This is a genomic window from Pseudomonas sp. BF-RE-21 (genome assembly GCF_019947305.1).
GTDB classification, from domain to species: Bacteria; Pseudomonadota; Gammaproteobacteria; order Pseudomonadales; family Pseudomonadaceae; genus Aquipseudomonas; species Aquipseudomonas migulae.
Map to the genome: position 1 here is coordinate 1 of NZ_JAGYGF010000032.1, position 57,671 is coordinate 57,671.

Below are 57,671 nucleotides of genomic sequence, written 5' to 3' on the forward strand. Positions count from 1 at the left end.
GTGTATCAGTCACCATTGATTTGACTGACCCACCGCCATCGCCAGCAAGCCGGCTCCTACAAGGGATTTTCGGTGTGTTCAGCTTTGGCCGAAGACTTGGGACGGCCGCCGCAACAACGGATCAAACGGATTGATCCGCGGCCCGATCAGCGCTGCTTCGCGCTTGAGCATCTCCACCACTGTCGGCAAGCGATCCGGGCCCAATCGGTCACTCACAGTGGCCACGCTCAACGCCGCCACCGCTCGCCCCTCACGATCGAGAATCGGCACCGCCACGCCGGCCATGCCTTGCAGCACGCCGGTGTTGCGCCCGGCATAACCGAGGGCGCGCACGTTCTCGACTTCCGAACGCAGGAACACCTCGTCGTACAGGTGAAAATCCTTCAGCCGCGGCAGGTTGTAATGGATCACCGTGTCGCGCTCCTCTTCCGGCAGGAACGCCAGGATCGCCAGACTGCCCTGGCCCACGCCCAGTGCCACCCGCCCGCCGATGTCGCCGGTAAAGGTGCGAATCGGAAACGGCCCTTCACTGCGGTCCAGGCAGATCGCATCAAAACCACTGCGCGCCAGTAGAAACAATGAATCCCCCAGCGAAGCCGACAACCGCAACAACGACGGCCGCACCAGTTCGCGCAGGTTTCCGGTATTGCCGGCACGCGCCGCCAGCGCAAAAAAATCCAGGCTCAGGCGATAGCGTTTGCTTCGAACGTCCTGCTCGACCATGCCCTCGTCCATCAGGCTGCGCAGCAAACGGTGCGTGGTCGGTTGCGACAAACCGATGCGTTGGGCCAGTTGCGTCACGCGCTCCCCGCCCTCGACGGTGTCACCCAGACTGCGCAGCACCGCAAACAGCCGGGAGACCGCACCGACGCCGACTTCATTTTTGTTTTCATTCCGCTCAATGGAATCAGTCATGCCATTTCTCGACAATTAATTTACTCACCGAATGAAACTGAAAATAGTCATCGCTTCAGTGAAATAGGCCATTGAGCCCATCCTAGTCTTCGTCCTAATCTGCGTCCACAGGGGCGATTCGAACAACAGCGGCAGCCGACTCAAGTCGAGCGCCAACGCACCCCGCAACACCCTTTCGTATCTGCCCATACAAAAAAGCGCGACCTCAGGCCGCGCATAACAATCTCAGGTGGAGCGCAGTTATGGCTTTTGTGCAACTTGAAGGACTCGGCAAACGTTACGGCGACATCGATGCCGTCGTCGCCACCCACCTCTCGGTCGAGAAAGGCGAGTTCGTGTCCCTGCTCGGCCCTTCCGGCTGTGGCAAAACCACCACCCTGCAAATGATCGCCGGCTTCGTCGAAGTCACCAGCGGGCGCATTCTGCTGGACGGTCGCGACATCACCCACGCCAAACCCGCCAGCCGTGGCTTGGGCGTGGTGTTCCAGAGTTACGCGTTGTTTCCGCACATGACCGTCAAAGACAACGTCGCCTTCGGCCTGCGCATGCGCAAAGTGCCCAACGGCGAGTTGCAGCAGCGCGTGGATCGGGTGTTGAAACTGGTGCGTCTGGACCAGCACGCAGAACGTTACCCACGAGAACTGTCCGGTGGCCAGCGCCAGCGTGTGGCGCTGGCCCGCGCCCTGGTGATCGAGCCGCCGGTGCTGTTGCTTGACGAGCCGCTGTCCAACCTCGACGCCAACCTGCGCGAAGAGATGCAATTCGAAATCCGCCGCATCCAGCGCGAAGTCGGGATCACCACGTTGATGGTCACCCATGACCAGTCCGAAGCGCTGTCCATCAGCGACCGCGTGGTGGTGATGCAGGCCGGGCGCATCACCCAGATCGACGCGCCCTACACCCTTTACGAACACCCGCGCACCGAGTTCATTTCCGGCTTCGTCGGCAAGGCCAATCTGCTGCCCGGCGAGCGTGACAGTGCAGGTGTGGTTCAGGTGCGCAGCGGCGGTGAACTGACCCTGAGCCTGCGTCCGGAAAAAATCGATCTGCGGGACAAAGATCACGGCCGCCTGCCAGGCAGGATCGTCAGCCGCTTCTTTCTCGGCAGCCAATGGTTGTACGGCGTTTCGACCAGCCTCGGCGAACTCAGCGTGGTGCGCCGCAACGACGGCTCGGCACCGCTGAACGAAGGCACACCGGTCGGCCTCGACTGGGACGCGGCGCTGCTGCGGGTGCTGAGTGTCGACGAGGTGTCGGCATGAGTACGCTCGTGGCTGTTCGCCAGGGACGTCAGGGCTATTTGTTGTCGGCACCGGCGCTGGCGTTGTACGTCTGCCTGCTGGTGATCCCGCTGCTGTTGACGCTGGTGTTGTCGTTCAACGTCTTCGACTACAGCTCGGGCATCAACGGCGACGCCTACACCGTCGACCATTACAGCAGCCTGCTGGGTGATCCGTACTTCTACGAAATCTTTTTGCGCACGTTCTGGATCAGCGCCCTGACCACCCTGCTTTGCGTGGTGATCGGCGTGCCCGAGGCTTACATCCTCAGCCGCATGGGCGCGCCATGGCGTTCGATTTTCTTGATTCTGATCCTCACGCCGTTACTGATTTCGGTGGTGGTGCGCGCCTTCGGCTGGAGCCTCTTGCTCGGCGCCGACGGCCTGATCAACCAGACACTGCAAGCCTTCGGCGGCTCACCGATGAAGCTGTTGTACACGCCGTTCGCGGTGGTGATTGCGCTGGTTCACGTGATGTTGCCGTTCATGATCATTCCGGTCTGGACCTCGCTGCAAAAACTCGACCCGGCTGCCGAACAAGCAGCGATGTCGCTGGGTGCCAGTCACTTCACGGTGATGCGCCAGGTGGTGTTGCCGCAAATCATGCCCGGCGTGTTGTCCGGCACGTTGATCGTGTTCGGCCTAGCGGCCAGCTCCTTTGCCATTCCCGGCCTGCTCGGCGGGCGGCGGATCAAGATGGTCGCCACGCTGATCTACGACCAGTACCTGTCGGAGCTCAACTGGCCGATGGGCGCCGCCATCGCCGTCGCGCTGCTGTTGCTCAACCTGCTGATCATGCTGTCGTGGAACCGGATGATCGAAGGCCGCTACAAGAAGTCATTGGGATAACTCGTCATGTCCAAGAACGGTCCTTTCGCCCTGCTGTTCCATACCCTGGTGGTGGTGTTCATGCTGGCGCCGCTGGTGGTGGTCTGCCTCGTGGCGTTCACCCCGGAAAACACCCTGAGCCTGCCGACCACGGAGTTTTCCCTGCGCTGGTTCCGTGCAGTGTTCGAGCGTGCCGACTTTGTCGATGCGTTTTACAACAGCCTGATCCTGGCGTTTAGCGCGGCCAGCCTGGCGACGTTGATTGCGGTGCCGGCGGCGCTGGCAATCACCCGTTTCGAGTTTCCCGGACGGGACTTTTTCAACGGCCTGTTTCTGTCGCCGATCATCATTCCGCATCTGGTGTTGGGCGTGGCGCTGCTGCGTTTGTTTGCGCTGATGGGCGTCAACGGCAGCTTCGCCTGGCTGATTTTCGCTCACGTGCTGGTGATCACGCCGTATGTGCTGCGACTGGTGCTGGCCTCGGCCATTGGCCTGGATCGCAGCGCCGAACACGCGGCGCAATCGCTGGGTGCCGGGCGCTTCACGCTGTTTCGCCAAATCACCTTGCCGATGATTTTGCCGGGGGTCGCCGGGGGCTGGCTGCTGGCGTTCATCAACAGTTTTGACGAAGTCACGCTGTCGATCTTCGTCACCTCGCCGGCCACGCAAACCTTGCCGGTGCGTATGTACGTGTACGCCACCGAATCCATCGATCCGATGATGGCGGCGGTGTCGGCTCTGGTGATCGCGCTGACCGCGCTGACGATGATTCTGCTTGATCGGGTCTACGGCCTGGATCGGGTTCTGGTGGGTAAACAATGAGGGCGCCATGGCTCTGCTGAAACGACTGGCCGAAGGCGACCGCCCGGCCGTGAACTTTACCCTCGACGGCGCACCGGCCAGCGGGCTGCTCGGCGACACCGTGCTGACCGCCGTGCTGACCTGCAGCGAACACTTGCGCGGCAGCGATTTCAGCGCACAGCCCCGCGCCGGGTTTTGCTTGATGGGCGCGTGCCAGGACTGCTGGGTTCGCCTGGGCGATGGCCGGCGAGTGCGCGCGTGTTCAACGCTGCTAGAAGACGGCGAGCAAATCAGCCGCGAACCGGGGCGATCGCTATGAACACACATTACATCTCCCCAACCCTGGTTCTTTGTAGGAGCCAGCTTGCTGGCGATGGCGGTATATCAGCCAACATCGATGTTGGATGTGAGGCCGCCATCGCCGGCAAGCCAGCTCCTACAGGGGATCTGTGCCGAGCACAAAATTCGCGACCAACCCCAATCAACTGTAGGAGCCGGCTTGCTGGCGATCGCGGTGTATCAGCCGACATGGATTTTGAATGTGAGGGCCTCATCGCCGGCAAGCCGGCTCCTACAGGGGAGCGGTGTCGAGCACAAAATTCGCGACCAACCCCAATCAACTGTAGGAGCCAGCTTGCTGGCGATGGCGGTGCATCAGCCGACATGGGTGTTGAATGTGAGGGCCTCATCGCCGGCAAGCCGGCTCCTACAGGGGATCTGTGCTGGGCACAAAATTCGCGACCAACCCCAATCCACTGTAGGAGCCGGCTTGCTGGCGATCGCGGTGCATCTGTCGACATGGATGTTGAATGTGAGGGCCTCATCGCCGGCAAGCCAGCTCCTACAGGGGAGCTGAGTCGAGCACAAAATTCACGACCAACCCCAATCAACTGTAGGAGCCGGCTTGCTGGCGATCGCGGTGTATCAGCCGACATCGATGTTGGATGTGAGGGCCCCATCGCCGGCAAGCCAGCTCCTACAGGGGATCTGCGTCGAGCACAAAATTCGCGACCAACCCCAATCAACTGTAGGAGCCAGCTTGCTGGCGATCGCGGTGTATCAGCCGTCATAGATGTTGAATGTGAGGGCCCCATCGCCGGCAAGCCAGCTCCTACAGGGGAGCTGTGTCGAGCACAAAATTCGCGACCAACCCCAATCAACTGTAGGAGCCGGCTTGCTGGCGATCGCGGTGGGTCAGCTGACATGAATGTTGGATGTGAGGCCGCCATCGCCGGCAAGCCAGCTCCTACAAGGGAGCTGTGTCGGGCACAAAATTCGCGACCAACCCCAATCAACTGTAGGAGCCAGCTTGCTGGCGATCGCGGTGGGTCAGCCGACATCAATGTTGGATGTGAGGCCGCGATCGCTAGCAAGCCAGCTCCTACAGGGGAGCTGTGTCGGGCACAAAATTCGCGACCAACCCCAATCAACTGTAGGAGCCCGCTTGCTGGCGATGGCGGTGTGTCAGCCGTCATGGATGTTGAATGTGAGGGCCTCATCGCCGGCAAGCCAGCTCCTACAGGGGATCTGCGTCGAGCACAAAATTCACGACCAACCCCAATCAACTGTAGGAGCCGGCTTGCTGGCGATCGCGGTGTATCTGCCGACATGGATGTTGAATGTGAGGGCCTCATCGCCGGCAAGCCGGCTCCTACAGGGGATCTGCGTCGAGCACAAAATTCGCGACCAACCTCAATCAACTGTAGGAGCCAGCTTGCTGGCGATCGCGGTGTGTCAGCCGTCATAGATGTTGAATGTGAGGGCCCCATCGCCGGCAAGCCAGCTCCTACAGGGGAGCTGTGTCGAGCACAAAATTCGCGACCAACCCCAATCAACTGTAGGAGCCAGCTTGCTGGCGATGGCGGTGGGTCAGCCGACATGGGTGCTGGGTGTGAGGCCGCGATCGCTAGTAAGCCAGCTCCTACAGGGGAGCTGTGTCGGGCACAAAATTCGCGACCAACCCCAATCCACTGTAGGAGCCGGCTTGCTGGCGATGGCGGTGTATCAGCCGACATCGATGTTGGATTTGAGGGCCTCATCGCCGGCAAGCCGGCTCCTACAGGGGGTTGGGTATGAAGTCGGTGGTTATTGTGGGGGCCGGGCCGGCCGGGATTCGTGCGGCGCAGACGTTGGTGGCGCATGGTGTGCGCCCGGTTTTGCTGGACGAAGCCGCGCGCGGTGGCGGGCAGATTTATCGGCGGCAGCCGGCGAACTTCAAGCGCTCGGCGGTCAAGCTGTATGGCTTCGAAGCGCGCAAGGCAAAAGCCTTGCACCAAACGATTGATGAGTTGCGCGAGCAGCTCGATTACCGTCCTGAAACCCTGGTGTGGAACGCCGAGGCCGGCGCGCTCGACACCTTGCACGAGCAGCGCGCCGCACGGTTGGAGTTCTCTCGGGTGATTGTCGCCACGGGCGCCACCGACCGGGTGTTACCGGTGCAAGGCTGGACGCTGCCGGGCGTCTACAGCCTCGGCGCTGCGCAGATCGCCCTGAAATTCCAGGGCTGCGCCATCGGTGAGCGCGTGGTGTTCGCCGGCAGCGGACCGTTGCTGTATCTGGTGGCGTATCAATACGCCAAGGCCGGCGCGAACGTGGTCGCGGTGCTCGACAGCTCGCCGTTCAGCGCTCAGGCCCGCGCCCTGCCCGATCTGTTGGCGCAACCGGCCACATTGGCCAAAGGCATTTATTACCGCAGCTGGCTGACCGCTCACGGCATCCCGGTGCATCAGGGTGCAACCTTGAAACGCATCGATGGCGAACACCGCGTACAGTCGCTGCGTTGGGCCAACTCAAACGGTGAACATCAACTGGACTGCGACGCCGTGGCATTCGCCCATGGCCTGCGCAGTGAAACCCAACTCGCCGACTTGCTCGGCTGCGCATTCGCCTGGAACCCGCTCAACCGCGCCTGGCTGCCGCAGCGTGACAGCGCCGGTCGCAGCAGTGTCGCCGAGGTTTATCTGGCCGGCGACGGCGCCGGCATCATGGGCGCCGACGCGGCGGAAATGGCCGGCGAGCGGGCCGCCCTCGCCTTGCTCGAAGACATGGGTCACGTGGTTGCGCCCAAGCGTGGCGTGCAACTGGAGCAGGCACTTGAACGAATCGATAGCTTTCGCCAAGGCCTGGAACGCGCCTTCGTGTTTCCACAAAACTGGGCGGCCGACACGCCGGACGACGTGATGGTCTGCCGCTGCGAAGAAGTGCGCGCCGGTGACATCCGCGACGTCGTGCGCGAGGGCCATTGGGAAATCAACCGGGTCAAGGCCCATTGCCGGGTCGGCATGGGCCGCTGTCAGGGGCGCATGTGTGGCGCTGCCGCCGCAGAAATCATTGCCTGCGCCAGTCAGCGAAACGTCTCTGACATCGGCCGCTTGCGGGCACAGGCACCGATCAAACCGTTGCCGTTTGGTCTGGAGGTCGAGCCATGATCGAGGTCGATGCAGTGATCATTGGCGGCGGCATTGTCGGCGCCTCCGCCGCGCTCTTCCTGAGCAAGGCCGGTCGTCGTGTGGCGCTGTTGGAGCGCGATTTTTGCGGTTCGCACTCCAGCGGCGTGAACTACGGCGGCGTGCGGCGTCAGGGCCGACCGTTGTCGCAACTGCCGCTGTCGCAACAGGCTCACGAAATCTGGGGGCAGTTGCCGCAGTTGATCGGCATCGACGGTGAATACCAGCGCAGCGGTCACTTGAAACTGGCGCGCAGCCTCAACGACCTGCGCGCATTGCAGGACTATGCCGCCAGCAGTCAGGGTTTCGGCCTCGATTTGCAGGTGCTTGATCGCCGTGAATTACGCACGCGTTTTCCGTGGGTCGGCGACGTCGCGGTCGGCGCCTCGTTTTGCCCGGATGACGGTCACGCCAACCCACGACTGGTTTCACCCGCGTTTGCCCGGGCCGCACAGCGCCACGGCGCGCAAGTCCACGAACAATGCGCGGTGAGCGCCGTGGAGCATGACGGTCAGCGCTTTTGCGTCAGCACGCAAAACGGCCTGCAACTGCAAGCGCCCTGGCTGCTGAACTGCGCTGGCGCATGGGCCGGCAGCCTTGCCGCGCAGTTCGACGAAGCGGTGCCGATGCACGCCGGGCACCCGGCGATGTTGGTCACCGAACCCTTGCCATGGGTGATGGATGCCAGCACCGGCGTCGAGGGCGGCGGTATTTATGCGCGTCAGGTCGCACGCGGCAATTGCGTGTTGGGCGGCGGCCAGGGGTTTGCCCTCGACGGCGCGCGCGCCCGCCCCGGTCAACACGCGGTGATCGAAATCCTGCGCCAAGCCGTAGAGCTTTATCCGTTTCTTGAAGGCGCCCAGGCGATTCGTACCTGGAGCGGCACCGAAGGTTACTTGCCCGATCGCCAACCGGTGATCGGGCACAGTGGCACTCAACCCGGTCTGTTGCACGCGTTCGGCTTTGCCGGCGCAGGTTTCCAGATCGGTCCAGCGGTGGGCCAGGCGCTCACCGAGATCATCTGCAGCGGCGCCTCAACCACGTCGCTGGATGCGTTTTCCATCACCCGGTTTCACTCCATCTCCGTTGCTTGATAGAGGAAGGTCGCGCCAATGAATAACGTCAAACGCACTGCACTGCTCGGACTTTCATGCCTGAGCGCCCTGCTCACGGTCACCCAGGCCCAGGCCGAACCGACGCTTTACCTCGGCATGAACGGCGGGACCATGGAACGGCTCTACGCCGACAAGGTGCTGCCGGTTTTCGAGAAGGCTAACAACGTCAAAGTGGTGATCGTGCCCGGCACGTCCGCCGATATTCTGGCCAAGGTCCAGGCCAGCAAAGGCAACCCGCAAATGCACGTGATGTTCCTCGACGACGGCATCATGTACCGCGCCATCGCCATGGGCCTGTGCGACAAACTCGAAGACAGCCCGACCCTGGCGCAGATTCCGGCCAAGGGTCGTATCAAGGACCAGGCCGTGGCAGTCAGCCTCGGTGTCACGGGGCTGGCGTACAACACGCGGTTGTTCAAGGAAAAAGGCTGGGCGACGCCGACCTCGTGGATGGACATGGCCGACCCGCGCTTCAAGGACAAACTGGTGTTCCAGTCGATGGCTTCTTCGACCTTTGGCCTGCACGGTTTCCTGATGTTCAACCGGATTCAGGGCGGCAGCGAAACCGACGTGGAGCCGGGCTTCAAGGCATGGCCGAACACCGTCGGGCGCAACGTGCTGGAATACATTCCGAGCTCGGCGAAGATTTCCGAAATGCTCCAGACCGACGAAGCGGCGCTGTTCCCGCTGACGCCGACCCAGGTCACCGCGCTGAAACTCAAAGGCATGCCGGTCGAATATGCGCAACCGAAGGAAGGCGCAGTGGTGCTCAACGTTGCCGAATGCGCCATCGCCAACAACACCCAACCGGAACTGGCGCAGAAACTCGCCGCGTTTCTGCTGACCCCCGAGGCGCAAGCCGCTGCACTTGAAGATGGCGATCAGATCCCGTCCAACCCGAACACCCCGACCACGGACAAGACACGGGGCCAGGTCGAGGCGATGAAGCAGTATCTGACAACGGCGATTGCCATCGACTGGGACCAGGTCAACGAACAGCGCCCGGCGTGGAATGCGCGGTGGAATCGTAGTATCGAGCGGTAGTTATAAACTCAAAAAAACTGTGGGAGCGGGCTTGCCCGCGATGAGGCCGGTACATTCAACATATGGTTGATTGTTCCGACGCTATCGCGGGCAAGCCCGCTCCCACAGGTTCTGCGTTTGGTCAAAGGGATTCGTTAAAACCCCACATCCAGAATCACACTGTCCTGATACGTGCCCGCCGGCGGCGTGGTCTGGTCGGTGTAGATTTTCGCGTTGTAATTGAAGATCTGGCTCCCGGAGCCCAAACCGTTACCGGGATTGACCTCGGCATCGGAGCTGGCCCGGCGAGCACTGCCGACACTGCCCCAGCGGGTGGTGCCGGCGCTTTTGAAGATGTCATACGCCAGGTAATTGCCGCCGAAAGCCATCCGTCGCCGCCCGCCAACACTGGCTGCCTGCAGACCGTCGCCCAGGCCTACGGTGTAAGCGCTGCCCTTGGTGCAGGCGAGGCTGATGGTCTGGCCGGTAACCGGCGCAAAGGCACTGACGACCGGCGCGCTGCCGAAACTGATGTTCGGGGCGGTGATGGTGCAGTCATTGGCGACCGTCAGGGTGACGGTCATGCTGGTGGTGCCGCTGCTGATATCGCGCCCCAGGCAAACACTGCCGGCGCCAATGCCGGAGCAATAATTCCAGCTCCAGGCAATGCTCAGGGTCTCGGTATAGATACCCGCCGCCACGTTACTGCCCGTGATTGTCCCCAGATAAATCGGTGCGGTTTTCGGCACCACGCTGCCCAGTAGCCCCAGCGCATCAATGATCCCGTTGCGCGCGAAGTCGAAGGGCGTGCCACGTTCGATCGGGTAACTGGTGGTGTTGTTGGCATACAGCGTGTAACCGATGACGTCTCCGGTCGGCCCGAGCAGTCCGGCTTGAGTCGAGGTAATTGTGGCGTTGAAATGGTCATTGTTGGTCAGCAACGAGACCAATGAGCCGGTGCAACTCAAACCGGCGTTGAGGCTTGAACTGTTCTGCACGGCGGTACGCAGCGCAATCGAGCTCACCGAACCGAATGCCACCGCCGTGGCAGGGACCACCACCGAACACAACGCCCATGCCCAGCCTGGCAACCAGACCGCCAGCAGCACCAGCCATTTCACGGCACTCATTGGCACACCAACGGCCCGATCAGCGGAATCTGATCCTGATTCATGTCCACCGCGAACTGGACGCGGCAGGCTTTCCCGTCGGCCAGCGTCACCTGCAATGTGTTCTGCGCCTGAAGATTTTCCAGGTACACCAGACCGTCCCATCCGACCACTGTTTGCGTGCCGCTCTGCTCATGCACGACACCGCTGCCCAGGGGCAGCTCTCGCTGCTGCGCATCCACCAGGACGATGCTCGCGGCGATCACCCGGCTCAATGGAAACGTCAGCAAATAACCGCTGCCACGGCGCACGGCAATCCGCTGTTCGACGTTCGGGCTGCGCACGTTGGCCGGCAGGTTCAGTGGATCGATCTCGTACTTGCCGCGGTAATAGGCGCTGCTCCACGGCACCAGCAGGTGGCCATTGCGATCAGTCTGGCCGACCTGCTGGTTTTCGTAGCGCACCGGAATGTCGGCGTAACCATCGGTGCTGACCACCACAAAGGCATCGTCGATGCGGTTGGCGGCGAACACCTGGCGGTCCATCCACACCAGCGATCCGCTGGCATCGGCCCAACGGGTTTCGACGTCGCTGTTGCCGTACACACCGGCCTGCAGTTGCACCGACTGCAGGCGCCAGGTCAGGTCGGCCTGACGATAGGCCGGGCCGTCGCCGTGGGCATAACCGAGGTTGAACCCCACCCCGCCTTCAGTCGGCACGGCGCGACTGTAATTGACCCGCTGCTGGCTCTGCCCGGTCTTGCTGCGTTCACTGCTGAGCGCGAGGCTGCCGCGCAAGTCGAACGGGATCACCAGTTGCGCCTGCACCGCCCAGTTGCTGTCGCCGATTTCGCGGTTGGCCGACAGGTAGAAACTGCTGTTGTGCCATAGCGGCTTACTCCAGGTCAGGTTGAGCAAACGGGTGCGAGAATCATCCGCCGCGCGCACGTCGAAATACCCGACGCCAAGGCTGCCCCAGGTATTGAGATTCAGGCTCAGGGTCGCCTGTTCGCTGCGTTTGCTGAGGGTGGTGAAAGGACTGTCGACCACGGTCAGATCGGCGTATTGGTCGCGACGTTGCAGGCGTTGATAAGAGAAGCTGTAGCGCTGGCTGCTGTATTGATAACCCAGGCTCAGTTGTTGACCGCTGTCGCCATCGAACCGGCTCTGGCTGAGTGCGGTATTGAGCACGCCGAAATTGCCCAGGCGCAGGTTGCCACCGACACCGCCGAGGGTCAGTGAGTCCGACGCTTCGGCGTGGCTTTCCAGGGTGAAGTTGTCGCTCAGGCCGTAGCGCAGACTGCCCGATGAGACACCGGGACCGTAACCGAAATCGCTGATGCCGTAATCGCGGCGCAAGGTACCGGCCGCCACGGAAAAGTCGCTCAGGCCCTTTTGCAGCAAACTGCTGGTGACATAAAACGGCACGGTGGTCGAGACCTGCCGACCGAGGGCATCGGTGGTGACCACCACGGCTTCGCCGGCGCCGTTGATGAACGGAATATTGGTCAGCGTGTAGGGGCCGGGTTGCAGGTCGGCGCTGCTGGATTTGTAGCCGTTGATGAACAGGTCGACCGAGGATGGCACTGCCGCTTCCCCGGCAAACTGCGGCAACGGATAAGTCACCAGGTCCGGGCGCACGCCGAAATCCCGCGACAGCTGAACCCCGCCCAGGCGCACCGAACTGCTCCAGGGCAATGCGCCGCTGACCAGGTCACCGGCCTCGTAGGTCAGCAATCGCTCGTCATCGGAGTAGCGCCAGGTGGTGTCGTAACGCAGGTAGCCATTGTTCAGCGTACTGACCGAATCGCCGGACAACGTGCGCCGGTATTGCCCGGTGTTGGACAGCGTGCCCCAGCTGTCGAACAGTCGCACTTCGTTCCAGGCCGCGAGGTAAGTACCGGCATCATCGGTGTCGTTGAGGTACAGGTCGTAGTTGAACAAGGCACCGAAACTGCTCAGGGCCGGAGTGCGCGGGTAGGCGTCGCGATTGCCGACGAATTGCTCCGGCAGCCAGCTGGGCGGTACGTCGAGCAGCAGGCGCTGACCGGCGCTGTCGTATTCGCTGTGCAGACCCGACAGGCTGTCGAGGTCGACTTCGGCGCCGAGGGTGTCCGGCAGTTTCATACCGGTGTCACGCAACGCGTTGGCCGACAGGAAAAACCGCCCGTTGCGTTGCTCCACCGCCACGACGTGTCCGGTATTCATCTGATTGACCACCAATTCCAGAAACAACTGCGCATCAGCCACGGCCTCCATGCTGCCGGGTGGCGGCGGCAAATCACCGGCCTGGGACGGGTGAGCGAACGCCAGGCAACCCACACAGCTCATGGCGCAGATCAACGGACGCTGGAAACTGCGGGCCCGATGCGGGCTCATTACCGCTTTACGTCCGTCGATGGACCCTGCCTCCCTTTCCCGTCAGTTGCAGATCAGCGCGCGGGCGTAATGCTTTGTACCTGCGGCGAACCATTCACCCGCACCTGCAACGCCGGGTCTTGCGCCATCGGACCGGGCGCCGGCCAGCGCATGATCGCGCCCGGCAGCACATAACCGAGCAGGCCTTCCACCAGAGGTTTTGTCTGGCCTCCCTGCTTCAGCGCAACGTCCGTCAACCGCGCATGCACCGCCCCCTGATTGCGCACCTCCACATAAGGGCGACCGTCCACCGCCACCGTGCGCCAGCTCAAATCCGGCAGCCCCGCGCCTTTGGGATCACGCTTGCGACTGGTGTCTTCCTTGCTCCACAACCCCGCGCCGTAAGCAAACAGCGGCACCGAATAACGCATCTGGAACCGAATGGCCGCCGCCGTCTTGCCGCTTTCGCCGGCGGGCGGGGTGGCCGAGGGGATTTCATCGATGATGATGCGATAAGCCAGTTCCTGCCCCGGTGGGATCTCCCGGGTGCGGGTCAGGCGCACCAGTTGTTTCTGGCCCGGTTCGATTTTCGCCACCGGCGGGCTGCCGATCACGTCGCGCTGGTTCTGGTATTGATCGTTGAAACCGCTTTGGCTCCAGGCGAACACCCGGATCTGCAAATTCGCAGTCTCGTTGCCACGGTTTTCCAGCCACAAGGCACTGGCCTGCTGATCGGCCTCCAGCACGGGATCGATCGGCCAGATCAGCACCGAACTGGCCGCCTGCACCTTGACCGCCCCCAACAGCAGCATCGCCAACACTGCCTGACGCACAACAGAATGCCGCCGCGCGGGTAAATCCATTTGCCTACTCCTTGTGCCTGTCAGGCCCGATCAAAAACGCCGCGTTACCACGACAGCTGCACTTGCAGCACATCGCTGTAGGTCCCCCCAGGCTGATTGCCCGGTAACAGCACCTGACCGTAAATCGGCAGGCGGATGTTGTTTGCGTCCGTGTACGCCACCGCGACGCTCTGGCCGATCCCCAGGCTTTGGCTGTAAGCCGCGTCGCGAAACAGCTGGTACGAAACGCGGTTGCTGCCGGTGGTCAGCTGCAGGTGTCGCCCGCTGCTGTTGTACTGGCCGCCATCGACGGTCATGTTCATGGTCACGCCCGGTGTGCATTGCAGCTGTACATCCCCCGTCAGGGCCACTTGCACCGTGCCGGTGGCCAGCGCCGATTGGCTGCCGTAATTCAGGCTGCCGTAGTTCGACACCCCGCCGACCACCAGACAACCCGCAGTGACCGTGGCGCTGACCAGGAAACTCTGGCTGGTCACCGCTGCCAGCGGCAACGGCACACCGGCCGCGCACAACAGCGCCATCGCCAGCCATCCATGGCGGTTCATCGCCCTAGAACGTCAGTTCGACGGAAATCGTGTCGCTGTAAGTACCGGCCGGCAGCCCGGCCTTGCCCTTCGCCTGACCGTAGATGTTCACGGTCTGCGCCACGCCGGTGCTGGGGTCAAGGTTGATCACCCCGTCAATGGCTAAAAGCTGCGAGTGCCCGGAATCGGTGTACAAGTCGTACGGCACGTAGTTGGCGACACCGTCGTACAGCGCGCGCGAACCGCCCGCCGACAGTCCGTCGTGGGCACCGGCACGCACCTTGACCGTTGGCGTGGTGCCGCTGGAGCAGAGGATCGACAGCGCCACGCCACCGCCCATGACTTGTGCATCTTTCGTGGTGAACAGGCTGTTGTCGGTGCCGAAGTTCAAGGCACCAAAGTTCAGCCCGCTGGAGCCACCCGCACCATTTACCTGACAGCTGCTGATCAGAATCAGGCTGGCAGAGATCTGGCCGGTGACCGTGGTGGCCGCCTGCGCGCCGGACACCAGCGTCAGGCCAAGCAGTGACAAAACTATCCTTGATACGAGCATGCGCATGGTGTCCGTCCTCTACGGGTTTACCAATCGAGCGTCACGGTCAGGGTGTCGGTATAGACCCCGGCCGGTATCGCGCGGGTATTCGCCACCACCGAGCCAAACACCGGAATCGGTATCTGGGCCCCGCTGGTGACGGCGAAGTTGTGTTGTTGGCCGATGCTGTAGCTCTGGCTTCCGGATGCATCGAGGAACAATTGATAAGGCAGGGTCTGGCTGCCGTTGCTCAGGCGCCGGGTGGTGCCGTCACCATGGGTGCCGCCATCGATGGTGACGGTGAAGCCGGTGACCGAAGGGGTGCAGGCGACGTTCAACCTGCCGCGACCGTCAGCACCGAGGCGGGCTTTGATCGGGTTGGTCCAGGTCGGGCCTTGCTGGCCGAAATCCAGCGTGCCGAAATCACTGACCGGGCTGCCGCCATTGGTCACTTCACAACCGGCGATGATGATCAGTCGCGCATGGATCTGCCCGCTGATCGCCGCTTGCGCGCCCCCCGTCAGCAATACCCCTGCACCCACGGCCATCAATATCCAGAGTTTGCTTGTCATAACGCCAATCCCAATTCCATCAGGACTCCAGAACCCAGGCGCACAACGAGGAGCGCCCCCTTCCCTGCGCCAGCCGAATCCATTGGCCGCAGTTACACAGTTGCCGCTACCAGATGACGGTCACTTTCAACAGGTCGGAATAGCGACTGACCCGGGGAATTTCCGCCAGCGGTTCGATGCGTACATACAACGGTAAATCGACTGAACCGGTATCCGGCACACGGCCGCTCACCGGGACGTCCACCGCCAGCGGGATCAACCGCGCGGGGTCCTGATAGAGCCGATAGGGAATGGGTTTGCTGCCGGCGGAACCGGCCATGTAGCGCGTGTCACCGACGCCACCGTGCAGGCCGCCGTCGACCCGGAGTTGATAAGGGGTGTCGGGATTGCATTCGAGTCGGGGCAGGCGCTCGTTCATCAGCGCCGCCGCCAAAGGCCCGGCGGGATCGTCCAGCCGCGCGGTATTGCCGAAGTCCAGCACCCCCAGTTGCTCGACGCCCGCTGTGCGTTGCTGGCCAACCACCTGACAACCGCGCAGCACGTCGACACGCACTTGCACCTGAAGTTCTGCGGCCGACACTTGCGCACTGAGCATCACGCCCAAGACTGCACATGCAATGATTCCATTCACGGCCGATTCCTTGTGGGGGGGCTTCTAAAAATGCAGGTTAGCAACGCCCCGAGGATTTTCCAGTGGCCCGAAAAAATTGGATCCGCCGAAGGAATGAGCTTTTATGTCGAATTGCTGGCAAAACCCCACAACCCCTACGCCCTACAAGCTGTACACACCGCACAATTCTGTCCAATTACACCCCACGCCCGTCGACACAACTGGAAGCAAATTTCCCCATTTGGTTACACTAGGCCGCCGCAGCTCGGGGAGCCTGCCTGACGATTACGGGGTGACACAGTGGCCGTTCGACCGCCCAACCGTTCGCGATTCACACCACGCTGGCCCGCGCTGCGCCGTCTCTTCGGCAAGGCATCGACCACCTCCGCCGCTCATTCAGCGATGGGGCGCGTGGTCCACGACTATTTCCGGCACAAGGCCCACGCACAGGGTTACACCCTCAGCCACAGCCAGCAGCGCGTGGTCGACTGCATGGCGCAGCACGCCGCGGCACTGCTCGGCACTTCGGCGAAAACGCTGCCGGGCCTGTATCTGTACGGCGCCGTGGGGCGTGGCAAGAGCTGGTTGCTCGACGGCTTTTTCCAGGCGCTGCCGATCGCGGAAAAACAGCGCCTGCACTTCCACGAGTTTTTCGCTCGACTGCACCAAGGCATGTTCAGTCATCGCGATCACCCGGATGCGCTGGCGACGACGCTCGACGACTTGCTGAACGATTGCCGGGTGCTGTGTTTCGACGAGTTTCACGTCCACGACATCGGCGACGCGATGCTCATCGCGCGGCTGTTCAAGGCTCTGTTTCGCCGAGGCATTCTGCTGCTGGTGACCTCCAATTACCCGCCTGAGGGCTTGCTGCCAAACCCGCTCTACCACGCGCGCTTCAAACCGGTGATCGACCTGATCAATGCGCGCATGCAAGTCATGGAAGTCGGCGGCCCGCACGACTATCGCAGTCAGGCGAGAACCCACGCCCAGCAGTTGTTTACCCAGGGTCACTACGTCTGGCCGGCTACGCTGGCGCAACGTCAGGCACTGAACCTGCCCGAGCCCGATGCGCCGTCCATTCCTTTGCCCGTCGGCAACCGGCATCTCCCAGCCCGATATTGCGCAGGACGCACCATCGGTTTCACCTTCGGCGATCTGTGCGACCACCCAACGGCGGTCATGGATTACCTGGAGCTGTGCCGACGTTTCGACCACTGGATCATCGACAAACTGCCCAACCTCGCCGACTGCTCGATTGCCGCGCAGCAGCGTTTCATCAATCTGGTGGACGTTCTGTACGACCAGGACAAGCACCTGATCCTGCTCGGCCACCGCTCGTTGCGCGAAAGCCTGGGCGGCGATGCCATCGACCTGGCGCGCACCCGCAGTCGATTGGGACAGTTGATGGAAGTCAGAGAACCGGCCTGAAAACCGGATTGGCGGTGCAGCATCTATCGCTTTCGTCGGATCGCCGCCATCGCGAGCAGGCTCGCTCCCACAGTTGACCGCGTACATCCAGATAACTTGGTCTAATGTGGGAGTGAGCCGGCTCCGGGCGGCGTTCCGACGATGGCGGTCTGACAGCCACCCGGGTTTTACCGCTATCATGTCGCCCTTCATCGGGCCTCGCGCCCTACCTTCGATCAATGGCGAATCTGATCATGGATACCCTTGCCCAACTGCGCGCCGGCCTGCTGGCTGGCACCACTCGCCTGGACCTGGCCGCCGACCTGACGGAGTTCCCCCGGGAAATCCTCGACCTGGCGGATTCGCTGGAGGTGCTCAACCTCAGTGGCAACGCGTTGCGCAGCCTGCCGGACGACTTTCATCGCCTGACCCGTTTGCGCGTGTTGTTCTGCGACCGCAACCAGTTCAGCGAACTGCCCGCCTGCCTCGGCCAGTGCCCGGCACTGACCATGGTCGGTTTTAAGGCCAACCGCATCGAAACCGTACCGGGCGCCGCGCTGCCGCCGTTGTTGCGCTGGTTGATCCTGACCGACAACCGCATCAGCGAATTGCCGACCGAGCTGGGTGAACGTCCGCATCTGCAAAAACTGATGCTGGCCGGTAACCGCCTGCGGTGCTTGCCCCAGAGCCTGAGCAATTGCCATCGCCTCGAGCTGACCCGCATCGCCGCCAACCAGTTGACCGAGTTGCCATCCTGGTTGCTGACCCTGCCGAGCCTGACCTGGCTGGCCTATGCCGGCAATCCGCTGGAAACCGAAGCCGATGCCGCCGCGCTCGATGCCACGCCGACGATTCCCTGGTCTCAGCTGAGCCTTGAACAGAAGCTGGGCGAAGGCGCTTCCGGCGTCATTCATCAGGCGTTGTGGAAGCAGGCAACGCCGGTCGCGGTCAAACTCTACAAGGGCGAAATGACCAGCGATGGCTCGCCGCTGCATGAAATGAACGCCTGCATCACCGCCGGCCTTCACCCCAACCTGATCCGGGTCGAAGGACGGATTGTCGAGCATCCGCAGGCCCAGGCCGGGTTGGTCATGGAGTTGATCGACCCGAGCTATCGCAACCTCGCCGGGTTGCCGAGCCTGGAATCCTGTAGCCGCGATGTCTACGCCAGCGATACCCGGTTCAGCGCCGACGTGGCCTTGCGGATCGCCTGTGGCATCGCGTCGGTGGCCGAGCATCTGCACCGCCAGGGCATCACCCACGGCGACCTCTATGGCCACAATATTCTATGGAACGAGCACGGCGATTGCCTGTTGGGGGACTTTGGCGCAGCGTCTTTCCACGCGACCGAGGACAGCCTTGAAACCCGTGCATTGCAGCGGATCGAGGTGCGCGCGTTTGGCGTTCTGTTGGGGGAATTGCTGGAGCGGATCGACTCGGGGTTGAGTGATCAGGCGCGGGTGAAGCTGGAGGATATGCAGCAGCGTTGCTGTCAGCCGAAAGTGCTGGCGCGGCCGGGGTTCAGCGAGATTGTGCGGGAATTGAACGGCTGGTGACCGCTGCGCGGTCAATCGCTAGCAGGCTAGCTCCCACAATTGACCGGCGTTCACAATCCAGTGTGGGAGCTAGCCTGCTAGCGAAGGCGGTATCACTGAAGCAACAAATTACCCAGCCAGACCGACAAACATGTCCTGCACATCATCGTGGTTGTCGAGGCCTTCCAGGAACGCTTCAACCTCAGCCATCTGCTCGTCGCTCAGGCCGCTGACCGGGTTTTTCGGCTTGTAGCCCAGTTTCGCCGACAACACGGTGAAACCCTGCTCAGGCAAGGCTTTCTGCACCGAATCCAGATCGGTCGCTTCGGTGATGAACAGGGTGGCGCCGTCATCGGCTGGTTCGAAATCCTGTGCGCCGGCTTCGATAGCGGCCATTTCCGGATCGGCATCCGGGCTGTCCGGGGACGCCTCGATCATGCCCACATGGTCAAAGTCCCAGGCAACGGAACCGGAGGCGCCGAGCTGGCCCTTGCGGAACGCGACGCGGATTTCAGCGACGGTGCGGTTGATGTTGTCGGTCACGCATTCAACGATCAGCGGCACCTGGTGCGGCGCGAACCCTTCGTAAGTCACGCGATGGTATTGCACGGTTTCGCCGAGCTGGCCGGAGCCCTTCTTGATCGCACGTTCCAGGGTTTCGCGGGGCATCGACGCCTTTTTTGCCTGTTCGACCACCAGACGCAGGTGTGCGTTGGTGGCGGTATCGGCACCGTTACGCGCAGCAATGGTGATTTCTTTCACCAGTTTGCCGAAGATCTTGCCCTTGGCGTTGGCTGCCGCTTCTTTGTGTTTAACCTTCCACTGTGCGCCCATTACTCACTCTCTTATCTATGGCGCCGAGACATCTATTGGCCGACGCTTTGCGCAAGTTTATACGGCCTAAAGTTGGCAATCGACCAAAAAATCCATCCTGTCGAATCGACTTCTTCACCGCTGGTTGTAGGGCGATTCTGAAACGTCGATTTGCGGTGACCATAAAGGGCCACGGTTTCGTACCCTTTGTGCCCGTACTCCCAGGCAGAAGCGCGATCGATGCACAACGACAAGGAAAGTCCCTTCACCCTGACACTGCTGGACGCCGATTTGAGTTGGCAGGTGGTTCAGTTCAGTGGCCATGAAGCGCTCAACCAGCCCTATCGATTCGATATCGAAATGATCGGCCTGTCACCGGCGATGAGCCCGGATCGCCTGTTGCAACAACCGGTGTTCCTCAGCCTGACGCAAGACCTTGGTATTCATGGCGTCGTCCACAGCGCCAGCCACGAACATCGTGGCCCGCACTGGGTCGGGTACAGGCTGGTGGTGGTGCCCTGGCTGCAAAACCTCGACCGGCAGCGTTGCCGCCGGGTGTTTCATCAACTCAATGTGCCAGCGATCCTGCGCCAGTTACTCGCAGAAAACTCAGTGCCCGAAGACAGCTATCGTTTGGAGCTGCCGAACGGGCGTTATCCCGCCAGGCCGTTTTGCATTCAGTTTGACGAGAGCGACCTGACGTTCCTGCAACGTCTGTGCGAAGAAGAAGGCATCCACTATCACTTCGAACATCGATGCGACGGCCATGTGCTGGTGCTCGCGGATGACTGCCTGAGTTTCCCCCAGGAACCGCTGCTGACGCCGTTTCATGGCGACACACCCGGGCACGCGAGCGGGCCGGTGATCAACGAACTGTTCCAGCGGCATACCTCGCCGCCACTCTGCGCGCACCCCGCCCCGCCACCGCTCGATCGCGAACGGCTCAGCCGCCGAATACTCGAGCGCTTGCGCTGCCTGCATCGGCAGATACAGGGTCAAAGCAATCACAGCGAATTGCGCAGCGGACGCATCGTGCAAGTGTCGGAACATCCGCTGCAGAACTTCAACGATCAATGGCTGCTGACCGAGCTCCGTCATCAGGGACAGCAACCGTCGATTCTCGCCCCGGCCACCTCCGACATGAGCCGGCGTTACAGCAATCAGTTCACCGCCATTGCGTGGTCAACGGTGTTCCGCCCCGCGCTGACACACGCCAGGCCCGGCATTCCGGGCTTCCAGACCGCGCGGGTGCTCGGCCCGGTCGGCCAGCCTGCGGTGCTGGATGAACAAGGCCGGATACAGGTCAGGTTGTGGCCCACCCCGGAGTCCGATGACGATGAATCCCCCGGCCTTTGGCTGCCCCTGGCTCTCGCCACAGCGGACGGTCGGATCGATCCGTCGAAGCTGCCGGTCGCCGGCACCGAGGTGCTCATCAGTTTTCTCGACAGCGATCCGGACCGCCCGGTGTTGTGCGCGACGGCGAGCCATCCGCCAGCGCCTCGAACCACCCGACAACCACGCGGCGATGACCGGCTGCTGCTCGATTGGCTGATCAACCGTCAGGCCTGATCAGCCCTTGTCCGCCTTGCCCGCTGCCGCCGCGAATTTTGCCAGGCGCACGTCCAGATGCCGTGGCCGACGCCCGTGATCTTCGGCGCGCTCCTTGCGGCGGATGGCGTTGCGCACCATCAGCGAACCCAGATAGCGAATCGGCTCTGGCGGAAAGAAACCCAACGGACCGTTGACCAGCGGTGAACGGGTCCAGGCATTGTCGAGCCCCTGAACCATCGAAGCGAGAATCTGCCCGCCCATGTGACACGGCCCGACCCCGCTGCCGGAATAACCGAAGCCGTAGAACACATTCCCGTGGGCGCTCATCTGGCCGAAGAACGGTAAACCGGTGACCGAGCGATCCGACGGACCGTTCCACGTCGCTTCGACTTTGACCTCGGCAAACGCCGGAAAAAACTCGCTGAGGCTGTGCTGCAACAGGCCTGCATAGGGCGACGGCTGATCGAACACCGGCAGCATCCGGCCACCGTAGGCAAACGTGTTGCCGCCCTTGCCGAGCATGATCCGGCCGTCCGGGGTGTTGTGGTAGTAGTGCACGAAAATCCGTGAATCGAGCACCGTGACACCGCTGGTCAAACCGATCTGGTCGAGCAGGTCCGGCCGTGGTTCGGTGATCAGCATGTCGCTGGAGACAATCGCCACACTGCGCTCGAACTGCGGGAACGCGCGGGCCATCCACGCGTTCATCGCCAGCACCACCCGATCTGCGCGGACAGTGCCGTGCGGGGTCTGGATCCCTGCCGGTTTGCCCTCCTCCAGTCCGGTCATCGCGGTGTTCTCATGAATCCTCACGCCCAACTGCAACGCCACCCGGCGCAAACCGCGCACCAGTTTGCCCGGTTGCACGCTGGCGGCGGCCGGTGAGAACCAGCCTTCCAGGTGTTTTCGGGAACCGGCCATGCGCTGCACATCCGCCACCGGCCGTTGCGTGAACGAGTTCATGCCGTGGCGTTCGAGCGCTGCGATCACCGCGTCAGTCGAGCCGCATTGGGCACGATTGGTCGCGGTGTAGAGCGTGCCGTCGAGGCGGTAATCGGCGTCCACGCCGTACTGTTCGCAGAAGGTGCCGATCGCATGGATACTGCGCTCGGATTCCTTGACCAGCCGCACCGCCTCTTCGACACCGAACAACCTTTCCAGGGTGAAATACTTGGCCGACCACGACAGCGCACAACCGCCGTTGCGGCCGCTGGCGCCGGCACCGCAGATGTCGGCTTCGATCAGCAACACATCCAGTTCCGGGTTCTGCTCCTTGAGCATGATCGCGGTCCACAAACCGGTGTAGCCACCGCCGACGATGCAGACATCGGCGCGGGTGTCGCCGGGCAAAGGTTCGCACGGCGCGCACGACTCAGCCGCCAGCGCCTGTTCCAGCCAGAAAGGTCTCATCGGTATTTCCTCAGGTACGCAGGGGTTTGACGCTCATCGGCCGGTTCGGCACGAATGCAGTTTCGCCACGCAGGCCAGCCGGGCGGCTATTCCAGTAGGGGATCAGCACCAGCGCTGAAAACAAGGCGCAGCCGGCGAAGATAATGAACACGGTGACCGAGTCGAAGTAGCCCGGCAGCAAACCGCCGAGAATCGCCCCGACCGAGCCGCAACCGTTGACGAAGCCCGCCGACGTGGCGCCGGCCTTGGCGGTGCCGAAATCGATGGCCGCCGCGCCGCTGATCATCGAGTCCGGTCCGTACAGGGTCAGGCCCATCACGAACAGCAGCGCCACCACCAGCATCACACTACCGGTGTGCAAGGCACCCATGAACAACGCCAGCGAAATGGTCAACGCAAGCAAACTGATCACGCAGGCCGGCATGCGTCGGGCGCCGAACAGTTTGTCCGAGGCCAACCCGAGCAGGATCGGCCCGAGCAACCCGGCCAGTTCGAACGCTGTCGGGATGATCGCCGCACCGACCTTGCCCACGGTCGGCATCTGCTCGAAAACGATCACCGGCCCCCACAACAGAATCGCGTAGCGCGCCGGTTTCAGCAGGAAGTACGCGAGCCCGAGAACCAGCACCGTGCGGTTGCGCAGGATTTCCTTCAGCGGTTCCAGCACGCTGATCTTGCTTTGCGCATGCGCCTCTTCGGCGGTCATCTCTGGTTCCGGCTCGATCGCCGGCAAGCCAACGTCTTGCGGTTTGTTGCGTTGCAAAATAAAAAACAGCACGGCGACCAGCCCAACCACCGCCGCACTGGAAAAGAACGCCGCATGCCAGCTGCCGATGAGCGTGTACGCCCACCAACCGGCAAACGGCGACGCCACGAGCCCGCCAAAGGCATAGCAGGAACTCCATAAACCCAGCACTCGCCCGCGCTGTTCAGCGGGGAAGAAACTGCCGATGTTCTTGCACAGCCCTGACCATCCGGTGGACTGGGCCAGCCCTTGAATCAGCATGCAGGTGGCGAAAATCGGTAACGTTGCGAAGCTGCCCATCACCAGCGCAGCCGCAGCGGAAATCAGCAAGCCGCCGAGCACCACGACCCTTGGGCCAAAGCGGTCGGCGAGGATGCCCCAGGTGAATTGGCCGATGGCGTAGGCCGCGAGGTAGATGGCGTCGAGGTTGGCCATGGCCATTTTGTCGAGCATGAAGGTGGGGTCTTCGGCGATCCCCAGTTTGGCCACGGAAAAGGCTTTGCGGGTGAAGTAGAAAGCGGCGTAGGCGAGCCAGGTGATCGCGAAGATCTGCACGCGCCAACGCTTGATGGTGCCGATGTGCTTGTTCATTGTGGTTCTGACCTCAGGGTGTGAGTGTGCCGGCAGAATTGGAAGAAAACGCCTGTGTTTTTTATTGTTGAGCACTGCGATATCGCTGCGTCCCTTTGGCGATACCGGTCAGATGAGTCCTGCAATTGCACGCGCAGGCTCATGGTCACGGAGGCTGTTCGACTGACCAGTCACCGCGACTGGAGCCGATAAAAACAATTACTGATTAATAAGTGAAATCGATTTATCGTATTTCCAATATAAGCTCAGCTTGTTACTGGAGGTTTCGATGTCGGTTTCCCACGCCCAGCTCAAAGCCTTCCATGCCGTGGCTGTTCACGGAAGCTTCACCAAAGCCGCCGAGCGGCTTTTTCTCACGCAACCGGCGATTTCCGACCAGGTGCGCAAGCTCGAAGAGCGCTTCGGGGTATTGCTGTTCCACCGCAACAAACGGTCGGTGCGCCTGACCGATCTGGGTGAACGCTTGTTGAGCATTACCCAGCGATTGTTCGTCATCGAAGCCGAGGCGCAGGAGTTGCTTCACGACTCGCAGGCGTTGCAGACCGGCAGCCTGATTCTGGCGGTGGACGCCCCGGTGCACGTGCTGCCGCAGATCGCGCGGTTCTGCGAGCGCTACCCCGGCATCAGCGTGAAGATCGAAACCGGCAACACTGATGAATCGCTGTTTCGGCTGTTCAACTATCAGGCTGACCTGGCGTTGCTCGGGCGCGATGTCAGCGATGAACGATTGATCTCGCTGCCGCTGCGCAATGACCCGATGGTGGCGTTTGTTTCGCGCAATCATCCGTGGGCCGACCGCGAGTCGATCTGCCTCGCGGACCTCGACGACACGCCGCTGGTGCTGCGGGAAATCGGCTCGGTGACGCGTCAGACGCTGGAGGAGGAAATGGCCGGCGCCGGGTTTCGGATTCGCCCGGCGATTCAGGTCGAAGGCCGGGAGGCGGCGCGTGAGGCGGTGGTCGTGGGGATTGGGGTGGGCGTGGTCTCGGCGGCGGAGTTTGGTGCAGATTCGCGGGTGTGTGCGCTGCCCATTACCGACTGCAAGCGGCGGCTGACGGAAACGCTGGTGTGTTTGCGCGAGCAGAGTTCGCGGCGGGTGGTGGCGACGTTTCTGGAGATGGTGCGCGAGAGTCTGGTGTAGGCCCATCTGCCCCCATCGCGAGCAGGCTCGCTCCCACAGGATCTATGGCGACCACTGATTTTGTGTACGGCGCAAATTTCTGTGGGAGCGAGCCTGCTCGCGATGGCCGCGCCGCGGTCTAACTGACCGGCGCCAAATCGAAAAACGCCTGAATCAAGCGCAAATCCCGCCGCCGCTCCATGCACCCGATCATGTGCCGGTTCACCAACCCCTCGCCAATAATCGGCACCGCCGCCACCCGCGGGTCGTGGCTGACCTCCACCGACGACACCACGCCAACCCCCAACTGCGCCGCGACGGCCTCGGTCACCGCCTCGCGACTGTCCAGTTCCAGCAACACCCGAGGGCTCACCTTCGCCTGGGCGCAAGCGTCATCGAACGTGCGTCGGGTAATCGAACTCGGTTCGCGCAACACCATGATGACCTGATCCAGTTCCTTCAGCGGCACCCCTTTCGAACGCTGCGCCCAAGCATGCCCCTCAGGCACCAGCGCACAAATCCGCGACTCGCTCAGCGCCTGCAAATGCAAACCCTTGCGCGGCTCAACCTCGGTCAGCACTGCCACATCGGCATGCTCCGACAACAGCGCCCCCAGGGTTTCCTGCGCATTGCCCAGGCGCAGGTTCACGGTGATCCCCGGATACCGCGCGCGCAGGCTCGCGAGCATCGGCATGACCATGTGCGGCCCGTCCGCCGCCACCTCCAGACGCCCGGTGAGCAATTGCCGATTGGCCTCCAGCATCACTTGCGCTTCTTCGGCCAGACCAAACATCGCCCGGGTGATCGCAGCGAGTTTGGTGCCCTCCTCCGTCAGCTCGACCCGACGCGCGGTGCGCCGCAGCAAGGTGATCTGGTAGTGCTCCTCCAACGCCTTGATGTGCCCGGTGACCGCCGGTTGGCTGATGAACAGCCGGGCGGCGGCCCGGGTGAAGCTGCCCTCGCGGGCCACCGCATCGAAGGCGCGGAGCTGGAACAGGTTCATGAATAACCCTCACTGATGGCTGGCATAACAACAAACAATTTGATTGATAGCACGGCAAATTGCAATTTAAGCCCCGTAGCTTCATCCCATCGATTGCGAGGACACGAGAATGAGTACTGCCGAACCCATCCTGCTCACCCCCGGCCCGTTGACGACGTCGGCCCGCACCCGTCAGGCGATGATGGTCGACTGGGGTTCATGGGATGACCGCTTCAATCAACTGACCGCCAGCCTCTGCGAGCAACTGCTGGCGATCATCAACGGCGGCGACAGTCACCACTGCGTGCCCCTGCAAGGCAGCGGCACCTTCGCCGTCGAAGCGGCAATCGGCACGCTGGTGCCTCGCGACGGCAAAGTCCTGGTGCTGATCAACGGCGCCTACGGCAAACGCCTGGCGAAAATCTGCGAAGTGCTCGGCCGCGCCTTCAGCACCTTTGAAACCGCCGAAGACGAACCGACCACCGCCGCCGACGTAGACCGTCTGCTGCGGGCCGACGCCAGCATCACCCACGTCGCGCTGATCCACTGCGAAACCAGCACCGGCATCCTCAACCCGCTGCCGGAAATCGCCCAGGTCATTGCGCATCACGGCAAACGCCTGATCATCGACGCCATGAGTTCCTTCGGTGCGCTGCCGGTGGATGCGCAACAGGTGCCGTTCGACGCGCTGATCGCCGCCTCGGGCAAATGCCTGGAAGGCGTACCGGGGATGGGGTTTGTCTTCGCTCGCAAAGACGCGCTGGCAAATGCCGCCGGCAACTCGCATTCGCTGGCGATGGACCTGTTTGACCAGCACACCTACATGGCCAAGACCGGCCAATGGCGCTTCACCCCGCCAACCCACGTGGTCGCGGCGCTGCACGAAGCCCTGCTGCAATACAACGAAGAAGGCGGTTTGCCGGCGCGGCATCAGCGCTACGCCGACAACTGCAAAGTGTTGCTCGATGACATGGCCAGGCTCGGCTTGCGCAGCTTCCTGCCCGCCGCGATCCAGGCGCCGATCATCGTCACGTTCCACGCACCGAAAGACCCGCGCTACCAGTTCAAGGAGTTCTACGAACGCGTCAAGGCCAAGGGTTTCATCCTCTATCCCGGCAAATTGACCCAGGTCGAAACCTTCCGCGTCGGCTGCATCGGCCACGTCAACCAGGCCGAGATGCACGCGGCGGTGGCGGCGATTGCCGAAGTGCTGCGCGAGATGGAAGTGCTCGAAATCTGAACCACAGACACCGCCGTCCCTGTAGAAGCGAGCGGGCGGCGATCCGACTTGCCCGCGAACACAGGCGACGCGGTCTGTCCGACAAACCTCGTCATCGTTCTTCGCGGGCAAGCCTCGCTCCTACAGGATCAAAAAAATGAACTATGCAAACCCAACCAAACTGCAAGCCGCCATCCTCGACTGGGCCGGCACCGTGGTCGACTTCGGCTCCTTCGCCCCAACGCAGATTTTTGTCGAGGCCTTCGCCGAATTCGACGTCCAGGTGTCCATCGAAGAAGCCCGTGGCCCGATGGGCATGGGCAAGTGGGATCACATCCGCACCCTGTGCGATCAGCCGGCCGTCGCCGAACGTTATCGCAAGGCCTTCGGCCGCACGCCGACCGACGATGACGTCACTGCGATTTACCAACGTTTCATGCCGCTGCAAATCGAAAAAATCGCCGAGCACTCGGCGCTGATCCCCGGTGCGCTGGAGACCATCGCCAACCTGCGTGCACAAGGGATCAAGATCGGCTCCTGCTCCGGCTACCCGAAACAGGTCATGGACAAAGTGGTCGAACTCGCCGCCACCAACGGCTACGTCGCCGATCACGTGGTCGCCACCGACGAAGTGCCCAACGGCCGCCCATGGCCGGCTCAGGCACTGGCCAACGTGATCGCCCTGGGCATCGACGATGTCGCCGCGTGCGTGAAGATCGACGACACCGTGCCAGGCATTCTGGAAGGTCGTCGCGCCGGCATGTGGACCGTGGCGCTGATCTGCTCGGGCAACGCGCTGGGCCTGGACTACGAAGGTTATCGCGCCCTCGGCAGTGACGAGCTGGACAGCGAACGCAAGCGCATCCACGCACTGTTCGAAGGCTCGCGCCCGCACTACATGATCGACACCATCACCGATTTGCCGGCCGTGATCGCCGACATCAACCAGCGCCTGGCCAACGGCGAGATGCCGCAAACCAACTGATTCACCGCATTCCCCCCTGTAGGAGCGAGGCTTGCCCGCGAAGGCGTCTGAACATTCAACATGGATGTCGGCTGATAGGACGCCTTCGCGGGCAAGTCGGATCGCCGCACCGCTCGCTCCTACAGGGGGAATTGTGTTTTTTTGCTCAATCACCTGACTTAGAGCATTGAACCGCCAATGGCTTGAGGCAAACCGTGCGAAACAGGCTTACAGTTAACGCACACCGTCGACCAAGAACGGTGGCCTGACCCGACCTGTGAGGAACGCCGTATGCCCTGGAAGAACTCCGACTCACGCTACAGCACCGTGTCGATCACGCTGCATTGGTTGATGCTGGTGTTACTCGCGGTGGTTTACGCCAGCATCGAATTTCGCGGAATCTTTCCCAAAGGCAGTGGTGGCCGAACGCTGATCGTTGAAGCGCATTTCATGCTCGGTCTGACGGTGTTTGTGCTGGTGTGGTTGCGGCTGTTCGCACGCAGCCTAGGCCCGGCGCCGCAGATCTTCCCCGCTTCGCCGCACTGGCAGACCGTGCTGGCCAGATTGATGCACTGGGCGCTGTACCTGTTCATGATCGCCATGCCGATTCTGGGTTGGCTGGTCACCAGCGCCAAGGGGCATCAGGTGATGTTCTATGGCATTGATCTGCCGATGCTGCTGTCAGAGGACAAGGAGTTGGCCAAGCAAATCGAAGGCTGGCATGTACTCGGCGGCACCATCGGTTACTGGCTGATCGGACTGCACGCCGTGGCGGGGATTTATCACCACTATGTGGTGGGCGACAACACCCTGCTGCGGATGATGCCCAAGCGCGTAAACCGCAATTCCTGAAAACAACACCCTCCCCCTGTAGGAGCGAGGCTTGCCCGCGAAGAACGATGACGAGGTTTGTCGGACAGACCGCGTCGCCTGTGTTCGCGGGCAAGCCTCGCTCCTACAGGGGTATGAGTTGCGACGAAAATCCGCGAAGCCCTTGCAAGCCGCCGGTGTGGATGAAGATCAGTCGCGCGCCCTTTGCGAATCTGCCAGCTTCGACGTGCTGCTTGAGCGACAGCAGCGCTTTGCCGGTGTACAGCGGCTCAAGGGGAATGCCACTGGCCTGTTCGGTTTGCGCGATGAAATCCAGTAACAGCGGATCGACTTTGGCGAAGCCACCACGACTGGCGTCGAACAGTTCGTAGACCGGATGATGCAAGCCCGCCTCCTGCACGATCGATGCAATTTGCTGCGCCACGCCATGATCATCGGGCACCGCCAGCGCGCCATAAACCGGATGCTCCCCCGCTTCAGCCAACGCCAGGCCGGCCAGCGTGGTGCCCGTTCCGCAGGCCAGCCACCAGCCGTCGTAGTCGCTCCAGCCCACACCGTTCAGTTGCGCGCCGACCATCGACTTCAGTTGCATGCAGCCCTTCGCACCCGACAAACCGCCGCCACCTTCCGGCACCGCAAACAGCTCAGGGTATTGCGCCTGCCAGGGTTCCCAGAAACCCGCATCGTGCCGCGCGCGATAGCCGCCATAACCGAGCCAGTGCAACTGCATGCCGAAGGCTTGCAAGTCTTTCACTGTGGGCGTTTCCTGCGGATGGCCGCGCAGTAAACCAACGGTCGTGAAACCGAAGCGCTTGCCGGCGGCAGCCAGTGCATGAAGATGATTGGAGTGAGCACCGCCGAGACTGATGATGCCTTTGGCAGCGGCAAGGTCAGCCGCTTTGAGGTGTTCGATGAGCTTGAACCACTTGTTGCCGCTGATCAGCGGGTCGATCTGGTCCAGGCGCAGGATGGCGACTTCGATGCCGGTGCTTTCGAGCCAGTCGAGATGAAGGGGTTCGAGCGGGGCTCGGGGAAGCCAGTCATTGGAAGGGAGGAACATCGATGCCGGCTCTGGGTAAAGAGCCGGCATATTAGCAGCCTTGAAGACGCCTTCGCGGGCAAGCCTCGCCCCTACAGGTATTGTGCCGTTCACAAAATTGATAAACGACACAGCACCTGTAGGAGCGAGCGGGCGGCGATCCGACTTGCCCGCGAAGGCCATTGGCACGCTGGACCTGCTGTTAAAGCTCAGCAGCCAACCGCGAACCCTGATTGATGGCCCGCTTCGCATCCAGCTCCGCCGCCACGTCCGCACCGCCAATCAGATGCACGTTCTGCCCTGCCGCAACCAACCCGTCCTGCAATTCGCGCAACGGATCCTGCCCGGCGCAGATCACGATGTTGTCCACCGGCAGCACTTGCGGCTCGCCGGTTTCGCCGATGCGGATGTGCAAACCTTCGTCGTCGATCTTCAGGTATTCGACGCTGTTGAGCATCTGCACCTGCTTGTTCTTCAGACCGGTGCGGTGAATCCAGCCGGTGGTTTTGCCCAGGCCATCGCCGACCTTGGATTTCTTGCGTTGCAGCAGGAACACTTCACGCGCCGGTGCATGCGGCTCAGCCTTGATGCCGGCGACACCGCCACGCGCCTGAAGAAGCGTGTCGATGCCCCACTCTTTCCAGAACGCTTCACGGTCCAGGCTGGTGGCAACGCCCTGATGCACCAGGAATTCGGACACGTCGAAACCAATCCCGCCCGCGCCGATCACGGCGACCCGTTTGCCCACCGGCTTACGCTCAAGAATCACGTCGAGGTAGCTCAACACCTTGGCGTTCTCGACGCCTGGAATCGCCGGTACACGCGGCGCGATGCCGGTGGCGAGGATGATCTCGTCGTAACCGCCTTCAACCAGTTTCGCCACATCGACCCGAGTGTTCAGGCAGACCTCGACGTTGGTGGTTTGCAACTTGCGGTTGAAGTAGCGCAGGGTTTCAAAGAACTCTTCCTTGCCCGGCACGCGCTTGGCGATGTTGAACTGACCGCCGATTTCGCTGGCCGAATCGAACAGCGTTACCTGATGACCACGCTCGGCAGCCACGGTTGCGGCCGACAGACCCGCAGGGCCGGCACCGACCACGGCGATTTTCTTGATCTGCTGCACCGGCAGGTAGTTGAGTTCGGTTTCATGGCAGGCCCGCGGGTTCACCAGGCAAGTGGTCAACTTGCCGCCAAACGTGTGATCGAGGCACGCCTGGTTGCAACCGATGCAGGTGTTGATTTCATCGGCACGGCCTGCGGCGGCCTTGTTGACGAAGTCGGCATCGGCGAGGAACGGCCGCGCCATGGAGACCATGTCGGCATCGCCTTCAGCGAGAATCTGCTCGGCGATTTCCGGGGTGTTGATGCGGTTGGTGGTGATCAGCGGAATGCTCACCGAGCCGCGCAGCTTGGCCGTGACTTTGCTGAACGCTGCACGCGGCACTTTGGTGGCGATGGTCGGAATCCGCGCTTCGTGCCAGCCGATGCCGGTGTTGATGATGGTTGCACCGGCCTGTTCGATGGCCTTGGCCAGGGTCACGATTTCTTCCCAGCTGCTGCCGCCTTCCACCAGATCGAGCATCGACAGGCGGAAGATAATGATGAAATTCGGGCCTACGGCTTCGCGTACACGGCGGACTATTTCCACCGGCAGGCGCATGCGGTTTTCGTAGCTGCCGCCCCAGCGGTCGGTGCGGTGGTTGGTGTGCGCCGCGAGGAACTGGTTAATGAAATAACCTTCGGAGCCCATGATCTCGACGCCGTCGTACTCGGCTGTTTGCGCCAGGGTCGAACAGGTGACGAAATCGCTGATCTGCTTCTCGATGCCTTCCTCGTCCAGCTCTTTGGGCTTGAACGGGTTGATCGGCGCCTGAATGGCGCTCGGCGCAACTTGCTTCGGGCTGTAGGCATAACGGCCGGCATGCAGGATCTGCATGCAGATCTTGCCGCCCGCCTCGTGCACCGCGCGGGTCACGATCTGATGCTTGAGCGCTTCTTCGAGGGTGGTCAGTTTGGCCGCGCCGGAATACACACCGCCTTCGTCGTTCGGGCCGATACCGCCAGTGACCATCAGGCCGACACCGCCACGGGCGCGCTCGGCGAAGAATGCAGCCATGCGTTCGAAGCCGCCGGGTTTTTCCTCAAGACCGGTGTGCATCGAACCCATCAGGGTGCGGTTGCGCAACGTGGTAAAACCCAGGTCCAACGGAGCCAACAGGTGCGGGTAATGAGCGGCGGTCATCGGTAACTCCACAACGAGCGTTCACGGAAAAAGTGTGGGCGCTCTTTGGCGCCCCTCTGTCATGTGTAACAGACTATGAGCACTCCCCCGGCCGCTCAATGACCGAAACTGACAACTTAATGATCCAAATGCGCAACGGCCCGGGTGTCGGACGTTTGCGCTATCTCCTCTGCAATTAACGGCAGGGAGTCAGGGTGCGGCTGTCGAAAGGCAGCGCAAGTGCACTGAACCCAATGAAAATTCGTATACCATATCTCCAACTCAATCCGAACGACTGCCGCCGTGACCCTACCCAAATTCAATGCTCCAGACTTGGGCAATGCGCCTTCGACATCTGAAATCATCACCCGCCATCTGCGTGACGCCATCGTCGCCGGGCATTTCGCCGAGGACGAGCCGATTCGCCAGGACGACATCGCCCGGCAGTTCAACGTCAGCAAGATCCCGGTGCGTGAGGCCCTCAAGCGCCTGGAAGCCGAAGGCCTGGTGATGTTCCAGCGCAATCGCGGGGCGATGGTCACACGGGTGTCCGATGCCGAGCTGGCGCAGATGTTCGAAGTGCGCATGTTGCTCGAAGACAAGGTGCTTCGCCTGGCCATTCCCAACATGACCGAAGACACCTTCGCCCGGGCCGAACGCATCTGCCAGGAGTTCGTCGGCGAAGATGATGTGGGACGTTGGGCCGAGCTCAATTGGGAACTGCACGCCTGCCTCTATGAACCGGCACAACGTCCGTTTCTGGTGAGCCTGATCCGTTCGGTGAACGACAAACTGGAACGTTACCTGCGCATGCAAATGAGCCTTTCCGCAGGCAAGGAGCGCGCCGATCACGAACACCGGGAGATCCTCGAAGCCTGTCGCGCCGGTGACGTCGACCGGGCGGTGAAGCTGCTGGACGAACACATCGCCGGGGTCTGCAAAACCCTGTTCGAGCACCTGCCCCACCACCACTGACAGACCGCGGTACTGTGCCGATTTCGTCATCGGCACCGGGTAAAACCATCAAGCCTGCAAGCCCCCGCACGGGCCACTCTTGCGTTCACTCATCTGAACGGACGTGGCCCACTCATGAAACGTATCACCGTGATTGACTCCCACACCGGCGGCGAACCCACCCGCCTGGTGACCTCCGGCTTTCCCGAGCTGGGCACCGGCAGCATGGCCGAACGTCTTCAACGGCTGGCTGAACACCATGACCAATGGCGCACCGCCTGTGTACTCGAACCGCGAGGCAGTGATGTGCTGGTCGGCGCACTGCTGTGCGAACCGGTTGACCCAGCGGCGTGTGCCGGGGTGATCTTCTTCAATAACTCGGGTTACCTCGGCATGTGCGGCCACGGCACCATCGGCCTGGTCGCGTCGCTTGCTCACCTGGGCAAGATCGGACCGGGCGTGCACAGCATCGAAACGCCGGTCGGCACGGTGCAGGCAACCTTGCACGACGACCACTCCGTCAGCGTGCGCAACGTGCCGGCCTACCGTTATCGCAAAGCCGTGGCGTTGCAGGTGCCGGGAATTGGCGAAGTGGTCGGTGATATTGCCTGGGGTGGCAACTGGTTTTTCCTGATCGCCGGGCATGGTCTGCGCGTTGCCAGCGACAACCTTGATGCGTTGACCGCCTACACCTTCGCCGTGCAGCAAGCACTGGACGTTCAAGGGATACGTGGCGAAGACGGCGGGTTGATCGACCACGTCGAACTGTTCGCCGAGGATGAACAGGCCGACAGCCGCAACTTTGTGCTCTGCCCCGGCAAGGCCTACGACCGCTCGCCCTGCGGCACCGGCACCAGTGCAAAACTGGCGTGCCTGGCGGCCGATGACAAATTGCAGCCGGGCCAGATCTGGCGCCAGGCCAGCGTCATCGGCAGCGAGTTCGAAGGCTCCTACGAACAGCACGGCGAGCGCATCGTACCGACGATTCGTGGCCGCGCCTTCATCAGCGCCGAGGCCAGCCTGATCATCGAACAGGACGACCCGTTCGCCTGGGGCATTCGTCCATGAGCCAAGGCCTGGTGGCCGATGTCATCGTGATCGGCGCCGGCATCATCGGTGCCGCGTGCGCCCAGGCGCTGGCCCGGCGTGGCTTGCGCGTGCTGGTGCTGGACGCTGGCTTGCACAGCGCGACGGCCGCCGGTATGGGCCACTTGCTGGTGCTCGACGACAACCCGGCCGAGCTGGCCCTGAGCCAATACTCGCTGCAACGCTGGCGCGAACTGGCGCCGGACTTGCCTGAAGGCTGCGCTTACCGCAGCAACGGGACGTTGTGGCTGGCAGCCAATGCCGAAGAAATGGCCGTGGCCCACAGCAAATACCTGAACCTTCAGACCCAGGGCGTTGCCTGCGAGTTGATCGCTCGTAACGCCTTGCGCGCCCGTGAACCTGAACTGCGCGAAGACCTCGAAGGCGGTTTGCTGATCAACGGCGACGGCATTCTCTACGCTCCGGCGACCGCCAACTGGATGCTCGACACCGCCGACATCGAACAACGTCGGGCGCGGGTCAGTGAGGTCGATGGCAATCGCGTGCGACTCGATGACGGCCAGTGGTTGAGCGCTGAGGCAGTCATATTGGCCAACGGCATCCAGGCCAACGACCTGTGCCCCGAGTTGCCGATCGAACCGAAAAAAGGCCACTTGCTGATCACCGATCGCTACCCCGGCAAGGTCACCCACACTCTGGTGGAGCTCGGCTATGTCACCAGCGCCCACAACGCCACAGGGCCATCGACCGCCTGCAACATTCAGCCCCGGCCGACCGGACAACTGTTCATCGGCGCCTCGCGACAATTCGGCACCACCGACCCGCAGGTCGAAGGCTGGATGCTTGCGAAAATGCTCAAGCGCGCCACCGAGTACATGCCGGGCCTGGCCCAGCTCAACGGCATCCGCGCCTGGACCGGTTTTCGCGCCGCCAGCCCCGACGGGCTGCCGCTGATTGGTGAGCACCCATCACGCAAAGGTTTGTGGCTGGCGGTCGGTCACGAGGGACTGGGGGTCACCACGGCCCCCGGCACCGCCGATATTCTGGTCGCGCAACTGTTTAATGAGACGCCGCCATTGGCGGCGCAAGCCTATCTGCCGCAACGTTTTCTCGGGGAGGCCGTGTATGCCTGATTTGGTCCTGGACGGCCGCACCCTGTGGGTCGCCGAAGGTACGACTGTCGCCGCGGCATTAGCCTTGGCCGGCGACGGTTGCAGTCGCACTTCGGTCAGCGGTCAGCGGCGCGCACCGCTGTGCGGCATGGGCATCTGCCAGGAATGCCGGGTGACCATCGACGGACGCCGCCGACTGGCCTGCCAGACGCTGTGTCATGACGGCATGCAGGTGCGGACCCGACCATGAACGAATTCGCCGACTTGCTGATCATCGGTGCCGGCCCCGCCGGCATGAGCGCCGCCCTCGCCGCCGCGCCCAGTGGCGCACGCATTATCGTGCTCGACGACAACCCGCTGCCGGGAGGCCAGATCTGGCGCGACGGGCCTCAGGCCAGCCTGCCGAATCAGGCACGGCAGATGCGCGAGCGCCTGCATGCCAACAGCAATATTCGCCACTACAGCGGCACTCGTGTGATCGCCTGTTCAGGCCCCAAACAATTGTTGGTGGAAGACGCCGATCACGGATGGCTGATTGGCTACGACAAACTGATTTTGTGCACCGGCGCCCGTGAGTTGCTGCTGCCCTTCCCCGGCTGGACATTGCCGGGTGTGACGGGGGCCGGAGGACTCCAGGCGTTGATCAAGGGCGGCCTGCCGGTGCAGGACGAACGCGTGGTGATCGCCGGCAGCGGGCCGTTGTTACTGGCCAGTGCTGCCACCGCGAAACACAACGGCGCCCACGTGCTGCGCATTGTCGAGCAAGCCTCCTCGGTTGCGGTCGCCGGGTTCGCCCTGCAACTGCCACGCTGGCCGGGCAAGCTTGTGCAATCCTTCAGCCTGTTTGATCGTCATTACCGCACCGGCTCCCACGTCGTGGCAGCCTTGGGTAATGAACGGCTGGAAGGTGTGCGTCTGCGGCAACAGGGCAAAATCGTCGAACTGGCCTGTGATCGCCTGGCCTGTGGTTTCGGCCTGATTCCCAATACTCAACTCGGTCAGGCGCTGGATTGCGCACTCGACGACACGGCACTCGCGGTCGATGCCTGGCAAGCCACGAGCCTTGCCGATCACTACGCCGCTGGCGAATGCACCGGTTTCGGTGGCAGTGAACTGGCGTTGGTCGAAGGGGCCATTGCCGGGCATGCCGCCGTCGGTAACACCGCAGCGGCACGCCAATTGTGGCCGCGTCGGACACGTTGGCAGGGTTTCGCCAAGGCGTTGAACAACGCGTTCAGCCTCAGCCCGCACCTCAAGTCACTGGCGCAGGCCGACACGCTGGTCTGTCGCTGCGAAGACGTGCCCTACGCGGCACTGGCCGGGCACGCTGACTGGCGTGCGGCAAAACTGGCCAGCCGCTGCGGCATGGGCGCCTGTCAGGGGCGAGTGTGTGGCGGCGCCTTGCAGTACCTGTTCGACTGGCAACCCTCGGCCCCGCGACCGCCGTTCAGCCCGGCACGTATCGAAACCCTGATGTGCCTGGAAGACACCCCGCCCGCGTAAACGCTCGCTCCGGGGTTTCGGGGGCACTGCCGAGTCTTTATGATCCCGGTAGTTGCCACCAGGCCCCCAGCGCTATGTTCCCCTTACTCAATCAGTTCAAACCCTGCGATTTGCCCACGCTGCTGAGCAGTCTGCAGCCCATCGCTACGCTGCTCGACACCCTGGCGGACGTGGTGTTCTTCATCAAGGACAGCGAGGCGCGCTATGTCTTCGTCAACCAGACCCTGGCTCGACGGTGTGGTTTCAAGCACAGCGGGCAACTGCTCGGGCTGACGGCGGACCAGGTCTTCCCGGCACGATTTGGCCCGCTGTATACCGAGCAGGATCGGCGGGTCCTGTCCACCGGCCGTGAACTGGCGGATCAACTGGAACTGCACCTGTATTTCGGCAACCAGCCAGTCTGGTGCCTGACCCACAAACTCGCCCTGCATGACGAACAGGGGCGGATCGTCGGCCTCGCCGGCATTTCCCGCGACCTGCAACTGCCCCAGTCCAACCATCCGGCGTTCCAGAAACTGGCAGCGGTGGACGCACACATTCGCCGTCATTTCGCCCGACCGATCAGCCTGGCCGAACTGACGGCCATCGCCGGTTTCTCTGTGGCGCAACTGGAACGCCATTGCAAACGGGTGTTCCAGCTCACGCCACGGCAGATGATCCACAAGTCCCGCCTGGAAGAAGGCTCGCGCCTGTTGCTCGACACCGACCTGCCGATCACCGAAATCGCTCTGCGCTGCGGCTACACCGACCACAGTGCGTTCAGCCGCCAATTCCGCGCCCTCACCAGTCTTTCGCCCAGCCAGTACCGCGATAGCCGTCGTTAAAATGTTCCTTTAAGGGGCGCTGCGCACCCTGCGTGCTCCCTTCCGTAACACCTCCTCGACCGACACCGTCGTAGCGTTGCCCCGCTCGCTTGCGCTGAGCCGCCCTGCTTCAAGGGTTGGCAAAAATTCGACGGTAAAAGCAAAAACGGCACGGCCATTGCTATTGTTAATATCGTATACGAAATCCCCAATACGATATTCAACAGCACATCCACAGAACGAGGCCTCTATGAAAAACCCCGCATTTGCCGTAGCCCTCAGCGCTGTTCTCAGTACCTCCTTCATTGCCACCGCGCAGGCTGACAAGCTCGACGACATTATCGGTTCCGGCAAGCTGCGCTGCGCCGTGACCCTGGACTTCCCGCCCATGGGTTTCCGCGATGCCAGCAACGCTCCTGCCGGTTTCGACGTGGACTATTGCAACGACCTGGCGAAGATCCTCGGGGTCGAGGCCGAAGTGGTGGAAACGCCGTTCCCGGACCGCATTCCGGCACTGATCTCCGGACGGGCTGACGTGATCGTCGCCTCGACTTCCGACACCCTCGAACGGGCCAAGACCGTTGGCCTGACCGTGCCGTACTTCGCCTTCCAGATGGTCGTGCTGACCCGCGACAACACCGGCATCAACAGCTTCAACGACATCAAGGGCAAAGCGCTGGGCAACACCAGCGGCACTTTTGAAGCCATCGCGCTGGAGGGCGATGTGAAGAAATGGGGCAGCGGCACCTTCCGCGCTTACCAGTCACAAAACGACACGCTGCTGGCGGTGGCCCAGGGTCACATCGACGCCACGGTGGTGACCAATACCGTGGCCGCCGCGACGATCAAGTCGGGTAAATACAAAAACCTGAAAATCGCCGGCAACGCGCCTTACACCATCGACTACGTGTCCCTGGGTGCCAAGCGCAATGAGTACGGCCTGCTCAACTACCTCAACCTGTTCGTCAACCAGCAGGTGCGCAGCGGTCGCTACAACGAGTTGTTCACCAAATGGGTCGGCACTGAAATCCCGCCGACTGACCTGACCGTGCCAAAGGTCTACTACTAAGGTGTCCGGCATGCCTGGGGCCACTGCTCTCATCGGTCGTAACCTGGTCCCGGGCTCCGCCCAGGGCGCGCTGCTGTTTGCCGATGTCGGGCTGAGCTTCTGGGGCGGCGTCGACCCTTGCACGGGTGAAGTCATCGACCGTCACCATCCGCTCAGCGGCGAACATCTGCACGGTCGTGTGCTGGCCATTCCCAGTGGTCGAGGTTCGTGTACCGGCAGCAGCGTGCTGATGGAGTTGATCAGCAACGGTCATGCACCGGCCGCTTTGGTCCTGGCCGAAGCCGATGAGATTCTGACCTTGGGCGTGCTGGTGGCGCAGACCATTTTCGAGCGTTCCCTGCCGGTGCTGTGCATCGGCCGGGAGGCCTTCGCGACCTTGCGCGGTAAAGCCTTTGCCCGAGTCGAAGGCGCCTCGCTGGCGATGTTCGATCACGTGCCCATCGATGGCTGGCAGCCAACCGAAACACCGATGCACACAGGCGAAACCAACGAGTCGATTGAGCTCACCGGGTTCGACCGTTCGCTGCTCGACGGCGAGCATGGCAAAGCCGCGCAGATGGCCATGCAGATTGTCCTGCGCATGGCCGAACTGCAAGGCGCCCACCAATTGGTGGATATCGCTCAGGCCCACATCGACGGCTGTATCTACACGGGACCGGCGAGCCTGCGCTTTGCCGAACAACTGGTGCACTGGGGCGCAAAGGTTCGCGTGCCCACCACCCTCAATTCAATTTCCGTGGACCAGCGCCGCTGGCGAGCGTTGGGCATCGACCCGTTGCTCGGCGAACCGGCCAGTGCCTTGGGCGATGCCTACATGGCGATGGGTGCGCAGCTCAGTTTCACCTGTGCCCCCTACTTGCTCGACACCGCACCGAAGGCCGGCGAGCAGATCGTCTGGGCCGAATCCAACGCGGTGGTCTACGCCAACAGCGTGCTCGGCGCACGCACGTTGAAGTACCCGGATTACCTGGATATCTGCATCGCCCTGACCGGCCGCGCGCCCCTGATCGGTTGTCATCTGGAGGCGCCACGCAAAGCTCGCCTGCGCGTTGAATTACCGGACCTGGGCGAACTCGACGATGCGTTTTACCCCTTGCTCGGCTACCACATTGGTGCCCTCGCGGGCAGCCGGATCCCGCTGGTGTTCGGGCTGGAACAGTACCAGCCAGACCTCGACGACCTGAAAGCCTTCGGCGCAGCGTTCGCCACCACGTCGGCCGCGCCGTTGTTTCATATCGCCGGGGTCACACCGGAAGCACTCGACCCTGCACAAGCGCTGGAAGCCGGCGTCCCGATACCTGTGGAAACAATCCGCCTGGCGGACCTGCTGGGCAGTTGGCGTGAGCTCAACAGTGCCCGTGACAACCGCGTGGAGGTGGTCTCGCTGGGTAACCCGCACTTCTCGCTCAGCGAGTTCGCCCGACTCGCGCGGCTGTGTCACGGCCGGCACAAACACCCCGAGGTGGTGCTCGCCATCACGTGCGGTCGTGCGGTGCTGGAACAGGCGCGTGACGCCGGACACATCGGCGTCATTGAAGCCTTCGGAGCCACCCTGGTGACGGACACCTGCTGGTGCATGCTCGGTGAGCCGGTGATTCCGCCAGCCGCCACAACCTTAATGACCAACTCGGGCAAATACGCCCATTACGCACCGGGTCTAGTGGGGCGAAAAGTGCACTTCGCCAGCCTCGCCGAGTGCGTTGACGCCGCTTGCACTGGCAGCGCCAGCGGGCGACTGCCGAGCTGGTTGCAACCTGCCTTGCTGATGGAGAGCCTCGCGCATGTTTGATTACACCTTCCAATGGCGCGCCACCCTGCGCGCCTTGCCGGACATGCTCGCCGGCGCCTGGGTCACGTTCGAGACCGCCGCGCTGTCGATGATTTTCGGCGTATTGATCGCCCTGGCCCTGACAGTCATGCGTGAAACCAGACACCCGCTGCTGCGCGGTATCGGCAACGGCTGGGTGTCGATTGCCCGTAATACCCCGTCGCTGTTCCAGATCTACATCCTGTACTTCGGCCTCGGCTCAATGGGCCTGCACGTCAGCTCCTGGCTCGCGCTGTTGGCCGGGATCACCTTCAACAATGCCGGCTATCTCGCGGAAAACTTTCGCGGCGGGCTCAAGGCGGTGCCTGGCACGCAAGTACGGGCCGCTCGCTCGCTGGGCATGAGTGCCTTCCAGACCTACCGGATGATCATCGTCCCGCAACTGTTGCGGATCGTGTTCTACCCGTTGAGCAACCAGATGGTCTGGGCGGTGTTGATGACGTCGCTGGGGGTGATTGTCGGGCTCAACAACGACCTCACCGGCGTGACCCAGGACTACAACGTCAAGACGTTCCGCACCTTCGAATATTTCACCATCGCCGCGGTGCTGTATTACCTGATTGCCAAGGCGATCGTCGCGACGGCCCGGCTGATGGCCTGGCGGCTGTTCCGTTACTGAGGACGTGACTATGTTTTCCACCGGTTTTTCCTGGAACGACCTGCTGTTCCTGCTTAACGGCGCCTGGATCACGCTGCAACTGACTTGCTGGGCGATCCTGCTCGGCACGTTCGCCGGGCTGGTGTTCGGCCTGCTGCGTGCGCTGTTGCCACGGGCCAGCCTGCCACTGGCGTGGGTGCTGGACGTGTTTCGCAGCGTGCCGCTGCTGATCCAGTTCGTGCTGTTCAACTCGCTCAAGAGCATCGTCGGCCTGAACATCAGCGCTTTCAGCGTGGGCTGCATCGTGCTCGGGGTTTACGCCGCCGCGTACTTCACCGAGATCGTGCGCGGCGGCGTGCTGTCGGTACCGCTGACCCTGCGCCGGGCCAGCCGTTCGCTGGGCCTGAGTTTCTTCCAGGACCTGCGCTGGATCGTTCTGCCGATGGCCTCGCGGGTGGCCTTCCCCGGCTGGCTGAACCTGGTGCTCGGGGTGATGAAAGACACCGCGCTGGTGATGTGGATCGGCATCGTCGAACTGCTCCGCGCCTCGCAAACCATCGTGACCCGCATTCAGGAACCGCTGCTGGTGCTGTGCATCGCGGGCCTTATCTACTACGTCATGAGCCTGGTGGTCGCACGCCTCGGCGCTCGTCTGGAAAGAAGGTGGCAAGAAAATGATTGAGATCGACAACGTACACAAATCCTTCGGCGACCTTGATGTGGTCAAGGGTGTCAGCCTGACCGTGAACAAGGGCGAAGTGGTGTCCATCATCGGCGGCTCCGGCTCGGGAAAATCGACCCTGCTGATGTGCATCAATGGCCTGGAACCGATCCAGAAAGGCAACATCCGCGTGGATGGCGTCGAGGTGCATCACCGCGCAACCGACCTCAATCACCTGCGGCAGAAAATCGGCATCGTGTTCCAGCAATGGAATGCCTTCCCGCACCTGACCGTGCTGGAAAACGTGATGCTCGCACCGCGCAAGGTCCTGGGCAAAAGCAAGGCCGAAGCCGAGGCGCTGGCCGTGCAGCAACTGACTCACGTTGGCCTGGGCGACAAGCTCAAAGTGTTCCCCGGCAAGCTTTCGGGCGGCCAGCAACAACGCATGGCCATTGCCCGCGCCCTGGCGATGTCACCGGACTACATGCTGTTCGACGAAGCCACCTCGGCCCTCGATCCACAGTTGGTCGGCGAAGTGCTGGACACCATGCGCATGCTCGCCGAAGACGGCATGACCATGGTGCTGGTGACGCATGAGATCCGCTTCGCCCGGGACGTGTCCGACCGCGTGGCGTTCTTTCGCAACGGCCTGGTGCATGAGATTGGTTCGCCGGATCAGGTGATCGGTAATCCGGTACATGCGGAAACTGCTGCGTTTCTAAAATCGGTGAAATAGACGATGACCCCATCGCCGGCAAGCCGGTCTCGCTCCCACAGTGTTTTGTGAGCGCCACAGATCCCTGTGGGAGCGAGACCGGCTTGCCGGCGATGAGGCCTGCATAGACAACATAAGGAGCAAACCATGCGCTCATCAAAAGTGATTCATGTAGTCAGCTGCCACGCCGAAGGCGAAGTCGGCGACGTGATTGTCGGCGGCGTCGCACCACCGCCCGGTGCCACGGTGTGGGAACAATCACGCTGGATCGCCAGGGATGAAACCCTGCGCAACTTCGTGCTCAACGAGCCGCGTGGCGGGGTGTTCCGACACGTCAACCTGCTGGTGCCGGCCAAGGACCCGCGTGCGCACATGGCCTGGATCATCATGGAACCGGCGGATACCCCGCCGATGTCCGGCTCCAACTCCTTGTGCGTGGCCACCGTGTTGCTCGACACCGGTATCGTGCCAATGACCGAACCGCAAACCCGGCTGGTGCTCGAAGCCCCCGGCGGCCTGATCGAAGCCGTGGCCGATTGCCGTGACGGCAAGGTCGAACGGGTGGAAATCAAAAACGTACCGTCCTTCGCCGATCGCCTCGACGCGTGGATCGAAGTGGAAGGTGTCGGCTCCCTCAAGGTCGATACCGCCTATGGCGGTGACAGCTTTGTGATCGCCGATGCCCGGGAACTGGGCTTTTCAATCCGCCCCGATGAAGCCGCCGACCTGGTGGCGGTCGGGCTGAAAATCACCCGTGCCGCCAACGAGCAATTGGGCTTTGTGCATCCGTTGAACCCTGAGTGGTCGCACATTTCCTTTTGCCAGATCGCCGCGCCCGTCGTCCACGAGAACGGCATCGCCACCGGCGCCAACGCAGTGGTGATTCAACCGGGCAAGATCGACCGCTCGCCAACCGGCACGGGTTGCTCGGCACGCATGGCGGTGTTGCACGCCAAGGGTTTGATGCGCGTCGGCGAGCGCTTTATCGGTCGCTCGATCATCGGCTCCGAATTCCACTGTCGGATTGACTCACTGACCGAAGTGGCCGGACGCCCCGCTATCTACCCCTGCATTTCCGGCCGGGCCTGGATTACCGGCACCCATCAATTGCTGCTCGATCCAAGTGATCCGTGGCCACAAGGCTATCGACTGTCAGACACCTGGCCCGGTGCCTGAACACTCTGAAGCACTGACCACCCCGACCGACGGCTGACAAAAACCCCACAAACCTGAAAAAAGCACTAGCCGAATTTTTTCATTTTAAATATCGTATACGAAATACAATAAACAACCCGGAGGCAACAATGAGCAAGCGAATTAACTGGAGTGGCGTCTTCCCCGCGGTGACCACTCAATTCAACGATGACTTCTCGATCAACCTGGATAAAACCCATCAGGTGATTTCCAACGTGATCCGCGACGGCGTGTCGGGCCTGGTGGTTTGCGGCTCGGTCGGCGAGAACACTTCGCTGACCGCTGAAGAAAAAATCGCCGTGACCGAAGTCGCGGTCGATGCCTCACGCGGCCGTGTGCCAGTGATTTGCGGTGTGGCCGAATTCACCAGTGTGCAAGCGGCCAAGGTCGCCAACGCCGTGCGCAAGGTCGGTGTCGATGGCGTGATGCTGATGCCGGCGCTCGTCTACGGTTCCAAGCCGTTCGAAACCGCCGAGCATTACCGCTACGTGGCAAAAAACGCCGACGTGCCGTTGATGGTCTACAACAACCCGCCGATCTACAAAAACGACGTGACCCCGGACATCCTGATTGCCCTGGCCGACTGCGACAACGTGGTGTGCTTCAAGGATTCCTCTGGCGACACCCGCCGCTTCATCGACATCCGCAACGAAGTGGGTGACCGTTTTGTGCTGTTCGCCGGCCTCGACGATGTGGTGCTGGAAAGCCTCGCCGTGGGTGCTGAAGGCTGGGTGTCGGGCATGTCCAACGTGTTCCCGAAAGAAGGCGAAACCATCTTCCGCCTGGCCAAGGCCGGACGTTATGCCGAAGCCATGCCGATCTACGAATGGCTGATGCCGATCCTGCACCTCGATGCCCGTGCCGACCTGGTGCAGTGCATCAAGCTGTGCGAAGCCATCGCCGGTCGCGGCAGTGCGCTGACCCGTCCGCCACGCCTGGCCCTGCCGGAAGAAGATCGGCTCTTCGTCGAGCAGATCATGGCCAAGGCCCTGGCCAACCGTCCGCACCTGCCGGACGTCGGTCTCTGAGTGATTGCCGGGCGGGGCTTTGCGGCCCCGGCCCGGCTACCTGTTTTTGCGCCCCTACAGGAAACGCCAGCATGCCCAACGCTCAACACGCTCACCGCGCAACCACACCCTCGGGACTCAAGCGCGTCGTGGCCGCCGCCATGGCCGGCACGGTCGCCGAATGGTATGAATTCTTCCTTTATGGCACCGCGTCGGCACTGGTCTTCGGCCAGTTGTTCTTCCGCCAGACCGACAGCCCCATCGACGGCATCATCGCCGCTTTCGCCCTGTACGCCGTGGGCTTTCTCGCCCGTCCGTTGGGTGGCCTGGTGTTCGGTCACTACGGCGACAAGTACGGCCGCAAGCGCCTGCTGCAACTGAGCCTGGTGGTGGTCGGCATCACCACCTTCTTGATGGGTTGCCTGCCCGGTTTCAACCAGATCGGCTATGCCGCACCGGTGTTGCTGGTGCTGCTGCGGCTGATCCAGGGTTTCGCGTTTGGCGGCGAATGGGGCGGTGCGATTCTGCTGGTGTCCGAGCATTGCCCGGACAATCGCCGAGGTTTCTGGGCCAGTTGGCCGCAAGCCGGTGTGCCGGCCGGTAACCTGGTGGCGACGGTTGCGCTGCTGCTGTTGTCGTCGAACCTGTCGGAGGAGCAATTCCTCGCCTGGGGCTGGCGCGTGGCGTTCTGGTTCTCGGCCTTCGTGGTACTGATCGGCTACTGGATACGCACCAGCGTCGATGACGCGCCGATTTTCAAGGAAGCCCAGGCGCGGCAAGCGCAGACCAAGCAACAGCAACTGGGCGTGGTCGAAGTGCTGCGTCACCACTGGCGTTCGGTACTGGTCGGTATTGGCGCGCGGTTTGCCGAAAACATCCTCTACTACACCGTCGTGACGTTCTCGATTACCTATCTGAAACTGGTGGTGCACAAGGACACGTCCGAAATTCTGCTGCTGATGTTCGGCGCGCACCTGCTGCACTTCTTCATGATTCCGTTGATGGGTTATCTGTCTGACCTGGTCGGGCGCAAACCGGTGTACCTGACCGGCGCGATCCTCACGGCGTTCTGGGGTTTCATCGGCTTCCCGATGATGGACACCGGCAACAACTGGCTGATCATGGCCGCCATCACCCTGGGCCTGGCCATCGAGTCGATGACCTACGCGCCCTACTCCGCGCTGATGGCGGAAATGTTCCCGACTCACGTGCGCTACACCGCGTTGTCCCTGTGCTACCAGGTGGCGCCGATCTTCGCCGGCTCCCTCGCCCCGCTGATTGCGATCACCTTGCTCAACAAGTACCACAGCTCGACACCGATCGCGTTTTACCTGGTCGGCGCGTCGCTGATCTCCATCATCGCGGTCGGCCTGACCCGTGAGACGCGTGGCAAGTCGTTGCACCTGGTGGACAGCGAATCTGCCGCGCGCATCGCCGCCCTCCACGATGCCGAACCGGTGACCGCACGCCGCAGCGATTCCTTGGCCTGACGCCGCAGACCTGTAGGAGCGAAGCTTGCTCGCGAAGACGATGTGTCAGCTGACATCTCTGTTGAATGTATTACCGCCTTCGCGAGCAAGCTTCGCTCCTACAGATCCAGTCCCCAACATTCCGACAGGAGCTTTTCATGCCCCAGATCATCGGCCACAACTACATCGGCGGTGCGCGCAGCGCCGCCGGCAAGATCACCGCGCGCAGCCACGACGCCACTACCGGTGAAGCGCTGCCCTACGCGTTCATGCAGGCCACCAACGAAGAAGTCGACGCCGCCGCCCAGGCCGCCGCAGCCGCCTACCCGACCTTTCGCACGTTGTCGGCTAGCCGCCGCGCTGAGTTTCTCGAAGCCATCGCCACGCAACTGGAGGCACTGGACGATGATTTCATCGCTCTGGTGACCCGCGAGACGGCGCTGCCGAACGGACGGATTCTAGGTGAACGCACGCGCACCAGCAGCCAGATGCGCCTGTTTGCGCAAGTCCTGCGCCGTGGCGATTTTTATGCGGCACGCATCGACCGGGCCCTGCCCGAGCGTCAGCCACTACCACGAGCTGATTTGCGCCAATACCGGATCGGCGTCGGCCCGGTCGCGGTGTTCGGTGCGAGCAATTTCCCCCTGGCATTCTCAACCGCCGGTGGCGATACCGCTGCCGCCCTGGCCGCCGGTTGTCCGGTGGTGTTCAAGGCCCACAGCGGGCATATGGCGACTGCCGAACTCGTGGCCGACGCGATCATCCGTGCCGCCGAGCAGACTGACATGCCCAAGGGTGTGTTCAACATGATCTACGGTGCTGGCGTGGGCGAAACCCTGGTCAAACATCCGGCGATTCAGGCTGTCGGTTTCACGGGGTCACTCAAGGGTGGGCGCGCGTTGTGCGACATGGCCGCGGCACGAGCGCAGCCGATTCCCGTGTTCGCCGAAATGAGCAGCATCAATCCAGTGCTGGTATTGCCCGAAGCACTGCAAGTGCGGGGCGAGAAAATTGCCAACGAACTCGCCGCCTCCGTGGTGCTCGGCTGTGGCCAGTTCTGCACAAACCCGGGACTGGTGATCGGTATTCGCTCGCCAGCGTTCAGCGCCTTCACCCAATCGCTGAGCACCGTGATGGCGGGGCAACCGGGGCAGACCATGCTCAACTTCGGCACGCTCGACAGCTACGCCAACGGTGTGCAGGCGTTGCACGCGCACCCGAACATCACTCACCTGGCCGGTCGCGATCAACAGGGCACACAGGCGCAGCCGCAACTGTTCAAGGCTGACGTGAGTCTGTTGCTCAATGGCGACCCGCTGTTGCAAGAAGAAGTGTTCGGTCCGGCGACAGTGTTGGTGGAAGTGGCCGACAAAGCCGAACTGCAACGGGCACTTCAACACTTGCACGGGCAACTCACGGCCACGCTGATTGCTGAAGCCGGCGACCTGCAAAATCACCCCGGGCTGTTACCGCTGCTGGAGCAAAAAGTCGGCCGGGTGTTGTTCAACGGTTACCCGACCGGCGTCGAAGTCTGCGATGCGATGGTGCATGGCGGGCCTTATCCGGCCACCTCAGATGCGCGCGGCACCTCGGTCGGCAGCCTGGCCATCGAGCGTTTCCTGCGCCCTGTGTGCTATCAGAACTGTCCCGACGCGCTTCTGCCCGACCCGCTGAAAAATGCCAACCCGCTGGGCATCGCTCGCCTGGTCGATGGCAGCAGTCAACGCACGCCCCTGTAAAAAAAGCGCCACCGGTTTACCGGTGGCGCACGCTCTCACTCATCCCAGCAGCGCTTTCAGATCGTTGTACAACGCCTCGGGAATCTCGACGCCCTCCACCAGGCTACGCGCTCGCGCCTCATAGCGCCGTTGCGAGGGCAACCGTGCGCCCTGCCCTTCAATACTCTCAAACAAGACCTCGGCACGGGCCAGATGCTGTTCGGTGGCTTCACCGAGAAAGCGTCGTGGATCAAGGGCAATGATCAACTCGCCGTGGTACGGCGACGACTTGCTGCCGGCGTCGTAAGCCAGTGACTCTGCGCTGGTCAGGTCGCCGATCAACGGCCCGGCGATCAGCTCCACCATGGCCGCCAGCGCCGAGCCTTTGTGCCCACCGAACGTCAGCATCGCACCCGCATCGAGCACCACGTTGGCATCGGTGCTTGGCTGCCCCTGCGCGTCCACACCCCAGCCCTCGGGAAGCGCTTTGCCGGCGCGCCGGTGCAACTCGATATCGCCACGGGCAATCGCGCTGGTGGCGAAGTCGAACACAAACGGATCCTTGCCCGAGCGTGGCCAGCCGAACGCAATGGGATTGGTGCCAAACACTGGCTGGCTGCCGCCCGCTGGCGCCACCCAGGCATGACTGGGATTGCAGGCCAATGCCACCAGACCGGCCGCCGTCAGTTGCTCGATCTCAACCCACAGCGCAGAGAAATGCACGCAGCGATTGATTGCCAGCGCAGCGATACCGTTTGCCCGGGCTTTCTGCGCCAACAACGGCAGCCCCGCCTGGAACGCCAATTGTGAAAAACCACCCGCCGCGTCCACGCGCACGATCGAAGGCGCTTGATCGATGACCTGCGGCTCGGCATCGGCCGCCACTTTGCCTGCCCTGAGTGAGTTGACGCAGCCCAGGATCCGATACAAACCATGGGAGGCGCAGCCATCGCGCTCGCCGGCAATCACTGTGGCTGTCACCGCCTGAGCGTGGGCAAGGTTGAAACCGTTGTGCAGCAAGATCGATTCGGCCAGCTCGCGAGCTTCGGCCAGGGACAGACGGATCATAATCACCTCCTTGAACAGACCGTCCAGCCTGACCCGTTCCAACCGTCACGGCTTGATCGCTTTAGGCCGACGCCATGACGAATTCGGCACATATGGATCATTGCGATGCGTCTTGGCATTGGTTCGCCAGCGTCGGCCATCAATCGCTGCAAAACCGCAAAAAAATCAAAAAAACCGCCCCTCAACGCGTTGTTTTACCGTAGCCTCGTCCCCCATCCTGAACGCCAATCATGAACCCTGCACACGGCCACTAACTGTTTTCCCATGCGCAAACTTCTGTACCTGACTTTCTCCATGGCATTGATTGCCGCCCTGACGACCTACGCCATGTGGGCCGCGGATCGTCCGGCGGGTCATTACCTGTCGGACTTGCGCATCGATCTCGCCATCGATCAGGGAACGCCTGCCGATCGTGGCAACCTGCTGGGCATCCAGCCCGAACTGTTTCCCACCGACTACCAAAGCACCGAACGCTTGCACCGCAAACTCGCGGCCTATTTGCAGAAAGCCCAGGAACAGGGGCTGCTGAATGAAAAAACCATCGTCGTGCTGCCCGAACATGTCGGCACCTGGCTGATGGTCAGCGGCGAGAAAGACGAGTTGTATCAAGCCACCACGCTCAAGGAAGCCATGAACTGGCTGGCGGTGAGCAACCCGCTGAAGTTCATCCGCGCGCTGATCGGCGCCAAGGGTGACAACCGCCTCGACGATGCGCACCTGCGCATGAAAGCCAAGAGCATGGCCAAGGATTACCAGGCCCTGTTTGGTGGGCTGGCAAAGGAATTTCACGTGACGCTCGTGGCGGGCTCCATCGTACTGCCCGAGCCGAGCATCATCGACGGCACGCTGAAAATCGGTCGCGGTGCGCTGTACAACAGCAGCGTGGTGTTCGGCCGCGACGGGATGCCGATTGGCCAGCCACAGCGCCAGATGCACCCGATCGTCGATGAAAGCGATGTGATCCAGGCCAATGGCGAACACACGCTCAATGTCGTCGACACCCCGGCCGGACGCCTGGGCGTGTTGATCGGCAGCGACAGCTGGTACCCGGACAACTACCGCCAACTCGACGATCAGGGCGCGCAGCTGGTCGCGGTCCCGGCGTTCGTCATCGGTCGCGGCGCCTGGGACAAGCCATGGCGCGGCTACAAGGGTCTGTCGGCGCCCGATTCCGTCAGCCTCAAGGCTGGCGAACTGAGCGAGGGTCAAGCCTGGCACCGCCTGACACTGACCGCTCAACCGCCCGCCAGCCAGGCCATCGCCGGCATGAGCGTGTTCCTGCGCGGGCAGTTCTGGGATCAGGGCAGCGCCGGGCAAAGTTTTCTCAGCAGCAATGGACAGCATTTCGCCGGTGGAAACTTCCGTGGCGCGCGTTTGCTGAACCTTTGGTTGTAAACCATGAAACCGTTGCCGATGCGTCTGGGCGATCTGTCGGTGGGCTTTGTTCACAGCCTGGCCGACGCGGTGCGCAGTCACGGCATCGATCCTCAGCCCCTGCTCGACCAGTATGGCCTGGACCCCGCCCGGCTTGGCGAAGCCTGCGCCCGGCTGTCGATCCCGCGCTACATGCGCCTGGGCCACGGTGCCATCCAACTGACCGCCGACCCGGCACTGGGTTTACGCATGGGCCAGCTCAGCCGCCTGAGCCAGGCCGGCCTCGCCGGGGTTACCGCCGCGCAGGCACCGACAGTACGTGAAGCGGCACGTTGCCTGATTCGCTTCGAAGCCTTGTACGGCTCCAACTATCGCGGTCAATCGAGTTTCCACGAAGATGCCCAAGGCGCGTGGCTGCGGTTCTATTCCATCAGCCCTTACAACGCCTATAACCGCTTCGTGGTGGATTCGATCATCGCCGGCTGGTTGCAACAATTGTCCAGCGTCAGCCCTGTTCCCTTGAGCGCTGAGCGCATCGAGATCGAGTTCGACGAGCCGGATTACCGGGACGCTTATGCGGTGCTGGGGGATTGCCCGATCCAGTTTGGCGCCGAACAGAACCAACTGCGCCTGAGTCTGGCCAGCCTCGCTCAGCGCAACCCGCTGCACTGCCCGAGTACGTGGCGACACCTGCTGCAATTGTGTGAACGGGAACTGGAACAACTGACACGCACCCGCAGCCTGCGTGAACGCATCACTCAGTTACTGGGGCCGTTGCTCAATGGTGGCCGGGAACCCGACCTGGAAGAAGTGGCGGCACGCCTGAAGCTGCCTACCTGGACCTTGCGCCGCAAACTCACCGAGGAAGGCACGCAGTTTCGTGCAATTCTCAACGACACTCGTCGCGACCTGGCCATGACCTACATTCGTGACACCGAACTGGCGTTCGGTGAAATCGCCTACCTGCTGGGCTTTGCCTCAGCCGAAGCGTTTCAACGTGCTTTCAAACGCTGGAGCGGTCAGACACCCGGCGAGTTTCGCCGCAGTCACCGCCAGTCGGCCTGACGCTTACAGCTCGGTAGCGTCTTCGGCCGGTTCCAGCGGGTCCAGTTCAAAGGCCTGGAACTCGAGCAGCTCTTCTTGATAATCGTCCATTTTGAATCCCCCATCGCTCATTGAAAAAACGCTTGAATAAATGACCTGCACCTTGAGCATAAAGTGCCCGCGTGAAAGAAAAATGACGCAGGCACAACGCTCCGTCGCTACTGAATAAAACGTAGCAGGTGGTCAGGAATTTATCACAGGATTTTTCGATACAGGCCATCGGAATGTAGCCTGGGTTGACGCGGATCAAACTTGAACACGATTCCGGGATCGACAGGCTGCGAGCCGATCCCGGAACGTCAGTCACCGATTATTGGCTGGTCACAGGCATGGCAGGAATCGGCTCGCTCGGAGGAGGCAAATTCGACTGCGCCGGTGGCGTGACGTTTTCCGTCGACGGTGCCGCCGATTCAGCGTTCTCGACCGGTGCGACCGGTGCGGGCTCAGGTGACGGTGCAACCGGTTCCGCAGCAGGTGCCGGCGCAGGCTCAGCTGCCGGAGCTGGAGCTGGAGCTGATTGGGCGGCAGAGGCCGGCTCAGGCGCCGGAGCGGCCTTGGCTTCAGGCACGCCCAGATCGGTTTTCGGCTTTTCGACGATGTGCGCGGCTTTTTTCGCTTCCGGCGGCAGGAACAATTCGACCAGGGCGAAGAAACGCTCGTAGAACTTAGCCGACGAGACGGTTTCGCTGGCGACCTTGACCATCGAGTCGTCGGACGAGCCGATCGGCATCGATACCGAACCCAACACACCGACACCGAGGCTCGCGGAGTTGTTGGTCTTCTTCAGCGCATAGCGATCCTGCAAGGCGTTGGCGAACATGGTCGCGTGATGGCCTTCGCTGCCATCATCGGCACAGACCACACTGAAGCTGATCTCCATGTGGGTCTCGCCGGTCTGCTGGAAGCTCTTGTGACCACTGATCAGCTTCGGGTCGTTGCTGGTGATGATGTAACCCTGGCTGAGCAACGCGCGACGGGCGGCTTCGCAGGATTGCGCATCGGTGACCGGGTAATTGCGCGAAAAGGTTCCGGAGTCGTCGAAGTTCTCATGCTCATAGATCGGGGCTTTTTTCGAAGAGCAACCGGCCGCAACGGCCAGCACCAACGCCAGCCCGACAACCCGCACGGGAAATGATTTAAACATTGAACATCCTGAGAAAAACGGTCCGGGGCGTATTGTGCAACAGATCGATGCTTAGCGTCGCATCGATTAGTGTCTTGAAACAGTTACAAGTGTAATGACTGCCATTTACAGGAAAAAGTCGCCCGGAAAAATCTCAGCCGACGGACAGCCCCTGCCCGTTTTTTCTGTGCCCACAAAAAACCCCGGCGGTTTGGCCGGGGTTTTTGTGTCGCGGGAAACTCAGTCAGGCATCAGAAACGCTTGATGTCCGCTTCGGCTTCCAGCTGCTTGCGGTAGGCCGCAAAGTCTTGCTGACCAATGCGCGAGGCGAGGAAGCGACGGTATTGAGCCTTCTCTTCGTCGGTCGGCGCAGCGGCTTCGTTGACGCCGTTCAGACGCACGATCACCAGGCTACCATCCGCCAGGGTCACGCTGCTGAAGGTCGGCTTGTCTTTGGCAACCGGCTTCGGCATGCGGAACAACGCTTGCAGCACAGTCGGGTCGATCCCTTCCTGAGCGCGATTCGCCGCAGCGGTGACTTTCCAGCTCTGACCGTCAATCGCCTTGTCCAGCGGCGTCTTGCCTTCGCGCAGGCTGGCAATCAGCTCATCAGCCTTGGTCTTGGCGGCAGCACTGGCGTGCTCCTTGGCCAATTGCCCACGGATGGCGGCAGACACGCTTTCCAGCGGCAGTTGCGCAGGCTTCAGGTGTTCCTTGGCACGCAACACGATCACGGTTTCCGGATCGAGTTCGATGGCGGTGCTGTTGGCACCCTCATCCAGCACTTCAGGACTGAACGCGGCAGCGATCACCGCACGGTTGGCTGCAACGCCGTCGCCACCTTCCCGGCCGAACGGCTTGGAGGTGTGAACGGTCAGTTTCAGGTCCTGTGCCGGCTGGGCCAGATCGGAAGATTCGAACGACGAGTCTTCCAGTTGCTTGGTCGCCTCGACGAAACGCTGCTCGACCTGCTGGGTTTTCAGCTCGCGGGTCAGCTTGTCTTTCAGGCTGGCGAAGGTCGGAACTTCCGGCGCCTCGACACCCAACAGCTTGATCAGGTGGAAGCCGAAATCAGTACGAACCGGGGCCGAAACCTGGTCCTTGGCCAACGCATACAGCGCGGTTTCGAACGCTGGATCGTAGACGCCAGGGCCTGCGTAACCGAGGTCACCACCGTTGTTCGCCGAACCTGGATCCTGGGAGAATTCCTTGGCCAGGGCCTCGAACTTCTCGCCTTTGGCCAGACGGGCCTGAACTTCTTCGATCTTGGCCTTGGCTTGCGCCTCGGTCACCTTGTCGTTCACTTCGATCAAAATGTGCGCCGCCCGACGCTGCTCGGACAGGTTGGCGATTTCTTTCTGATACGCCGCTTGCAGGTCTTCGTCTTTCACCGCGACCTGATCAAAGAAGGAAGACTTCTTCAACTCGAGGTAATCGATGATCACCTGATCCGGCGTCATGAATTCCTTGGCGTGTTCGTCGTAGTAGGCCTTGACCTCATCGTCGGTCAGCTTCACAGCCGCCGGGTCAGCCTTGACGTTCAGGGTAGCGAAATCGCGGGTCTGTTTTTCCAGACGGGCGAAGGCCAGCACCTGTGCGTCGGTAACGAAACCGCTGCCAGCCAGGCCAGCGCGCAGTTGGCCGATCAGCATTTCCTGAGCCAGCATCTGGCGGAATTGCATGCGGCTGTAGCCGAGCTGACGAATAACCTGATCGAAACGCTCGGAGCTGAACTTGCCGTCCACCTGGAACTCAGGGGTTTGCAGGATCACTTGGTCCAAAGCCGCTTCGGAAAAAGCGAATTTCGAGTTTTCTGCGCCTTGCAGCAGCAGCTTGCGGTCGATCAAGCCTTTGAGGGCCGATTCGCGCAGCATTTTTTCGTCGAGCAAGGAAGCATCGAAATCCTTGCCCAGCTGTTGCATGAGTTGACGGCGTTGCATATCGACCGCCTGGCTCAGCTCGTTCTGGCTGATTTCTTCGCCGTTGACCTTGGCCGCATCGTTACGATGGGTGGTGGCCTGAAAAATGGCGTCGAAACCGGTCAAAGCCATCAGTGCAACGATGACCCCGATAATGGTCTTGGCAATCCAGCCTTGTGAATTGTCCCTGATATTCTGCAGCATGCGTCCCCCAGAAACGGTTGAACTTCAAAATTAGGCAACCGTGGAGCGTGGGTAGAATCCGGATAGAAGAAAGGCGCATCCGAGGATGCGCCTTCTCGTAACTGGCGGAGCGGACCAAGGGTTCGAACTTGCGACCCTCGGTGTCTCGGACCGGCAACTTGCCGACTGGACTACCGCTCCGCTGCCAGGTCAGGCATGACCCCGACCCGGATAGGCAAAAACCTGAATCGAACTTAGTTGACAGCTTCTTTCAGTGCTTTACCGGCTTTGAAACCTGGTTTTTTGGCTGCTGCGATTTCCAGTGTCTTACCGGTCTGTGGGTTACGACCAATGCGAGCTGGACGATCAGTCACGGAGAAAGTACCGAAACCAACCAGAACAACAGAGTCGCCAGCCTTGAGAGCGCCAGTGACGGATTCGATTACAGCGTCCAGCGCACGGCCAGCAGCAGCTTTCGGGATATCAGCGGATGCAGCGATAGCATCAATCAGTTCCGACTTGTTCACTCTAAGTCCCCTTATATCTATTTGAGTATGATTCTAAGTTTTTTGGTGAAAGCAAAAACGAGTGCTGAATGGCCTACAGACACTTAAGAGCCGCTTTATAACAAGGGCTCTAAAAAGCTGTCAACAAGCCCTCCAGGCAAATGCGTACTAATGCGTGCTAATTCTTTCCTTAGAGTCAGACTCGCGTTTTTCATCCTTTGCAACTATCTCCGGAGCTACATCGGGCAAGGGCTCCGGCGCGTATTGCAGCGCAATTTGCAGGACCTCGTCAATCCATTTAACCGGTTTAATCTGCAGATCTTGCTTGATATTGTCAGGAATTTCCTTCAGATCGCGTACGTTCTCTTCAGGAATGATCACCGTCTTGATCCCGCCACGGTGGGCAGCAAGCAGTTTTTCTTTCAGACCGCCAATCGCCAGCACTTGACCGCGCAAGGTGATTTCACCCGTCATGGCCACGTCAGCGCGCACCGGGATCCCGGTCAACGCCGACACCAGGGCCGTGCACATGCCTACACCGGCGCTAGGGCCGTCCTTCGGGGTCGCCCCTTCCGGCATGTGGATGTGCGTGTCGCGCTTCTCGTGGAAGTCCAGGGGAATGCCCAGGCTCTTCGCGCGGCTGCGGACAACGGTCAGGGCAGCGGTGATCGATTCGACCATCACGTCACCCAGCGAACCGGTCTTGATCAACTGGCCTTTGCCCGGTACGACAGCGGCTTCGATGGTCAGTAATTCGCCGCCCACCTGAGTCCATGCCAAACCGGTCACCTGACCGATCTGATCCTGCGATTCAGCCAGGCCGTAGCGGAATTTACGTACGCCCAGGAAGTGCTCCAGCATGTCGGCAGTGACCTTCACCGAGAAGCGTTTTTCCAGTGCATGCTCTTTGACCGCCTTGCGGCAAACCTTGGCAATCTGGCGCTCCAGCCCACGTACACCGGCTTCGCGGGTGTAGTAGCGGATGATGTCGCGGATCGCTTCGGCGTCGAATTCCAGCTCGCCTTTCTTCAAACCGTTGGCAGTAATCTGCTTCGGCGAAAGGTACTTGACGGCGATGTTGATTTTCTCGTCTTCGGTGTAACCCGGCAGACGAATCACTTCCATCCGGTCGAGCAGCGCCGGTGGAATATTCATCGAGTTCGAGGTGCACAGGAACATCACATCGGACAGGTCGTAATCGACTTCCAGATAGTGATCGTTGAAGTTGTGGTTCTGCTCCGGATCGAGCACTTCCAGCAACGCCGATGCTGGATCGCCACGCATGTCGCTGCCCATTTTGTCGATTTCATCGAGCAGGAACAGCGGGTTGCGGACGCCCACTTTTGTCATCTTTTGAATCAATCTACCTGGCATCGAACCGATATAAGTCCGGCGATGACCACGAATTTCCGCTTCATCGCGCACACCACCGAGGGCCATGCGCACGAATTTACGGTTGGTGGCGTGAGCAATCGACTCCGCCAGCGAGGTTTTACCCACACCAGGAGGACCAACCAGGCACAACACCGGGCCACGAATCTTCTTCACGCGTTTTTGCACGGCGAGGTATTCGAGGATGCGTTCTTTGACTTCTTCCAGACCGTAGTGGTCGGCGTCGAGGATGTCTTCTGCACGCGCCAGGTCCAGACGCACTTTGCTCTGAGCCTTCCACGGCACCTGAACCAGCCAGTCGATGTACGAACGCACCACGGTCGCTTCCGCGGACATTGGCGACATTTGCTTCAGCTTGTTCAGTTCGGCCTGGGCCTTGGCCAAGGCGTCTTTCGGCAGGCCGGCGGCATCGATGCGCTTTTTCAGCTCTTCGATTTCGTTGTGGCCTTCATCGCTGTCGCCGAGCTCTTTCTGAATGGCCTTCATCTGCTCATTCAGGTAGTACTCGCGCTGGCTGCGCTCCATTTGTTTTTTGACGCGACCGCGAATGCGTTTTTCGACTTGCAGCAGATCGATCTCGGCATCCAGCAACGCCAGGACGTGCTCGACCCGGGCCGACAAATCGATGATTTCGAGAATTTCCTGCTTCTGCTCGATCTTCAGGGCCATGTGCGCGGCCATGGTGTCGACCAGGCGGCCTGGCTCGTCGATGCTGTTGAGCGACGACAGGACTTCAGCGGGGACTTTCTTGCCCAGCTGCACATATTGTTCGAACTGAGCCAGCAGGCTGCGGACAAACACTTCCGACTCGCGCTCAGGCGCATCGACTTCATCGATCAAGGAGACTTCGGCACGGCAATGGCCGTCCACTTCGCTGAAGCGCTCCACGGCGCCGCGCTGCTCACCTTCGACCAGAACC

General features: G+C 61.7%; 50 protein-coding genes and 1 tRNA gene (1 of these 51 running past the window's edge). 31 read left to right on the top strand and 20 right to left on the bottom strand.

Annotation, left to right across the window (positions count from 1 at the left end; genetic code table 11):
* Positions 1-78: 78 nt before the first annotated feature.
* Positions 79-915 (bottom strand): IclR family transcriptional regulator, encoded by an 837-nt coding sequence (locus KGB25_RS19470; protein WP_008031920.1) that lies wholly within the window; start codon positions 913-915, stop codon positions 79-81.
* 242 nt (positions 916-1,157) lie between these two features.
* Between KGB25_RS19470 and KGB25_RS19475 the strand changes: the two genes are divergently transcribed.
* From KGB25_RS19475 to KGB25_RS19505, 7 genes are all read left to right on the top strand, one after another.
* The gene (locus KGB25_RS19475; RefSeq protein ID WP_008041220.1) at positions 1,158-2,177 is read left to right on the top strand and encodes an ABC transporter ATP-binding protein; all 1,020 of its coding nucleotides are present in this window, start codon (positions 1,158-1,160) and stop codon (positions 2,175-2,177) included.
* Positions 2,174-3,043: an ABC transporter permease gene (locus tag KGB25_RS19480; RefSeq protein ID WP_223436299.1), complete on the top strand. Its 870-nt coding sequence runs from the start codon at positions 2,174-2,176 to the stop codon at positions 3,041-3,043. Before KGB25_RS19475 ends, KGB25_RS19480 begins: the two co-directional genes overlap by 4 nt.
* Before the next feature lie 6 nt (positions 3,044-3,049).
* Entirely contained in the window at positions 3,050-3,844 is a 795-nt protein-coding gene (locus KGB25_RS19485; RefSeq protein ID WP_192229204.1) for an ABC transporter permease, read from the top strand.
* A gap of 7 nt (positions 3,845-3,851) precedes the next feature.
* The gene (locus KGB25_RS19490; protein WP_223436301.1) at positions 3,852-4,142 is read left to right on the top strand and encodes a (2Fe-2S)-binding protein; all 291 of its coding nucleotides are present in this window, start codon (positions 3,852-3,854) and stop codon (positions 4,140-4,142) included.
* 1,753 nt (positions 4,143-5,895) lie between these two features.
* The gene (locus KGB25_RS19495) at positions 5,896-7,251 is read left to right on the top strand and encodes an NAD(P)/FAD-dependent oxidoreductase (RefSeq protein WP_223436303.1); all 1,356 of its coding nucleotides are present in this window, start codon (positions 5,896-5,898) and stop codon (positions 7,249-7,251) included.
* Positions 7,248-8,363: an NAD(P)/FAD-dependent oxidoreductase gene (locus KGB25_RS19500; protein WP_223436305.1), complete on the top strand. Its 1,116-nt coding sequence runs from the start codon at positions 7,248-7,250 to the stop codon at positions 8,361-8,363. Before KGB25_RS19495 ends, KGB25_RS19500 begins: the two co-directional genes overlap by 4 nt.
* 18 nt (positions 8,364-8,381) lie before the next feature.
* Positions 8,382-9,428, top strand: coding sequence for an ABC transporter substrate-binding protein (locus KGB25_RS19505; protein WP_008029601.1), 1,047 nt, complete (start codon positions 8,382-8,384; stop codon positions 9,426-9,428).
* Positions 9,429-9,562: 134 nt separating this feature from the next.
* On the opposite strand, the gene KGB25_RS19510 is transcribed toward KGB25_RS19505, so the two are convergent.
* The 7 genes from KGB25_RS19510 to KGB25_RS19540 form a co-directional block, all read right to left on the bottom strand.
* A complete protein-coding gene (locus tag KGB25_RS19510; RefSeq protein ID WP_223436307.1) occupies positions 9,563-10,537 on the bottom strand; it encodes a spore coat protein U domain-containing protein in 975 nt (324 codons plus the stop codon).
* Complete coding sequence (locus KGB25_RS19515) at positions 10,534-12,894, bottom strand: fimbria/pilus outer membrane usher protein (RefSeq protein WP_223436308.1); 2,361 nt, start codon at positions 12,892-12,894, stop codon at positions 10,534-10,536. The genes KGB25_RS19510 and KGB25_RS19515 overlap by 4 nt, the downstream gene beginning before the upstream one ends.
* 53 nt (positions 12,895-12,947) lie before the next feature.
* Positions 12,948-13,736 carry a molecular chaperone gene (locus KGB25_RS19520; protein ID WP_192229199.1) on the bottom strand — a complete coding sequence of 263 codons (789 nt, stop codon included), beginning with the start codon at positions 13,734-13,736 and terminating at the stop codon, positions 12,948-12,950.
* Positions 13,737-13,780: 44 nt separating this feature from the next.
* Positions 13,781-14,281 (bottom strand): spore coat U domain-containing protein, encoded by a 501-nt coding sequence (locus KGB25_RS19525; RefSeq protein WP_223436310.1) that lies wholly within the window; start codon positions 14,279-14,281, stop codon positions 13,781-13,783.
* Positions 14,282-14,285: 4 nt separating this feature from the next.
* Positions 14,286-14,819 (bottom strand): spore coat U domain-containing protein, encoded by a 534-nt coding sequence (locus tag KGB25_RS19530; RefSeq protein ID WP_008040468.1) that lies wholly within the window; start codon positions 14,817-14,819, stop codon positions 14,286-14,288.
* A 20-nt stretch (positions 14,820-14,839) separates the two neighbouring features.
* Positions 14,840-15,364, bottom strand: a complete 525-nt coding sequence (locus KGB25_RS19535; RefSeq protein WP_008040469.1) for a spore coat U domain-containing protein — start codon at positions 15,362-15,364, stop codon at positions 14,840-14,842.
* Between the two features lie 106 nt (positions 15,365-15,470).
* Positions 15,471-15,959: a spore coat U domain-containing protein gene (locus KGB25_RS19540; protein WP_263286232.1), complete on the bottom strand. Its 489-nt coding sequence runs from the start codon at positions 15,957-15,959 to the stop codon at positions 15,471-15,473.
* Positions 15,960-16,274: 315 nt separating this feature from the next.
* Between KGB25_RS19540 and zapE the strand changes: the two genes are divergently transcribed.
* Together zapE and KGB25_RS19550 are read left to right on the top strand one after the other, a co-directional pair.
* Positions 16,275-17,405, top strand: a complete 1,131-nt coding sequence (zapE, locus tag KGB25_RS19545; RefSeq protein WP_032832538.1) for a cell division protein ZapE — start codon at positions 16,275-16,277, stop codon at positions 17,403-17,405.
* Between the two features lie 233 nt (positions 17,406-17,638).
* On the top strand, positions 17,639-18,940 hold the full coding sequence (locus tag KGB25_RS19550) for a protein kinase (protein WP_223436314.1): 1,302 nt from the start codon (positions 17,639-17,641) through the stop codon (positions 18,938-18,940).
* A gap of 108 nt (positions 18,941-19,048) precedes the next feature.
* On the opposite strand, the gene KGB25_RS19555 is transcribed toward KGB25_RS19550, so the two are convergent.
* Positions 19,049-19,753 carry a YebC/PmpR family DNA-binding transcriptional regulator gene (locus tag KGB25_RS19555; RefSeq protein WP_008029612.1) on the bottom strand — a complete coding sequence of 235 codons (705 nt, stop codon included), beginning with the start codon at positions 19,751-19,753 and terminating at the stop codon, positions 19,049-19,051.
* A 219-nt stretch (positions 19,754-19,972) separates the two neighbouring features.
* On the opposite strand from KGB25_RS19555, the gene KGB25_RS19560 reads away from it, so the two are divergent.
* On the top strand, positions 19,973-21,301 hold the full coding sequence (locus KGB25_RS19560; protein WP_223436316.1) for a type VI secretion system Vgr family protein: 1,329 nt from the start codon (positions 19,973-19,975) through the stop codon (positions 21,299-21,301).
* On the opposite strand, the gene KGB25_RS19565 is transcribed toward KGB25_RS19560, so the two are convergent.
* Positions 21,302-22,699, bottom strand: a complete 1,398-nt coding sequence (locus KGB25_RS19565) for an FAD-dependent oxidoreductase (RefSeq protein WP_223436342.1) — start codon at positions 22,697-22,699, stop codon at positions 21,302-21,304.
* Between the two features lie 4 nt (positions 22,700-22,703).
* Entirely contained in the window at positions 22,704-24,029 is a 1,326-nt protein-coding gene (locus KGB25_RS19570; RefSeq protein WP_008029615.1) for an MFS transporter, read from the bottom strand.
* 268 nt (positions 24,030-24,297) lie between these two features.
* On the opposite strand from KGB25_RS19570, the gene KGB25_RS19575 reads away from it, so the two are divergent.
* Positions 24,298-25,170, top strand: a complete 873-nt coding sequence (locus tag KGB25_RS19575; protein WP_008040483.1) for a LysR family transcriptional regulator — start codon at positions 24,298-24,300, stop codon at positions 25,168-25,170.
* Positions 25,171-25,288: 118 nt separating this feature from the next.
* Here the strand turns inward: KGB25_RS19575 and KGB25_RS19580 are convergent, their stop codons facing one another.
* Entirely contained in the window at positions 25,289-26,152 is an 864-nt protein-coding gene (locus KGB25_RS19580; protein WP_223436318.1) for a LysR substrate-binding domain-containing protein, read from the bottom strand.
* Between the two features lie 109 nt (positions 26,153-26,261).
* Between KGB25_RS19580 and KGB25_RS19585 the strand changes: the two genes are divergently transcribed.
* The 3 genes from KGB25_RS19585 to KGB25_RS19595 all read left to right on the top strand — a co-directional run bounded on the left by KGB25_RS19585 (position 26,262) and on the right by KGB25_RS19595 (position 29,166).
* Positions 26,262-27,371, top strand: coding sequence for a 2-aminoethylphosphonate--pyruvate transaminase (locus tag KGB25_RS19585; RefSeq protein WP_223436320.1), 1,110 nt, complete (start codon positions 26,262-26,264; stop codon positions 27,369-27,371).
* A gap of 136 nt (positions 27,372-27,507) precedes the next feature.
* On the top strand, positions 27,508-28,335 hold the full coding sequence (gene phnX / locus KGB25_RS19590; protein WP_008040487.1) for a phosphonoacetaldehyde hydrolase: 828 nt from the start codon (positions 27,508-27,510) through the stop codon (positions 28,333-28,335).
* A gap of 270 nt (positions 28,336-28,605) precedes the next feature.
* Positions 28,606-29,166, top strand: coding sequence for a cytochrome b (locus KGB25_RS19595; RefSeq protein ID WP_008040489.1), 561 nt, complete (start codon positions 28,606-28,608; stop codon positions 29,164-29,166).
* 103 nt (positions 29,167-29,269) lie between these two features.
* Here the strand turns inward: KGB25_RS19595 and KGB25_RS19600 are convergent, their stop codons facing one another.
* Positions 29,270-30,205: a 1-aminocyclopropane-1-carboxylate deaminase/D-cysteine desulfhydrase gene (locus tag KGB25_RS19600; protein ID WP_223436321.1), complete on the bottom strand. Its 936-nt coding sequence runs from the start codon at positions 30,203-30,205 to the stop codon at positions 29,270-29,272.
* 181 nt (positions 30,206-30,386) lie between these two features.
* On the bottom strand, positions 30,387-32,426 hold the full coding sequence (locus tag KGB25_RS19605) for an FAD-dependent oxidoreductase (protein ID WP_192229190.1): 2,040 nt from the start codon (positions 32,424-32,426) through the stop codon (positions 30,387-30,389).
* 282 nt (positions 32,427-32,708) lie between these two features.
* On the opposite strand from KGB25_RS19605, the gene KGB25_RS19610 reads away from it, so the two are divergent.
* The 15 genes from KGB25_RS19610 to KGB25_RS19680 all read left to right on the top strand — a co-directional run bounded on the left by KGB25_RS19610 (position 32,709) and on the right by KGB25_RS19680 (position 48,104).
* Positions 32,709-33,380, top strand: coding sequence for a GntR family transcriptional regulator (locus KGB25_RS19610; RefSeq protein ID WP_008029632.1), 672 nt, complete (start codon positions 32,709-32,711; stop codon positions 33,378-33,380).
* Between the two features lie 114 nt (positions 33,381-33,494).
* Complete coding sequence (locus KGB25_RS19615) at positions 33,495-34,427, top strand: 4-hydroxyproline epimerase (RefSeq protein ID WP_223436323.1); 933 nt, start codon at positions 33,495-33,497, stop codon at positions 34,425-34,427.
* Entirely contained in the window at positions 34,424-35,539 is a 1,116-nt protein-coding gene (locus tag KGB25_RS19620; protein ID WP_223436324.1) for an NAD(P)/FAD-dependent oxidoreductase, read from the top strand. The genes KGB25_RS19615 and KGB25_RS19620 overlap by 4 nt, the downstream gene beginning before the upstream one ends.
* Positions 35,532-35,768 carry a 2Fe-2S iron-sulfur cluster-binding protein gene (locus KGB25_RS19625; RefSeq protein WP_223436326.1) on the top strand — a complete coding sequence of 79 codons (237 nt, stop codon included), beginning with the start codon at positions 35,532-35,534 and terminating at the stop codon, positions 35,766-35,768. The genes KGB25_RS19620 and KGB25_RS19625 overlap by 8 nt, the downstream gene beginning before the upstream one ends.
* Complete coding sequence (locus KGB25_RS19630; protein ID WP_223436328.1) at positions 35,765-37,021, top strand: FAD/NAD(P)-binding oxidoreductase; 1,257 nt, start codon at positions 35,765-35,767, stop codon at positions 37,019-37,021. The genes KGB25_RS19625 and KGB25_RS19630 overlap by 4 nt, the downstream gene beginning before the upstream one ends.
* Positions 37,022-37,095: 74 nt before the next feature.
* Positions 37,096-37,845, top strand: a complete 750-nt coding sequence (locus tag KGB25_RS19635) for an AraC family transcriptional regulator (RefSeq protein WP_192229187.1) — start codon at positions 37,096-37,098, stop codon at positions 37,843-37,845.
* Between the two features lie 229 nt (positions 37,846-38,074).
* A complete protein-coding gene (locus tag KGB25_RS19640) occupies positions 38,075-38,893 on the top strand; it encodes a transporter substrate-binding domain-containing protein (RefSeq protein WP_008024648.1) in 819 nt (272 codons plus the stop codon).
* A gap of 10 nt (positions 38,894-38,903) precedes the next feature.
* Positions 38,904-40,682 (top strand): aconitase X, encoded by a 1,779-nt coding sequence (locus tag KGB25_RS19645; protein WP_223436330.1) that lies wholly within the window; start codon positions 38,904-38,906, stop codon positions 40,680-40,682.
* Positions 40,675-41,340 carry an amino acid ABC transporter permease gene (locus KGB25_RS19650; protein WP_223436332.1) on the top strand — a complete coding sequence of 222 codons (666 nt, stop codon included), beginning with the start codon at positions 40,675-40,677 and terminating at the stop codon, positions 41,338-41,340. Before KGB25_RS19645 ends, KGB25_RS19650 begins: the two co-directional genes overlap by 8 nt.
* Before the next feature lie 10 nt (positions 41,341-41,350).
* Positions 41,351-42,001 (top strand): amino acid ABC transporter permease, encoded by a 651-nt coding sequence (locus tag KGB25_RS19655; protein ID WP_008024645.1) that lies wholly within the window; start codon positions 41,351-41,353, stop codon positions 41,999-42,001.
* Positions 41,994-42,716: an amino acid ABC transporter ATP-binding protein gene (locus KGB25_RS19660; protein WP_008042626.1), complete on the top strand. Its 723-nt coding sequence runs from the start codon at positions 41,994-41,996 to the stop codon at positions 42,714-42,716. The genes KGB25_RS19655 and KGB25_RS19660 overlap by 8 nt, the downstream gene beginning before the upstream one ends.
* Positions 42,717-42,842: 126 nt before the next feature.
* Positions 42,843-43,871, top strand: coding sequence for a trans-3-hydroxy-L-proline dehydratase (locus tag KGB25_RS19665; protein ID WP_223436334.1), 1,029 nt, complete (start codon positions 42,843-42,845; stop codon positions 43,869-43,871).
* A 128-nt stretch (positions 43,872-43,999) separates the two neighbouring features.
* Entirely contained in the window at positions 44,000-44,917 is a 918-nt protein-coding gene (locus tag KGB25_RS19670; protein WP_008042630.1) for a dihydrodipicolinate synthase family protein, read from the top strand.
* Positions 44,918-44,988: 71 nt separating this feature from the next.
* Positions 44,989-46,386 (top strand): fosfomycin efflux MFS transporter AbaF, encoded by a 1,398-nt coding sequence (gene abaF, locus KGB25_RS19675; protein WP_008042632.1) that lies wholly within the window; start codon positions 44,989-44,991, stop codon positions 46,384-46,386.
* 137 nt (positions 46,387-46,523) lie between these two features.
* A complete protein-coding gene (locus tag KGB25_RS19680) occupies positions 46,524-48,104 on the top strand; it encodes an aldehyde dehydrogenase (NADP(+)) (protein WP_223436336.1) in 1,581 nt (526 codons plus the stop codon).
* A 39-nt stretch (positions 48,105-48,143) separates the two neighbouring features.
* On the opposite strand, the gene KGB25_RS19685 is transcribed toward KGB25_RS19680, so the two are convergent.
* Positions 48,144-49,151 carry an Ldh family oxidoreductase gene (locus KGB25_RS19685; protein ID WP_008024639.1) on the bottom strand — a complete coding sequence of 336 codons (1,008 nt, stop codon included), beginning with the start codon at positions 49,149-49,151 and terminating at the stop codon, positions 48,144-48,146.
* 264 nt (positions 49,152-49,415) lie between these two features.
* Between KGB25_RS19685 and KGB25_RS19690 the strand changes: the two genes are divergently transcribed.
* Positions 49,416-50,546 carry a carbon-nitrogen hydrolase family protein gene (locus tag KGB25_RS19690; RefSeq protein WP_223436338.1) on the top strand — a complete coding sequence of 377 codons (1,131 nt, stop codon included), beginning with the start codon at positions 49,416-49,418 and terminating at the stop codon, positions 50,544-50,546.
* 3 nt (positions 50,547-50,549) lie between these two features.
* Positions 50,550-51,590, top strand: coding sequence for an AraC family transcriptional regulator (locus tag KGB25_RS19695; RefSeq protein ID WP_207285966.1), 1,041 nt, complete (start codon positions 50,550-50,552; stop codon positions 51,588-51,590).
* Positions 51,591-51,939: 349 nt separating this feature from the next.
* Here KGB25_RS19695 and KGB25_RS19700 read toward each other — a convergent pair whose 3' ends face one another.
* The 5 genes from KGB25_RS19700 to lon form a co-directional block, all read right to left on the bottom strand.
* The gene (locus tag KGB25_RS19700) at positions 51,940-52,773 is read right to left on the bottom strand and encodes a DUF2242 domain-containing protein (protein ID WP_008042653.1); all 834 of its coding nucleotides are present in this window, start codon (positions 52,771-52,773) and stop codon (positions 51,940-51,942) included.
* Positions 52,774-53,003: 230 nt separating this feature from the next.
* Positions 53,004-54,875, bottom strand: a complete 1,872-nt coding sequence (locus KGB25_RS19705) for a SurA N-terminal domain-containing protein (protein WP_223436340.1) — start codon at positions 54,873-54,875, stop codon at positions 53,004-53,006.
* Positions 54,876-54,977: 102 nt separating this feature from the next.
* Positions 54,978-55,055: transfer RNA gene (locus KGB25_RS19710), tRNA-Leu, on the bottom strand.
* Between the two features lie 53 nt (positions 55,056-55,108).
* Positions 55,109-55,381, bottom strand: coding sequence for an HU family DNA-binding protein (locus tag KGB25_RS19715; RefSeq protein ID WP_002552737.1), 273 nt, complete (start codon positions 55,379-55,381; stop codon positions 55,109-55,111).
* 147 nt (positions 55,382-55,528) lie between these two features.
* A protein-coding gene (gene lon / locus KGB25_RS19720; RefSeq protein ID WP_008034103.1) for an endopeptidase La crosses the window boundary here: on the bottom strand, positions 55,529-57,671 show its 3' portion. It continues 254 nt past the right edge of the window; the window shows 2,143 of its 2,397 coding nt (coding positions 255-2,397); its start codon lies beyond the right edge, outside the window — the gene reads right to left on this strand; the stop codon is at positions 55,529-55,531.

Excerpts from the sequence above, each read along its gene's own strand:
- KGB25_RS19625 (WP_223436326.1), top strand. The coding sequence starts at position 35,532 with ATGCCTGATTTGGTCCTGGACGGCCGCACCCTGTGGGTCGCCGAAGGT.
- KGB25_RS19505 (WP_008029601.1), top strand. The coding sequence starts at position 8,382 with ATGAATAACGTCAAACGCACTGCACTGCTCGGACTTTCATGCCTGAGC.
- KGB25_RS19510 (WP_223436307.1), bottom strand. The coding sequence starts at position 10,537 with ATGAGTGCCGTGAAATGGCTGGTGCTGCTGGCGGTCTGGTTGCCAGGC.
- KGB25_RS19605 (WP_192229190.1), bottom strand. The coding sequence starts at position 32,426 with ATGACCGCCGCTCATTACCCGCACCTGTTGGCTCCGTTGGACCTGGGT.
- KGB25_RS19500 (WP_223436305.1), top strand. The coding sequence starts at position 7,248 with ATGATCGAGGTCGATGCAGTGATCATTGGCGGCGGCATTGTCGGCGCC.
- KGB25_RS19525 (WP_223436310.1), bottom strand. The coding sequence starts at position 14,281 with ATGAACCGCCATGGATGGCTGGCGATGGCGCTGTTGTGCGCGGCCGGT.
- KGB25_RS19535 (WP_008040469.1), bottom strand. The coding sequence starts at position 15,364 with ATGACAAGCAAACTCTGGATATTGATGGCCGTGGGTGCAGGGGTATTG.
- KGB25_RS19640 (WP_008024648.1), top strand. The coding sequence starts at position 38,075 with ATGAAAAACCCCGCATTTGCCGTAGCCCTCAGCGCTGTTCTCAGTACC.
- KGB25_RS19600 (WP_223436321.1), bottom strand. The coding sequence starts at position 30,205 with ATGTTCCTCCCTTCCAATGACTGGCTTCCCCGAGCCCCGCTCGAACCC.
- KGB25_RS19645 (WP_223436330.1), top strand. The coding sequence starts at position 38,904 with ATGCCTGGGGCCACTGCTCTCATCGGTCGTAACCTGGTCCCGGGCTCC.
- KGB25_RS19495 (WP_223436303.1), top strand. The coding sequence starts at position 5,896 with ATGAAGTCGGTGGTTATTGTGGGGGCCGGGCCGGCCGGGATTCGTGCG.
- KGB25_RS19485 (WP_192229204.1), top strand. The coding sequence starts at position 3,050 with ATGTCCAAGAACGGTCCTTTCGCCCTGCTGTTCCATACCCTGGTGGTG.
- KGB25_RS19635 (WP_192229187.1), top strand. The coding sequence starts at position 37,096 with ATGTTCCCCTTACTCAATCAGTTCAAACCCTGCGATTTGCCCACGCTG.
- KGB25_RS19705 (WP_223436340.1), bottom strand. The coding sequence starts at position 54,875 with ATGCTGCAGAATATCAGGGACAATTCACAAGGCTGGATTGCCAAGACC.
- KGB25_RS19620 (WP_223436324.1), top strand. The coding sequence starts at position 34,424 with ATGAGCCAAGGCCTGGTGGCCGATGTCATCGTGATCGGCGCCGGCATC.
- phnX (WP_008040487.1), top strand. The coding sequence starts at position 27,508 with ATGAACTATGCAAACCCAACCAAACTGCAAGCCGCCATCCTCGACTGG.
- KGB25_RS19560 (WP_223436316.1), top strand. The coding sequence starts at position 19,973 with ATGCACAACGACAAGGAAAGTCCCTTCACCCTGACACTGCTGGACGCC.
- KGB25_RS19490 (WP_223436301.1), top strand. The coding sequence starts at position 3,852 with ATGGCTCTGCTGAAACGACTGGCCGAAGGCGACCGCCCGGCCGTGAAC.
- KGB25_RS19555 (WP_008029612.1), bottom strand. The coding sequence starts at position 19,753 with ATGGGCGCACAGTGGAAGGTTAAACACAAAGAAGCGGCAGCCAACGCC.
- KGB25_RS19680 (WP_223436336.1), top strand. The coding sequence starts at position 46,524 with ATGCCCCAGATCATCGGCCACAACTACATCGGCGGTGCGCGCAGCGCC.
- KGB25_RS19700 (WP_008042653.1), bottom strand. The coding sequence starts at position 52,773 with ATGTTTAAATCATTTCCCGTGCGGGTTGTCGGGCTGGCGTTGGTGCTG.
- KGB25_RS19470 (WP_008031920.1), bottom strand. The coding sequence starts at position 915 with ATGACTGATTCCATTGAGCGGAATGAAAACAAAAATGAAGTCGGCGTC.
- KGB25_RS19575 (WP_008040483.1), top strand. The coding sequence starts at position 24,298 with ATGTCGGTTTCCCACGCCCAGCTCAAAGCCTTCCATGCCGTGGCTGTT.
- KGB25_RS19655 (WP_008024645.1), top strand. The coding sequence starts at position 41,351 with ATGTTTTCCACCGGTTTTTCCTGGAACGACCTGCTGTTCCTGCTTAAC.
- KGB25_RS19685 (WP_008024639.1), bottom strand. The coding sequence starts at position 49,151 with ATGATCCGTCTGTCCCTGGCCGAAGCTCGCGAGCTGGCCGAATCGATC.
- abaF (WP_008042632.1), top strand. The coding sequence starts at position 44,989 with ATGCCCAACGCTCAACACGCTCACCGCGCAACCACACCCTCGGGACTC.
- KGB25_RS19690 (WP_223436338.1), top strand. The coding sequence starts at position 49,416 with ATGCGCAAACTTCTGTACCTGACTTTCTCCATGGCATTGATTGCCGCC.
- KGB25_RS19670 (WP_008042630.1), top strand. The coding sequence starts at position 44,000 with ATGAGCAAGCGAATTAACTGGAGTGGCGTCTTCCCCGCGGTGACCACT.
- KGB25_RS19475 (WP_008041220.1), top strand. The coding sequence starts at position 1,158 with ATGGCTTTTGTGCAACTTGAAGGACTCGGCAAACGTTACGGCGACATC.
- KGB25_RS19650 (WP_223436332.1), top strand. The coding sequence starts at position 40,675 with ATGTTTGATTACACCTTCCAATGGCGCGCCACCCTGCGCGCCTTGCCG.
- KGB25_RS19480 (WP_223436299.1), top strand. The coding sequence starts at position 2,174 with ATGAGTACGCTCGTGGCTGTTCGCCAGGGACGTCAGGGCTATTTGTTG.
- KGB25_RS19695 (WP_207285966.1), top strand. The coding sequence starts at position 50,550 with ATGAAACCGTTGCCGATGCGTCTGGGCGATCTGTCGGTGGGCTTTGTT.
- KGB25_RS19615 (WP_223436323.1), top strand. The coding sequence starts at position 33,495 with ATGAAACGTATCACCGTGATTGACTCCCACACCGGCGGCGAACCCACC.
- KGB25_RS19665 (WP_223436334.1), top strand. The coding sequence starts at position 42,843 with ATGCGCTCATCAAAAGTGATTCATGTAGTCAGCTGCCACGCCGAAGGC.
- KGB25_RS19515 (WP_223436308.1), bottom strand. The coding sequence starts at position 12,894 with ATGAGCCCGCATCGGGCCCGCAGTTTCCAGCGTCCGTTGATCTGCGCC.
- KGB25_RS19660 (WP_008042626.1), top strand. The coding sequence starts at position 41,994 with ATGATTGAGATCGACAACGTACACAAATCCTTCGGCGACCTTGATGTG.
- KGB25_RS19580 (WP_223436318.1), bottom strand. The coding sequence starts at position 26,152 with ATGAACCTGTTCCAGCTCCGCGCCTTCGATGCGGTGGCCCGCGAGGGC.
- KGB25_RS19550 (WP_223436314.1), top strand. The coding sequence starts at position 17,639 with ATGGATACCCTTGCCCAACTGCGCGCCGGCCTGCTGGCTGGCACCACT.
- KGB25_RS19570 (WP_008029615.1), bottom strand. The coding sequence starts at position 24,029 with ATGAACAAGCACATCGGCACCATCAAGCGTTGGCGCGTGCAGATCTTC.
- KGB25_RS19595 (WP_008040489.1), top strand. The coding sequence starts at position 28,606 with ATGCCCTGGAAGAACTCCGACTCACGCTACAGCACCGTGTCGATCACG.
- KGB25_RS19530 (WP_008040468.1), bottom strand. The coding sequence starts at position 14,819 with ATGCGCATGCTCGTATCAAGGATAGTTTTGTCACTGCTTGGCCTGACG.
- KGB25_RS19585 (WP_223436320.1), top strand. The coding sequence starts at position 26,262 with ATGAGTACTGCCGAACCCATCCTGCTCACCCCCGGCCCGTTGACGACG.
- KGB25_RS19630 (WP_223436328.1), top strand. The coding sequence starts at position 35,765 with ATGAACGAATTCGCCGACTTGCTGATCATCGGTGCCGGCCCCGCCGGC.
- KGB25_RS19520 (WP_192229199.1), bottom strand. The coding sequence starts at position 13,736 with ATGGATTTACCCGCGCGGCGGCATTCTGTTGTGCGTCAGGCAGTGTTG.
- KGB25_RS19540 (WP_263286232.1), bottom strand. The coding sequence starts at position 15,959 with ATGCTCAGTGCGCAAGTGTCGGCCGCAGAACTTCAGGTGCAAGTGCGT.